The sequence below is a fragment of the Streptomyces sp. NPDC031479 genome (genome assembly GCF_055581065.1).
This window is the reverse complement of the sequence record NZ_JBVIKC010000037.1, coordinates 1-57,671: the sequence shown is the minus strand read 5'-3', so window position 1 is coordinate 57,671 and position 57,671 is coordinate 1. Positions and strand designations below refer to the sequence as shown.

Genomic DNA, 57,671 nt, shown 5'->3' with positions numbered 1-57,671 from the left:
GTCGTTTGCCATCTCAGGGGTCTTGCGGGCCCGGTAGAAACGCTTCTGCACGCAGGGCGGCGCAGCCCGTGGAGCATCCGCCCACACATGTGGTTTGCGGCTTTCAGCCAAGTTCATCACGCTGAGTCGTTACACATGAGCTTTCAGTGTCCGGCTGGCTAGGATCCTCGCAGCGGACCTCAGGCTTGTCGCCGGACCGGCGCGGACTTCCGCTTTCCCCTTTTGCCGCGAGTAGAGGGTTGGATCGCTGTGACAGCACACGTGGAAGACGTTCGGAAGCTTCTCGACCAGGCGGCGGGCGGGGCGGTCGAGATCCCGGTGTCCGTGTTCGCCGACCCCGACGCTGCGGCGCTTGTCTTTCCGGGCGGCACGGTGCGGATCGACGGTGCGGTGTGCGATCCGAGGGCCCTGTCGGTCGGCGGGCGGGCCGCGGTCACCGCGTCCTCGGCACCGGTGGACATCGCGTTCACCGTCGACGGCGAGTGGGTGACCGGGACCCTGGCAACCGCAGATCTCGGTGAGGGCCGCGCTCTGGTCCTGGTCGACGGCGCCCCGGCCGACACGGACCTGCCCTCCGGTGCCTGGGTCCTGGCGGACGGCCGGGTGCTGCGGCTGACCAGGCGCACGCCCGCGCCGCCGAGCGACCTCGATCGCCTGGACGGCCTGGGCCGCGCCCTGCCGCCGGTGAAGCACCGCGGCGGAGCCGCCCGCGACCGCGCCCCGCAGGCGCTGGTGACCGAGAACGGCATCCTCGCCCCCCGCTCCGGACCGCGGCGCCGCAAGGGCATGCGGGTCCTTGAGGCGCCGTCTGTGCGCGGCTGGTCGCCGATCGGCACGCCCGGCGGCGACAACGGCCTGAGCGTCGACTACTACAACCCGCCGCTGCGGATCGCCGGCGCGCTGACCGCGCTGCCGGCCTCCCCGCCGTACAAGACGGTGGTCGGCGGGGTACTGCTGGTGGACACCGGTGCGTTCAACGGCTCGGCCATGGGCGCTTACGTCGTCCCCGACGGCACCGGCGCGGATCCGTCGCTCTTCGCCTACGGCTCCCTCGGCAGCCAGACCGGCTTCGGGCCGCCGCTGTTCCAGGTGCGCGGCATCTCGGCCGGGTTCGGCTGGAACAGCCGCGTGCGGGTCCCGGCGGCCGACGCGCTGGGCGGTTTCCCGTTCCTGATCGCACTCGACAACCCGGGCGAGATCGGGGCCGATGACGAGGAGGTCGACCCGCTCAAGGTCCTCGGAGAGTTGATCGGCGGCTCCAACCCGTGGGTACGGCCGCAGGAGGGCGACCTCTGGTTCGCCGCCGGCCTGGCCTTCGACTGCTTCGAGACCTTCAGCGGCCGCGCCATGGCGCTGGTGCAGACCGGCTCCGACCTGACGATCAGCCTGCTGGGCGTCGCCGGGATGCAACTGCCCACCAAGAGCGACAAGAAGATCGCCCGGGTGGAGATCGGCATCGAGGCCACCCTGCGCCCGACGGCCGGGGAGCTGAGCATCGGCGCGGCGTTCACCGAGAAGACGTTCCTCATCGACCCGAACTGCAAGCTGCGCGGCGGCGTCGGCATGAAGTTCTGGTTCGGCAACCACCCGCAGGCCGGCGACTTCGCGTTCCTGCTCGGCGCAATCCCCGCAGGCCGGGAACTGCCCGCCCGCTACCCCCGCCAGCAGCCGGCCGGTCTGACCTGGGGCGTCGGCTCGACGGTCAACATCACCGGCAACGCCTACGCCGCGTTCACCCCCAAGTCCCTGATGGCCGGCGGCTCCCTGGACGTCGTCTTCCAGTCCGGCATGCTGCGCGCCTGGCTCTCCGCCCGGGTGGACGCCCTGCTGGAGTGGAACCCCTTCTACTTCGACGTGGGCATGGGGATCCGGGTCGGCGTCTCCGCGACCATCAAGATCTGGTTCGTCAAGATCAGGATCTCGATCGAGGTCGGCGTCAGCGTTCGGATCTGGGGGCCCGCGGTGGGTGGCGAGGCCACCGTCCACCTGTGGTTCATCTCCTTCACCATCGGCTTCGGCGCCGGCCGCCGCAACCAGACCCCGGCGCTGGACTGGGGCGGCTTCCAGGGCATGCTGCCGCCACCCGAGAACATGGTCCGCACCACGGCTATCGCCGGATACACGGGCGAGGGGACCCCGGCCACCCGCGGCGCCATCAAGCCGTGGCTGGTCAGCAACGGCGGCTTCACCTTCACCGCCGACACCCCGGCCCCCGTCAGCAAGGTCTACCTGAACCAGGGCGGCGACACCGTCGAGGTCGCCACCGGCACGACAGTAGACATCCTGCCCATGCACGTGCGGGGCAAGGGCAGCGAACTGCGCGTGTGGCTCACCTACAACGGCCAGCCGTCCCTCCTGACGCCCTGGGGCCGTTCCGTCCTGCGCGGCAACGTGCCCAACGGCCTGTGGGGCCAGCGGCCGGACGCGCCCAACGACGGGATCATCCCCGACCGGATCCTCGGGATCCGGCTGACCTCGCCGCCGGTCGACCACGGCACCGACACCGGGTTCCTCGACGAGCAGGCCATCTCCTTCGACCCGATCAACCCCGACGGCAACCAGCCGCTGTCCGCCGGCGAACCGGCCACGGGCCCTGAGCCGAAGCGGCCCGGCGGGGTCATCGCCGCGATCCAGGACGGCATCGACACCACCGCCACCCGCACCAACCGCACCGCCCTGGCCCAGGCCCTGACCGGTCTCGGTGCCGACCTTGGCGTGCTCGACACCGACCTGAGCGGCTACGCCCTCGCCGCGGGCACCGCCTTCACCGCCGAGCCGATGCTCATCGCCGGCTGACCGGACGAGCCGCACCGGGCCACCCGCCATGACAGCGGCGGCCCTCGCCGAGGCGCGCCCAAGGCCGCGCCGTCTCGTCACCACCACCGGATCCCACCGCTGCGTCCTGTCGAAAGGCACGCCTCGTGACCACCACGTCCGAACCCGCCCCCCAGCCGCGCACCAGCGCACCGGCGGCCCAGCACCGCACCCGGTTCTTCGACCACCGCATCCCCTCCCTCTACGCCGGACGCTACCGGATCGACAACCGCCAGACCCTCAAGGACCTCGACGGAGCGGACCGCGTCATCGACGCCACCCCGCAGCCCTTCGACGTCGTCCAGCCGCGCTTCAGCTTCGACCCGACCGGCATCAACGCGCAGTTCCCCGTGCCGGACGCCGCCGGCACCTACAGCCAGACCCTCGCCCACATCAACCTCGACGCCCCCGGCCTGCCCTGGAACCGCCCCCTGGGCCCGGGCCAGCCGGCCGCCGTCCCGTGGATGGCCCTGCTGCTGTTCCGCGAGGACGAACTGCCCGAGGACCCGGACGCGGTGGGCCTGGTCAAGGCCGGCACCGTGCGCCGTCTCCTGGACGGCGCCCTCGGCGCCGGCAAGCCCCCCGCACTCCCGCCGGAGAGCCTGCGCCCCGACGAGTACGACGAGCAGTGCGCCACCGTCCTCGTCCCCAAGACCCTGTTCGACGCGGTGAAGCCGCTGCCGGCCGAGATGGGCTACCTCGCGCACCTGCGCGAGGGCGGGCGCCCCGACGCCACCCGCACCGGCGCGGACCCCGAACCCGACGAGGGCGAACTCAACGCCGTCCTCGTCGCCAACCGCTTCCCCGCCGCCACCGGCGGGCGGCACGTCGTCCACCTGGTCTCCCTCGAGGGATTCGACCAGCACCTGACCACCCCCGCGCCCACCGAAGGCGTACGCCTGGTCTCCCTCGCCTCCTGGTCGTTCACCACCGAACCCGACTCCGGCGTCGGCTTCGGCGACCTCGCCCAGCACCTGGCCACCGCCGACGGCACCATCCCGCGTCCCGCCGATCAGCTGCGCCTGCGCGTGCCGACCGCCGGCCCGGCCAATCCGGCCGGCCCGCAGAAGGTGGCCCTGGACCGCATGGCGGGCGGGGCCGTGGCCCTGCCGCAGCGCCTGGAGAGCGGTGAGCGCACCCTGGCTTTCTACCGCGGCCCGCTCATCGCGCAGCCGGCGCAGGGGCTTCCCGCACCAACTGCCACCCGCCTGGACTCCCCGGGTGAGGCGCTGGTCTACCTGCAGCAGTACGGCGTCTTCGACACCGCCTACGCCGCCGCGTTCACCACCGGGCGCACGCTCGCCCTCGCCGACGCCGAGTTCCGTACCGCCCTGCTGGAGTTCCGCTGCGCCGCCCGCACCGCAGCCCGCCGTCTCGCCTCCCACCCAGAGCTCACCGCCCGCGCCGCGACCGCACTGACCAGCCGTCACCTCACCGCACCCCTCGCCTTCGAGGCCTTCGACCGCCTCCTCGTGGACGGCGACACCCGATCCGGCGAGGCCCGCCTCGCGCAGGCTCTCGACCAGGCCGGCCCGCAGCTGCGCGCCGGCCGCCGCCGCACCGCAGCCCGCACCCGTCGCACCATCGGCGACACGCGTGCCGTACTCGCCCAGCCCGGCGTCGCGAGCCTGCTCACCCAAGCCGCCCCCGACGAGTTCAAGAAGGTCACCGCCTGGCTGGACGCGCTGCGCCGCCTGGAGCTGCTGGGCCTGACCCACCTGGTCCCCGATCCTCGCGCGCTGCCGGCCGAGAGCATCCGCTTCGCCTACATCGACACCGACTGGGTGCGGGCGGCCGTGGACGGTGCGCTGAGCGTCGGCGTCGGCCACACCCTGGACGCCGACCTCAACGCCCTCGCCACCGGTGGCGGACCGGTCCCGAAGTGCGCGGTGCTGATCAACTCCAGCCTGGTGCCGAACTGGCCCCACACCATCGTCACCGCCTACCGGGGTTCTGATGTGGTGGAACCGGTGCGCGACGCGGTGTTCGGCACCGAGATCCGCCTGGTGCTCTACCCCGAGGTGATCGACCGCTTCGAGATGGCCGAACCCCCACGCGGCCTGTGCTTCGGCCTCAGTGACATCGGCACCATCGAGCTGCGCCAGATCACCGGGGACCGGATCGGCCACCCCATGGGAGAGTTCCCGCCCCCGCCCCCCGCGGACGACAGCCGATTCCGCCGCTTCCTGCGGCCCGGCGAGCGCGACGTCCTCAACGTCGATGGCGCCGGCGATGCCCTGGTGCCCGCCCTGTCCACCGCCCACGGGCTCACCGGAGGCCGGCGGATCACCTCCGCCCAGTTCGCCCTCCAGATGATCGACGCCCCGCAGGCGCAGACCTTCTCCCGGCCCTGAGCCCTGCCCCGTTCCCGCGCCGTACTGCCAAGCGCTGACCGAAAGGACCTCGGGCCATGTCCGTGGACACCACCCTCATCGTGCCGGTCGAGGTCGCGGCCCTCGCCGTCAACCGGGCCACTCGCGACACCGCAACCCCGCACGTGTTCCACCGCTGGATCACCAACTTCAGCAGCATCGGCGAAGGCGTCCCCGCGGAGCCCGCCCCGTTCTCCAGCCCCGAGGAGTGGACCGGCCGGGAGGACCGCCTCGGCGTCTACCTCCAGTGGGAACTGCCCGCCGCTCTCACCCGCGGCCGCCACGACGAGGAGGAAGGCGTCGGTGACTTCCCCCTGGTGCCCAACCGGTGGCTCGTCGTACGCCACACCGACAGCGCCCGGAAGCTCAAGGCCTGGATCGTCGAGAGCGACTACCTCGACCCCATGAACGGCACCGTCTCCTTCCAGGACCCCGACAGCGAGGAAGCCGCCCCGACCCTGATCGGCAAGTGCCACGAACTCACCGGCCCCTGGCGGGAACCGGTCGACGCGCACGCTCCGTTCCTCACCGCGATCGGCCCCGGGCTGCTGACCTTCTCGGTCTTCCAGCCCTACAACAGCAACGTCTTCTCCCTCCACGACACCCTCCTCGACGAAACGAGCGGCGAACCGCCCGCGCGGGAGCGGCTCAGCTACCTCGTCGCCGGCTGGTACGCCCAGCCGGGCAGCGACATCCTCGCCGGCACCGACGACCTCGCCGCGCTGCTGGAGCGCCTGCAGTGGAAGCCGCCCGTCGGCTCCGGCGGCGGCATCCGCTCCTCCGTCTACTCCGGAACGGTCCTGGGCCTGGACTGGAACCTCACCGGCCCCGTCCCCGAATCGCCCTGCCCGGCCCCCGCCGACGTCACCCCGATCGTGTCCAACAGCATCGCCGAAGCCGTCGCCGAACTCGGTGCGCAGGCCGGCGGCGAAGGCGCGCTGTCCGGGGACGAGGCCGACCTGTTCCGGGCGTTCCTGCTCGGCGGCATCGACGCCCTGGAAGAGCGCGACCGGCCCGAGGCCGACATCCTCACCGACCGCCGCGCCCACGACAGCGCCTTCGGCCCCGTGCCCGGCGGATACCGCTGGTTCATCGGCGAACGCGGAGAGGAAACCGGCCGCACCACCTCCCGCGCGGCCCGCGCCGCGGAGGCCGACACCGTCGCCGACCTCAACCGTCGCCAAGCCGCGCACGACGCCACCGAAGCCGAGCTCGACACCGCCCGTGAGCATCTCTACCACCTGTGGTGGCTCAGCCACCTGCGCAAGAAGTCCCAGGAATTCACCGGCCGGATCGACGACGAACTCGACCCCGGCAACGCGGACGGCGCAGCCGGACGTGTCGTCGCCCTCGCCCACGAGCTGGCCGGGCAGCGCGCCGCATTGCCCTGGGGCAAGAGCGAGACGGATCTGGCCGCGCGCATCGACACCCTGTACCCGGCCTACGGGGCCAGGGAAGCCCGCCGCCTGATCCGGGTGCCCGTTGAGGACTTCGAGTACAGCGCCGACCCGGTCCTCACCCTCCAGGGCGCCAACCTGCACGCCCCGCTCACCCGCGACACCGCCCTGCCCTGCCGCACCCCCGAACGCGTGGTCACCCGCGCCTCCGGCATCACCACCACCGACGTCGCCGCCACCGCGGCCCAGATCAACCTCACCGGTCAGCAGCCCCCCTGCTTCCCCGCTCTGCTCAGCGAGTTCCTCATCCTCGACCGCGCCCTGAAAACCGGGGCCATCCGGGACGTCACCGGCACCCTGCCCGAGTACGGCACCGCGCCCTGGGCGATGCCCTGGCAGCCGCTGTTCCTGCTGTGGAAGGCCGAATACTTCCCCCTGCCGCTGCGCGACGGTGACACGGCACACTGGGAGTTCATCGACGGTTCCCGCTACCAGTGGAAGGGCACCGGAGAGCCCGGCACCCCGCTGGTCGTCTCCGGCCGCCAGATCCTGGCCCCCAGCGCCGGCCACATCGTCGAAGGCACCCTGCAGAGCTACGCCCGCGTGCGCGACCAGCTGCCCGCCGACGCCCTGCGGAGCGTCCGTACTCAGGCCCGGGAGGCGGACTACCTCTCCCAGGTCCTCGACGGTTTCGGCGCCGCCATCGCCCAACGCCAACCGCTGGCCGGCCTCCAGCCCGCCGGCGACCTCGCCACCCTCATCGGCAACGGTGACTACCCCCCGCCGGACCCCGGCCCCCTGAAGGCCAGCGACTGGGACCCCGACCCCGTCTCCACCTTCCAGGACCTGCGCGCCGGCCAGCTCGCCTTCCTCGACCTGGCAGTCGTCGACCGGTTCGGACGCTCCGTCAACCTCATCACCAACGCGGCGCACTTCCGCCCCGAGATGCCCGACACCATGCGCCCGGCCCACCCCGTCAGCGACTACGACTCCGACCGGCTGGTCGAGCTCGGCCCGCGCCTGCTCCAGCCGGCCCGGCTGCGCTTCGACTTCCTCGCCGCCACCACCGACGAGGACACCGACCTGACCCCAGGCGCCAACCCCGTCTGTGCGTGGCTGCTGCACAACCGCCTCGACCGGTCCCTGGTCGTGTACGCCCCGGACGGGGCCGCGCTCGGTGAACTGCGCGTCACCCTGAACGCCGGAGGCGGGCGGGAGGTCTCCTGGTCCGCCCTGCCCGGCTCCGAGGTGGCCCGGTTCGAACAGCTGCAAACGGTGGCTCCTCACCCCTACCGGCTGCTCAACGCCGTGAAGACCCGCGGCCCGCAGACCTTCGACGCGTTCCGCGCCACCGTCGACCGGGCCCTGGAGACCATCGACCCGGACGGCCCCGCCGACCCCGGCCTCGGCTTCCTCCTCGGCCGCCCGCTCGCCCTGGTCCGTACCCGCCTCACCATGAACCTGCGCGGCCCCCTGCGCACGGACGTCAGCTGGCAGAACCTCTTCGAGCCCTCGCCCTCCGAGCTGCCCGGCTACCCGTGGGCGATCCGCCTCGGCGAGGCGCAGCAGAGCGACGACGGCCTGGTCGGCTACGTCCTCGACGACGACTACGAGCACTTCGAGACGGTCATCGCCCCCTCCGCCGGCGGCGGGCAGTACCTGCGGCCGATCGGCGACAAGCCCAGCCTGGAACTGGACTTCGGTGACCACAACACCGCGGTCGCCACGGTGCTGCTGGACCCGCGGGCGGCCGTGCACGCCACCACCGACATCCTCGCCACCAAGAAGGTCTTCGTCCCGCAGGAGTTCACCGCTCAGGCGATCGCCCGCATGAGCGTGAACTTCCGCACCGGACCGCTCCTGGCCGCCACCACCACCCTGCGCGGCAGCCAGGGCGAGAGCGAGGAAACCGTCCTCATGCCGGTCCCGGCCGGCGTCGTCGGCACCTGGAGCTGGTCCGAGAACCGCGGCGGTGAGTGGGAGAAGCTGCCGATCCTCAGCCAGGACCAGTACGACCTCCCCCTCGCCGAACCCGAGATCCGCTCCGGCTTCCTCACTCTGGACGACGCCGTCGCCCACAGCCGCACCGACCACTGAGAACCCGCCACGCGCCGCCCCGGGGGGCGGCGCGCCCGCCACGCTGAAGGAGCCCCCTTGTGACCGTCGTGACCCAGACCCAGGACGCCGACACCTCCGCGGCCAATGACCCGTTGCTGTCCTACACCGTCAGCACCACCCCGAGCCCGCTCAAGGCATCGCCGGAGAATCCGCAGGTCCCCGAGGAGATCGGGGAGGTGATCATTTCCGTCGCCCGGCAGAGCGGCACGCCGGCCGATGTCGAGTGGATCAGGGTGAAGGTCCCGGCCGGGACGATGGCACCCGACCTCGCCACCGACCTGAACAAGATCAGCCCCCGCATCAGCCTCACGGGCTGGACCGTGCGCCTGGACGCGGCCGCCAAGGAGTTCGTCTGCGCACCCGCCGGAAGCCACGCACCCATCGGCCCCGACACCGGGTTCACCATCCAGCTGTCCGACATCCCCGTCAGCCGGAAGGTCGGCACCGCCCCGGTCACCATCACCGAACGCTCCCGCACCGGGAGCTCCGCCTTCCAGGACCGCACCACCATCTTCAACCTCGGCAAGTTCCCCGCCGACTTCTACCTGCGCAACTTCCTGTGCGAGCCGTCCATCATCGCCAACGGCGGCGACGTCAAGCTCACCTGGGAACGCTCCGCCAACGCCACCTACGAACTCCTCTACGGCGACGTCAACCGCGACGTCACCAACCGGACCAGCCTCGACATCGAAGGCATCAAGTCCGACACCACCTTCTACCTCCGCGCCACCACCGGCGACCCCACCAACCCCGTCATCCGCATCATCTCCGCCCAGGTCACCGTCACCCGGCCCGACCTCGAAGTCGGCAACCTCACCGTAGGCGGTGAACTGGCGATCACGGGGAAGGTCCTCACGCGGCAGGCACTCTCCATTGGACTCAAAGAGCGGTGGCTGAAAACCGTGGCGAAGACCGATGGCATCCTCACCGCACGGCTCCAGGGAGCCATTGGCGCAAATCTCTATGTCGACGCAGGCCGGGGCCTCCACTACCTGACGCCCCTCGGGGACGGGCACAGCCCCTACCTGTCGATCCCGGTGCTCAAGGGTGAGGAAATCAAGCTCAAAGCCTCCACGAACGCCAACCCGAGCGTCGAGTGGTTCGGGTTCGGAAGGGATGAACTGGCTACTCCCTACCCGTAGACCGCGATCGCCGGCATGAGACAAGCCCCCGCGGCGAACAGCGCGAGAACCGCGGGGGCACCTGGCACAAGCTGCCCATGCTCAGCCAGAACAGTACGACCTCCCCCTCGCCGAATCCGAGATCCGCTCCGGCTTCCTCACCCTCGACGACGTCGTCGCACACAGCCGCGTCAACCGCTAAAGAACACTCCGTTGTTGTGCGCCATCCCGCGCCCGGGGCGGCGCGGCCACCGAACCCCGAGGAGTTTTCGTGACCCTGATCGTCCAGATGCAGGACGCAGGCACCGCCGCCAACGACCCCCTGCTGTCGTACGCCGTCACCACCACCCCCAGCCCGCTGAAGGCCTCACCGGAGAACCCGCAGGCCCCGGAGGAGATCGGGGAGATCGTCATCTCCGTCTCCCGGCAGAGCGCCACCCCGGCGGATGTGAGGTCGATCCGGGTGAAGGTGCCGGCCGGCGCCATGTCGCCGGACCTCGCCACCGACCTGGCGAAGGTCACCCCGAGGATCAGTCTCACCGGCTGGAGCAGCCACCTGGATGCCGCAGCGAAGGAGTTCGTGTTCTCGCCCGCGGCCAGTCACACGCCGATCGGCCCGGACCTCGGCTGCACCATCCAGCTGTCCGACATCCCGGTCAGCCGCAAGGTCGGCACCGCTCCCATCACCCTGACGGAATCATCCCGCACCGGATCCTCCGCGTTCCAGGACCGGACCACCGTCTTCAACATCGGGAAGTTCCCTGCCGACTTCTACCTGCGCAACTTCCTGTGCGAACCCTCGATCATCCCCAACGGCGGTGACGTCAAGCTGACCTGGGAACGCTCCGCCAACGCCAAATACGACCTGCTGTACCCCGGTGTCGAACGGGACGTTACCGACCGCTCCAGACTGGAACTCGAGGACATCAAGTCCGACACCACCTTCTACCTCCGCGCCACCACCGGCGACCCCACCAACCCCGTCGTCCGCATCCTCTCCACCCAGGTCAGCGTCCTCAGGCCCGACCTCGAAATCGGCAACCTCGACGTAGGAGGCACCCTCAACGTCGCCGGCGGCTGGTTCGAGGATTCCGTCGACCTGCCCACAGATCCCACGGGCAACGGTGTCCGGCACTACGTCGTCCCGGACGACGGATTCTTTGAAGGGTGGGTAAGACTGGAGCCCAGCCAAAACACACACCACGTGTTCCTGCGCGTGTGGAATTCCCATGACTACACCAAGGTGTCGCAGGCAACCGCGTACAGCGACCCGCGCGACGCACAATACGCCTCTCTCTTCAGGACGGCCCGGAAGGGAGAGAGCATTTACATTGCCAGGAGTGGCCCCGTCGAAAATACCGGCTTTGAGGCCCACCTGAGGTTCACGCGGATGGGCCGCAAGAGCTGAACGGCCCTGGCCCGCCTCGCACAGCGAGCTCGCCTGTCGCACGTGCGTGACCGGACAACCGGCAGACAAGACACCGGTGAGCTTTCCCAGGTTCAACACGCTGACCCTCCCGGGGAATGCACCAGCCGCACCGCAGTACGCAATGCGCGATGGCTGATGGCTGATGGCCGGCACCGGCCCGACGGTGCGCGCGCACCGCACCGCGATGCGCACCGTGGTGCGCTCGGCGGCCGGCCGACTGGCCGATGGTGCGGCCCCGGTTCTGAGATAGCGTTCCATCCCTTTGTTTCATCCTAAGATTGCCGGTTTGAGGATGGTTCATGTGCCTCGCCATGTGAGGGTGGATTCCTGGGTGAGGGCCTCACCGACGCCCCGAGGCCCTGCTCGGCGACAAGGGCTACGACTCCAACCCGAACCGGGAAGAGCTGCGCAAACGCCGGATCCTGCCCGTCATCTCCCGCAGGGGATGCCCGAACACCAAAGACATGGGCAAGCTCCGCTACGTCGTGGAGCAGACCTTCGCCCTGCTCCACCAGTTCAAACGACTCGCCGCCCGCTGGGAACGCCGCACCGAACTCCACGACGCCTTCGTCTCTCTTGCCTGCAGCCTCATCTGCTGGCGCCGGCTTAAGAAGGCCCGCTCATGATCCTGTTACGAGCTCTCAGCGCGGCATCAAGGTTGAAGCCGAGCGGCTCCGCGAGGCCTTCCGCCAGGACTGGGCCCCCAGCCGCCCTTGGTCGAGGACGAACTGGGCAGGCAAATGCTTGCGCTCCTGGGCCAGCTCACGGCCGCCTGCGCCGCCGCAGACGAACTCGCCCAGGCGGTGGAGGAAGTCTTCCCGCAGCATCCTGACGCGGAGAGCACTCCGACTGGCACGCCGCTGCCCAGCGCAACCTATTCGACCGGCTGCTCGGCCGGCTCCACCACTGCCCCAAGAACCGCCGGCTGTTCGACGAATGCGCCACCTTCCCCCCTCGGACGAAGCCCTCAGTACGGCGGTCGCATAGGCCGAGGACCGATCAAGTTGGAGGTTTCACCCAGGGAGCCAGACGTTCCCAGACTGCCAGATTCTCGCGCCAGTAACGGAAGACGGTTCCCTGGACGATGTCGAGCTGTCCGGCTGCGACCAGGCCGGAGGCCAGACTCGGCCCGCCCGCATCGGCCTCGAAGGCAATCACCGTCAATCGGGAATCACCAAGCCAAGCTCACGCAACTGCGGAAGGCAGGCCTCCAGACACGCCTCCAGAGAGACGGCGTCCGTGCGAACCAGGAGATCATCCCGCAACGGAGCCCCGCTCGCGACGAACGTCCAGGGCTTCGTCGCATGGCGCATGCGCTCGGCGTCGACCTTGAACAACACCGTCACACCCTGCTCTGCCAACGACTCCATGACCCGCGCTACGTTCATCGCGTCTCCACCCCCTGCCTGAAATCGAACAGCCAGAAGGCTACACCGGCATCTCAGGACCCCGACTTGACCGCTTGGCACCGTGAGGTGTCTACCGCCTCGCCAGCACCCGAGCCCGCGCCGAGGAGTCGGTCAAGGCCGGCTGATCCTGTCGTAACTGCCTGCTGGTCCCGAGTTCCGGACGAGAATTGGAGTCCAGGCGGACTGATGATGGGGGATGGCCGTGAGGCACACGCTGAACTTGTGGCGTCAAAAGCTCGGAGAGGTGCCCGAGTCGGTCTGGCGACAGACCGAGCTCCGCGTGCTGATCCTCGCGGACAACGGACTTACGGCCATCCCTCCAGCCATCGGGCAGCTTCACCGGCTGAACACCCTGGACCTGGGCCACAACGAGCTGTCGTCGGTGCCCGAAGAACTCGGCAAGCTGACCGAGCTCAGCGGCTGCCTCTACCTCCACGACAACCAGCTGACACGGCTTCCGGACTCTCTGGGAGACCTGACCCGGTTGCGTTACCTCAGCGTTGCTGAGAACTCCCTCACCACCCTGCCGGAGATGATCGGTGGGATGAGCGGCCTCATCGAGCTCAGGGCGCAGCACAATCGGCTCGTCACCTTGCCCGATGCCATCGGCCAGCTCCGCAACCTGCGTGAGTTATGGCTCAGGGGGAACGCGATCGAGCACCTGCCGATGTCGGCAGCCGGCCTGCGCGAACTACGCCACCTGGACCTACGCGAGAACTCTCTGATTGGGGTGCCGGAGTCTCTGGCCGGCCTCCCGCGCCTGCGTCAGATCGACCTGCGGAGCAACCGCCTTGGCCAGCTGCCCGACTGGCTCGCCCTGATGCCATCGCTGGAGAAGTTGGATCTGCGGTGGAACGAGGTCGATCCCTCGCTACCGCTCCTCAGCAAGCTGGAGCGGCGGGGGTGCGTCGTCCTGACGTGACAGAGACGACACCACCTCTCGCCGCAGTGCCGCTATTTCTCGGGTTCTGGCTCAACTTCTGGATGTTGTTGGTGATCTTGTCGGGGCCTGTTGGCATGGAGCTGATGCGCCCCGTGCTGCTGCCTGACTTGCAGCCGAGCGAGGCGGGTCGGACATTCGGGTGTTCTGGTGTAACGGCAGGCAGGGTTCTACGCTCGTGGGCGAACGAGGCGGGCGGTCGAGCCGTGAGGTATCCCCGGGTGGGGAGACGAGGGGGGAGTGCTTCGTGCCGAGGGCAGCGTTTCAGTTTCCTGCATTGCAGTCGAACGATCCGGACAGTCTCGGGGGCTTTCAGCTGGTGGCGCGGCTGGGCGAGGGCGGTATGGGGCAAGTGTTTCTCGCGCTTTCCCCCGGCGGACAGCCAACGGCCGTGAAGGTGATCCGTCACGAGTTCGCCGGGGACGCGGAGTTCGGACAGCGATTCGCGCGCGAGGTGGGCGCCGCGCAGAAGGTGCGCGGTGCCCACCTCGCGCCGTTGCTGGACGCCGACCCCCAGGCCGAGCGGCCATGGCTGGCCACGACGTACGTGGCCGGGCCCTCCCTGCGGGACCTGGTGGCTGACCATGGGCCGCTGCCGACCGAGCAGGTGGTGCTACTGGCCTGGGGCATCGCCCACGCCCTCGCCGACATCCACGCCGCGAACGTGGTGCACCGGGACCTCAAGCCCGGGAACATCATGCTGGACGAGAGCGGTCCGAAGGTCATCGACTTCGGCATCGTCAAATCTCTGACGCAGTCGGTGACCTATAGGAGCCATTCCACCCGGATCGGCACCCCGCTGTACATGTCGCCCGAGCAGGCCTCGGGCCGCGCCGTCGGCGCGGCCTCCGACATCTTCGCTCTCGGTTCCACGCTGTACTTCCTCGCCGCCGGCCGTGAGGCGTTCGCCGCGGAGAACGAGTGGGCCGTTGCCCACCGCGTCGTCGCGGACGACCCGGACGTGTCCGTCTTCACCAGCGCTCGGTCCGGGCGCCTGGATGGGGATCACTGGTGCCCGCGCGGCTATCCAGGCGCGCACCAGCGCTTTGCGCGCCCTCACTGTCACCGGTTCGGAAGCGGAAGACACCGCCTTCCGTCATCAGCCCGATTCCCCGCATGTGATGGGTGGCGACGAAGGCGGCGGGACCCGGGAGACCGGGCCTGTCGCCTCATCGGCTCCCGCCGCGTTGCCGGGTACTCAGAAACTGCCGCAGCAGGTGCCGAACCCGTTCGGGCCCCCATCGGTGGGCGAAGTGATCGGCACCCATGTGGCAGAGATCCTCCTGGCCGCGGGAGCGCTCGTCTGGGCGAGTTTCAAGCCGCTCTTTTCGGAGACCTGGAAGAAGGAGCCCTCCGGCACTCAAGTGGCACACGTGATCGAGCGCTTCAACTGGCAGCACCCTTGGGAGGCAATTCCCAGCGGCATCCCCGGAGTGACGACGAGCTGGCAGGCGATACCCATCGGGATCATCGGTACAGCGGCTGGCCTCGCCTTGGCAGTCCTGTTCCTGCTGAGGCTGGCCGACGACCAAGACCTGAAAAAGTGCGGCCTGGCGGCCGGCGTGATCTGTGCCGGCTGGATCACCATCGTCACGCTCCTTGGTCTGTGGGTGCTCGCGATGACACTCGGCTGGGAGCCCTCGGATGACGCCAATCCCGGATACACGATTCGCACCGTGCTCTTGCCTGGAGGATGGCTGCTACTGCTCGCAAACGGCCTGATAGCTGACGCGCTCCGGCGCACGCAGGGAAGCGGGGCCCTGGCGTTCGCTGGATGAATGCGACGGGCACCGGCCGCCCTACTGCAACGGTGTCTGTTATGACGGTTTGTCGGCTTCTGGACTCGGCTCCCGGACCCCAGGTGAGCTGACCTGGCGGGCTCTTCGGCGGCCCGCGGCCGGGCCGTCGGCTCGGCCGCCACGTCGAGCACGAAGGGAGCATCGGGGTGCCGCGCGGTTCGTCGACGACGAGGTTCTCGGACGGAGCGGCGAAGTCGACGGCGAAGCCGCGCACGCTCCCGCCGTGCCGGGCCCGGCTTGTGGGCCGGCAGCGCGGTCATCGCGGAGGGGGCGGGGGCGACGGAGAGCAGGGTGCGGCGGCGCACGTCGGCGATGAGGTGACGGACCACGATGCTGCCGCGCCCCGCCGGGTTGTGGGGATCGGCCGCGCCGCCGATGCTGGCTTGAGTCATCTCGGGGGTCGCTTCGAATACGGGGGAACTCATGGCCGCTGTGCGGGGGCGGGACGTTCTCGAAGCCTCGCAGGTTCGGGTCCTGTCGGCCGAGGGCGAGGTGGTCGGTGCCGGGTTCCTCGTCGCCGCCGACGTGGTGTGCAGTTGTGCCCACGTCGTGGCCCGGGCGCTCGGAGTGCCCGACAATGCGCGGTCGGCACCGGGTGGGTTGGTGCACGTCGATTTTCCGCTCCTGGCCGGCTGCCCCGCGGGGCGGGCGGCCGTGGTGTCCTGGAGGTCCGGCGGGCAGGACGTCGCGTTGCTGAAGCTGGAGGCGGTCGTCGAGGGCGCCCAGCCGGTACAGCTGGTCGACGGGACCGGTGTCTGGGGTCACACGTTCCGGGCGCTCGGCTACCCGGGTGGTGCCGACCTCGGGGTGTGGGCCTCCGGGACCCTGAGGGCCGGGCAGGGGTCGGGCTGGGTGCAGATGGAGGCGCACGAACCGGGTCCGCGGATCTCGGCGGGATTCAGTGGGTCCCCTGTCTGGGACGACGCGCAGGAAGGCGTCGTGGGCATGACGGTCGCCGCGCATGTAGGCGAGCGCACCGCCTATCTGCTGCCGTCCGCCGAGCTGGTCGACGAGGAGACGCTGCGGTCGCGGTGCCCGTTCCAGGGACTCGCGCCGTTCTCGGAGGTCCACGCGGAGTTCTTCCACGGGCGCGACGGCGATGTCGCACGCGTGTACGCGGCCGTGCGCAGGCGGCCCCTGACGCTGGTCGCCGGGCCCTCAGGGTGCGGGAAGTCCTCACTCGTGGGGGCGGGGGTGCTGCCACGGCTGCGGGCCGATGGGATGGGTGTCTCCCGGCTACGGCCCGTGCCGGGGGTACGGGCGGCCGTGGCGCTGGCGAGGGTGCTGACAGGTGTTCTGGAACCGGGGCTCGACGAGATCGAGCGGCTCGCGAAGGCGGAGGAGCTGGCAAGACTGCTGAGTGGCGACGGCGGCCTCCCGTCCGAGTTGCGGAGCAGGATCCTCGCCCGCGGTGGAGGAGCCGGGCACGTCCTCTTCGTCGACCAGTTCGAGGAGTACGCGGCAGCCGAAGCCACCGCTGCCCGTGACCTGTTGGCGCTCCTTGCCGCGCTCGCGGGCGAAGACGGACCATCGGCATTACGGGTCCTCGCGACCGCGCGGCCGGACTCGCTCGACGCGCTGGTGACGGCCGACACATCCGATCTGCTCAGCGACGCCGTGGAGTTCCTGGCGCCGCTTGCCGGTGAGGGACTGGAGCGGGCCGTGACCGGGCCCGTCCATGACATGCCGGGGCTGTGGTTCGAGCCGGGGCTGCCGGAACGGATCATTTCGGATGCGGGCGACGAGCCCGGACGGATGACCCTGGTCCAGTTCGCCCTGACCGAGCTGTGGGAACGTCGCACGCGGTCGATGCTGACCCACGCCGCGTACGACGAACTGGGGGGTGTGGCGGGTGCGCTGGTCGGATACGCGGACGACACGCTCGACAAGCTGGCACCGGCCCGGAGGGACCTCGCCCGGCGGCTGTTCGCTCAATTGGCCCGGCCGGAGGCTGACGCCTTCCTCCGTCGTCCGACCCGCGCCGGCGACCTGGCTCCCGAACTCGTCGGCCTGGCCAAAGAGCTCGCGCCGAGCAAGCTGGTCGTCCTCTCCAGGGGCCCGGGCGACGTCGAGGAGGTCGTCGATCTGGCACACGAGGCACTGACCCGGCTCTGGCCGCGCCTGCGGCAGTGGCTGGCCGACTCCCGGGACTTCCGCGCCTGGCAGGAGCAGTTGCGCGCCGATCACCGCCGCTGGTTGGCACAGCAGAGGGAGTCACCGCGGCTGTTGAGCGGCACTGACCTCGCCGAGGCGGAGCGTCGCCTGGCCGGGCACCCTGACGACATATCCACGGACGAGCGTGAGTACGTACTCCTGAGCCGACGTCACTCCCGGCGCGGAGGCAGGATCAAGAAGGCAGCCGTGGGAGCGCTGGCCGTTCTCACCACACTGTCGCTCGTTCTGACGGTGGTCACCGTACGGAGCCTTCGGGTGACCGAGGACCAGCTGCGGTTCCAGGCGGCGGCACTGCTGGCACAAGCCGCCGACGACACCCCCGGCACCGACCCGGCTGCCGCGCTCCAGCTGGCCCTGGCCGCATGGAGCACCCGGCAGACCCCGAAGACCCGCGACGCGCTGATGCATCAGTACGCCCGGGAGCAGTACCTGGTGGGTGCCCACCCGTCCGTCTGGAAGGGCCGGGCCGAGAACATGGACGCCACGCCGGACGGCCGTACGCTCGTCGTCAAGTCGGAGCCGTCGGGAGGAAGGGTATCGACGTTCACCGTCGTCACGGGCGCCCTCGAAGGCACGGTCAAGGCGTGGGAAATCGGCGGAGTTCCAGCCGACGTGGACGCCACCGACCTCAGCCCGGACGGCAGCCTGTTCGTAGCGGCCTCCGAGAACGAGGTCCGGCTGTGGCGGACGAACGACGGGTCGGGGCACGAGCCCGTCGTCCTGAACCGCGGGGAGCACAAAATCGCCGAGAAGAACGCAACGAGCCTGGACTTCAGCAGTGACGGGAAGCGTCTGCTGCTGACGATGAAGGACAACTCCATGGAGTGCTACTACCACCCTGAGGTGTGTGTCCCGCCTTTCGCCGAAGTGTGGGAGGTGCCCTCCGGAAAAAGGATTCCCGTCGCGGCCGATCTCCTGACCGACAACAGGCTGTCCGAGGTCGCGTTCACCGCGGACTCGGACGCGGTGGTGCTGTCGACCTATTCGGGGAAGGCCGAGCGCGAGGTCATCGTCAAGGACCTCGCCACCGGGCGTCGGCTCTACGGCCTCGGACCAGAACCCGACGGCAGCATCTACGCCCAGTCGGTCCGAGCGGGCGGCGAAGTCGCGCTGACATGGGCCGACGGCAAACCGTACGTGCAGACGCTCGGCCGCACGCCCGGGCCGCGCGTCGCGATACCCGACAACGGTTCGTTCGCCACTGTCGATGCCACGGGGAACTACGGCATCGAGGGCCGTCCCGGCATCGGCGATGTCAGTGAGGGCGGGTATGTCGAGTCGACTCTGACCGACGTGCGGACGGGGCGGCTCTATCACACGCGCATGCCGACACCAGGTGAGATGGGCACCCAATACGCCCGGATCGCGGTGGTACCGCGGGCGGACGGCACGCTCGTGGCCCTCATACCCGTCGGCACCACCCTGATGGAGGTGCGGGCGGAGCGGACGGGCAACGAGCAGTTCCGGGCCGGGGACAGTACCAGCGGCAGGTTCGCGCTGTCGCCCGACGGACGCTTCGTGGCCAAGGTCGGCGACAAGACCCTGGAGGTCCTTGACGCCTCCCGCACGGTCCGGCGGTCCGTGGAGATTCCGGCCGAGGCGGCCCACGGCGACTGGGAGGTCACGTGGACCGCCGATTCACAGTCGGTCGTGGTGTGGGGGCGCAAGGCCGGTCTCCAACGCGCCTACCCGGTATCCGACCTCGGACAGAGCGTGCCGCTCCCCCAGGAGGCCCAGAAGGGGGAGGAAGTCGACAGCGTCGTCGGAGTGCAGGGGCGCGAGATCGTCCTGTTGACCGCGAACGGCACGCTGGCGCGGCTCGACGCCGATCGCGGGACCGTCCTCACCCAGCCCTTCCTCGCCCACCCCGGCCCCAACAACAACAGGGGCCTGCTCGGCGACTTCTTCGTCTACGGCCAGCTCATGGCCCGTCCGGGGCATCCGGGTCAGGTCGCTTTCGTTACCAGGGCGGGCGGCGCTCGTGGCGAGGTCCGGTTGTGGGACGTCAGGGTCCCGGAGCAGGCTGCGCCCCTGGTGGGCCCCGCCGTCGGCTCCTCGCTCACGGAACGGTCCTTCGGCAGCTCCCTGGTGTTTTCCTCCGACGGCTCGCGGCTCGCGGTGGCGAACTCCGACGGGCGAATCCGCATATGGGACGTCGACCGCCGGACACGGCTGCAGCAGGAGGTGCCGCACCCCAGCCTGAACCGCCTGATCGGGTTCACGCCGGACGGCAGGCTCCTCACCTACCTGAACGGAATGATCAAAATCTACGATCTGGCGAACGGTTCCTTCCTGTCCCTGCCGGCCGCGGAGCACAGTGAAGAGGTCTCCGACACCACGGCGCAGGTGGCGTCGGACCACCAGCTGCTGATCGACAACGCCGGGGGGCGCCGGACCTTCGACCTCCGCCCTGAAGTCCAGTTCCGCACGCTGTGCGCCGGCGCCGGACGCGACTACACGGAGAACGAACGCAAGCTCCTTCCGAAGGGCACACCGTCCGGGCGCCCTTGTTCCTGAAGGATCCAGGCGTGGAGCCGGTACGCCGAAGCCCCACTGCCACGATCGTGTAACCAAGTCGCTCACGGGCAACGCCGTGCGGTTCCCTTCCGCACAATCCCTTCTATGACCGCTTCAGAGAATGTGACTCTCGACGACGGCACCACGGTCCGTTTCCTGCTCGCCGACGTCAGCCCACCCGCGTCGAAGCGGGACGACCCGGTCGACGGCCTCGGCCCGCTCGTCCCCGTGGGCCGGCGGGGGGACGCCGTCGCCGCCATCGCCGCCGACGCCCTGCGAAGCACGCTCAGGCCGCTGGGGGCCCTTGTCCAAGAGGTCCACTCCGCGATGGTCACGGTGCCCGCGCCGCCGACGGAGATCACCGTCACGTTCGGCATACAACTGAACCAGGACCTGAAGTTGGGGATCGTCAGCGGAAACGGCCAGGCGCACCTGACCGTCACCGCAAGCTGGAGCCCCACTCCCGAAGCCCCCGTCTCCCCCGCCTGAGCTTGTGCTTTATGGTCTGGTCCGGTCGCGTTCGATGATGCTCTCGGGGCGTCGGACGGTTTTGCCCACGTCGTAGCGGGTGGCGGGTCGCTGGTTCTTTGAGCCGAGGGGTCTGCCGGGGCCGGGCCGGGTGGGTTTGGGTGCACGGGCCGGACAGGGCAGGTGTGGGCGGAGGTTCCTGAACCCGCGGCGGACCCGGGCCGGAGTGAGCCGGTTCGGTTTCGCCGGACGCTCCCGGGGCCGGCGGACGTCCTCGGCGAGCGGCCGGGCGAGACGGAGCTGGGTGTGCGCGACGATGATCAGCCACGTCCACCGGTCCGCGGCCTCGGGGGCGCGGAGCTTCGGTCGGGTCCAACCGAGGGTCTGCTTGATCATCCGGAACGTGTGCTCCAGGTCGAAGCGTCGCAGGAACGCCTGCCATCGCAGATCGACGTCGGGGCCGGCCATGCCGGTGGCGGAGGACCAAAGCCACAGCGGCAGCGGTTCTCCGCCGCAGGGCAGTCGGTCGACCTCCAGGTGGATCAGCGTCCCTTCGATGATGGGGAGTTCGCTGTCGTGGTCGATCCACGCGGAGCGGGTGGTGAGCCTCGGGTGGATGCGGTCCCACGCCATCGCGCGTGCGGTGCCGTAGCGGTCGGTGAGCTGGGTGGTCGCCGCGTCTGGTTCGCCCCAGGTGGCGGGCTTGGCGAAGCGGAACTCCTTGCCGTGCTTGGGCGGCCGGCCGCCTTGGGGATAGGCCAGGGCGTACTCCAGCTGTGTCGGCGTCGGCCGTCGCATGACACGGTCCGATCGCATCCGTCCCAGGACCTCGACGGGCAGTCCGGCGAGAAGGTAGGCCATACGCGGGGCGTCGTAGCCGGCGTCGAAGACGATGAGGATGTCCGGATCACCCTCGCACCAGCGTCCACCGACGACCAGGTCCTCGACCACCCGGCGGACCTGGCGGGCGGTGACCTCGGCGACGTCGTCCTCGGGGCCGAGTCGGACGGCGTCCAACAGCTGGCACCAGGAGGTGCGGCCTGCTTCGAGAGCGGCGACGAACGAGTACGGCCAGCCCGGGATCATCAGGTGCTGGTCCCGGCCGCGACCGAAGGTGTGGCAGAACAGCCGGTCCGCGCTGCACTCGGCATCCGGCCGCAGCCAGTTGGTCACGTCCACGGCCAGGACGAGCCGGTCATCGGCCGCCCGAGGCTGGGGCAGCGCGGCCAGCGTCCGTCGCAGCCCGTCGATGTCGATGCGGCCGTGATTGAGAGCGTCGTACAGAGCGCCGTGCCCACGACGGTGCTCGGCCAGCAGCGTCAGGTCCACCGGCGCCCTCACCGGCCCATCTGCGCACAGCAGCGCGTCCGCAAGATCGAACAGTTCGTCACCCCGCGCGGTCAGACACGCGAAGAAGTCCTCCCGGAAGTGTGACGCTTCGGCGAACGGCTTCCGCTGGACATCGTGGTAAAGCAGACTCATTCCCCGCGGCCTTCGTTGAGTTCAGGTGCGTCCTTGGTCGGAGCACATGATCAGACGAAGGCCGTTTCCACATCCGGCGAACTCCCGGACGAGCCACTTAGTTCGAAGATCGTTCGAGCCGACAAGCGGCCGTCACACGGTCTCGGCGCTGATGACGACGTCAACGGCACGAGCCCATCCCTGCGGATCGTCAACCGAGACCCGAACCCGACGCCTACCTGGGTTCCCGAGCAGGGAAGTGGTGAATCGACTCTCGCCAACGACGTCCCCCACTACCAGCCGGCCGTCACTCAGCAGAAGATGCCCGTCGAACACGGTCGTCAGCGGCTCTCTGTCAGGTCCGTGGTCATCCGCGTCACCGTGATCATTGAAGACGCGGACCTTGACCAGCACGACCTGGGCCTGCACTCGAACGATGACGTGAGTGTCGCAGGCAGCGGCAGGAGCGCCGTCGAGGGCCAGTGTCGTGGGGATCCACTCGGTCGAACCGAGCGCCATCACCGGGTGGTTCACATACAGGTCTACCCCTGCGATCTGCACAGCCTGACTCCCAGTCCATCCGTGACGTTCAGCGGAGGATAGAGCCAGGCACTGACAAGAACGTCTCGAGGTTAAAGCACAAGCTGAGTACCTGTGTCTGAGTCGCCCATGACAAGTTGGGTGTCCAGCTGCCACGGCAGATCGGTTTGGGGCGTCCTCTTCCAGGCCCGAGGCTTACCCTGCGTTCCATGGAACTGGATGCTGAACTCCGTGCTCTAGCAGCCCAAGAGGACCTGCCCGCTGACCTGGTGCGGCGCTTGCTCCAGCACTCGGGGGCCCGGCGCTCGGTGGCGTTGCTGCGTCGGGACCTGACGGACGAACTGATAGCGGAGATCATCGACCTCGGCTCCGTACGGACTCTCGCCGCGAACTCCTCTGTGCCCTCTCGGATCAGGGCCCGCTTCGCGGAGCATCCGGAGCCGGCTGTCCGGTGTGCGGTCGCGGCGAGCGTCAGGGACGAACCTCTGGGGCTGCTCGCCCGTCTGGCGGCCGACCCGGACCCTTCCGTAAGGTCGTTCCTTGCGATGAACGAGCATCTGCCGGCGGAGTTGCTGGAGCTCCTGGCCGCGGACTCGGAGGCCAGTGTGCGGTCGTCGGTCATCCAGCGCTGGCGTGATGCTCCGGACAATGTCCGCAGGATGTTGCTGACCGACGCCGATCCAGGCATCCGCAGCGACAGTGTTCGGGCATTCGCCCCTCCGGCAGACCTCCTGCCCGGACTGCTGGCAGATCCGGCGACCCGTGCTGCCGCGGTCGCGTATGCCATACCGACTCGTGAGCTGGCGGCCGACTCGGATTCCGATGTGCGGGAGGCTGTCGCCTCACATCCGGATCTGCCTCCCGGTCTGCGTGACCTCCTGGCAGAGGACCAGGACATCTTCGTCAGGAACGCGATCGCGGCCCGGTCGGATATCCCGCCGGCGCTGCGTGAGCAGGTTGTTGTCACGTTGGAGCCCGACGGCCCCGTTGCCGAGTGGATGCTGGCGTTCAGCCGGGGCACCCACACGTGTCCGCCAGCCGCACCAGCCGCGCCGAATCTCACGCGGCAACAGGCAGAATCCTTGCTCGCTCAGGCCGGGCTGTAAGGATGAGCTCCCGTCGTCAAGCTGCCTGAGGCAGGACGGCCACGGACGCTGAGCGTGCCCGGCAGCCGGGTGTCCGGCCGACGGCCCCGACGGCGCCAGAACCGAGATCGGTCCTCTCGAACACCAACGAGTCCCAGAACGGTGCATCGGTCTGCATGACCAGCACCATCACCGTCCACAACCTGCCGCAGCGCGGCTGAGCAGCGTGGATGGCGGTCGACTCGGCTCAGGCCAGCGCGGCTGCGGAGCGCACGGAGGGAGACGGGCTCTCGGTCGCGGGCCGCTCCCATGGCAACAGGCCCGCTTGTCGATGTCGAGCCAGGTGACATGCTCGCTGTACCCGTCGTGCTTGTCGTCGATCACGCACTCGACTCTGGGTCTGTGTGAAGCGGCTCTCTGGGGCGTTGTGCGTGGACGCGGCGCACGCGCTTCACCGTCACCGCCGCCGGGAGACCGGCAAGGAGGAGGGACAGCCCCACCGGGAGCACCCCGGCCCACACCGTTGGTGAGACATACGCGGTGCCGGATGTGCCGTCCACCAGCCACGCGCGGACCGGTTGCGAATCGATGTCGCCCTCGACGGGGACTTCGAACGACGAGCCGCCGTCGTCCGGGGTGAAGGTACCCGAGCAAAACGTCGACGTTCCCGCATTGGCCACGGTGTTGTCGTACGTCCGGCAGTCGGCTTCGGTCACGGTGCCGGGCTCGCCCCACAGCGCCGCCCGAAGCTCTGCGGTGAAGTTCGTCAGTACGACGTAGGCCAGAAACAGCCCGACCAGACAGGCCAGCGCCAGCCACGGGGCGGGTCCGACCTGCTCCCGCCTGCTCTGTTGCCCGTCCAGAACGTTCCCACCCTCGCTCATCCCCACCCTCGGATCGCCGACGGACCTCCATGGTGACCCATTCGAGATGCCCTCGGAAGCCCGCCATGACGTGCCGGTGGGCTCGCACGATCGTTGAGTCGACCGACACCAGCCGACCGATGTCGTCGGCCGCGGCCTTCTCCGCCCGGACCGCCCGCGGCAGCCGCGAGAACGTCGCTGTCGGGTCGTTTCGGCAACGCGTTGAGGTGCCGCGCCAGACGCCGCGGCCCCGGCCTTGATCCGCCGGATAAGTCCTGGGTGCGAACTCGCATCACCGCTGGTCACAGATCCCGCCTCTGGGCGAGCGCCGTACATGGCGAATCCCGCCACCTGAAGCGCCCAGTCACAGGATGGAGTATCCCGTGCGATCAACCTTGAGCGCGTGCCATCGAACCTTGGTAGTTGAGAGGGCGCGTGATCGAAGGCTGGTCGTCCCTGGTCCGATACCAGCCAGATCGTGTGGGGTCCACGCCGGCTGCGGCGGTGCGGCCAGTCTTGCGGCTTAGATGGCCCTTGATCATGATCACTGAGACCGGGGAGAACCAGTGACCACCACCGCTGACACCATCCAGACCTTGAAGTCGAATTTCGAGGCCAGCGGCTACCAGGGGGAGTGCATCGTCAACTTGGTCGTCGAGGACGGCGAGAAGTACACGCTGAACATCAAGGACCAGGGCCGTACCTGCGACGTGAAGCAAGGCGAGAGCCCTGACGGCGAGGTCACGCTCATCATGGGTTCGGAGACCCTGAACGCGATCACCACAGGGAAAGTGCGACCCGAGGAGGCGTGTTCTTTGGCGGCAAGCTGCGCTTGACGGGCGACCCGCAGCTGGGGCTGAAGGTCTGTCGGTCGTTCGGTCCGGCTTGATCGGCCACCAACATGATGGCCCTCAGCTGCTGGGCGGCTGAGGGCACCACTCCATGCCCGACCCTGGAAGAGGGGTGTGAGGGAGGCGTCGCGGATGGCGCTCAGGTGGCGTTCGACGTGTTGCAGCTCGACGGCCAGGAGGTCCTGACCCGCCCGTACGCCGAGCGCCGGACCCTGCTGGAGGCCCTGTCAGCTTCTCTACACCCTCCGAAGTCACGCCCGGAGCCTACGCAGCCGGTACCGCCGGGTTGGATTCCCTCAATCGCCGCGCCGCTGCTAGTCGGTGGTGTCGGGGGCCCTATGGGTTTCGTCAAGCGGTGGGTAACGTCCGTGACGGCTGGTCTTGAGCCGGGGAGAGCCTGATTGACCAGGGGCAACGGCTTTGATCGTTGAGTCGGCGTTGTGGAACCGAAGGGGTTGTGCGGATGAGGGTTCTGTTCTTTCCCGATGAGGATGGGGTGGACGTCTCGGGCGGTGCGGCGGAACTCGTCGTCCTGGCCCTCGCCCTCGCCGCGGGAAAGGGCGGCACGGAAACCACCACCTCGGCTGAACCGGGCTTCGGGGGCACTGAACTGGCTTCCGTCGAGGTGGTGAGCACCAGCGGCCCAGGTGTCCGTATCCGAGTTGATTCGGAGCGCAGCGCTCTACTCATCGAGGGTGACCGGCGGGGCTTGACGGCTCTCGCTGACGAAGTTCAGTCGATTGCGGAGATGGACGACGGCGGGCACCAGCACATCGAGTACTTCCCGGATCACTACTACCTTGTCGCTGGGTCACTGGCCATGGTCGTAAACAGTCCTCATGGCGGCATGCCGACTCGATGAACGACTGATAGCAGTGGCTGGCTGTGGTTGGCAGAAGGTTCCGTCGCGGAGCATCGCGAAGAGGACGTCGGCCCTGCGTCGGGCGAGGCAGAGCAGGGCCTGGGCGTGGTGCTTGCCCTGACTGATCTTCTTGTCGTGGTAGGCCCGGGAAGCGGGGTCGGACAGGGCAGCGAACGCGGAGAGGAAGAAGGCCCGTTTGAGCTGCTTGTTTCCTCTCCTGGAGGGCTGTTCGCCACGAATCGAGGAGCCCGAGTTGCGGGTCGTCGGAGCGAGACCCGCATAGGCGGCGAGGTGGGCCGCGGAGGGGAAGTTGCTGCCGTCGCCGACGTCGATGAGGATCCGGGCTCTGGTCCTGATGCCGACTCCCGGCATCGAGATCAGGACCTTCGAAAGAGGGTGGGCCTCCAGTAGTTCTTCGATCCGCCCGGCCGCAGTTTGCGCTGGTCGAGGACGGCGGTGAGGGAGCCGGCCAGGCTTGGGACGATCAGCGCGGCCGCCTCGGTGCCTGGCACCACCACGGTCTGTTCGTCCAGCGCGGTGAAGATGTCCTCGACCAGTCGCTCGGCCATCCGCTCCAGCCCGGCGATCCCGCGCTCGGCCGGGCCGCGGTCGAAGCGGGGCACCGCCCCCGGCGGATCTTCTGTTCGCCCGAGTGCCGGACCGCGGCCCGCGGCAGCGAGAAGGCGATGGAGAGCCGGACCTGCCCGGTCTGCGACGGCACCTTCGACTCACCCAAAACCATCCGGCAGGTCTACTGTTCCCCGACCTGCCGCAGGGATGCCGAACGCTACCGAGACCAGGCCCGCGAGCAGGACCGGGCCCGCGAGCAGGACCGGGCCCGCCGGCTCGGCGAAACGCCCCACCCGCCCGCCGCCTCGCCTCCCGTGATGCCCGGCCTGCCGCCGACGGCCAAACCCGCGACACGATCCGCCTACCGCCAGGCCCCGGAACGGGACCCGCTGGAGCCCACCGCAACCCGCGACTGCCCCCACTGCCAGAAGCCCGTCACCATCGTCGCTCTCCTCGCAACGCCGGAAGCCGCCCGCCCCTCCATGCCGACCGGCATTCCCGATGTCGTCCCACTCCGCAGGGCTCCATGACAGCACCATCAACTGGCCGGCAGCCCGGAAATCCGGCTGCCGACTGCAGGCCCTGATGGCAGAGTCTGCCCATGGCATTCCTACGTTGTGAAGCGGTCCGATGGGTCGATGACGAACCCCAGCCCGGCCTGGTCGAGGTCCGCTTCACAGACGCCCACCACCAGCAGTGGACGTTCGTCGACAAGTGGCCCGTCTTCGCCGGAGGGGACGACTTGGTCCCCGGCACCCGCTACCCCGTCGAGGTCGGCATCCTCTGCGACATCCTGACGACCGGCAACACCGCGGACACTTCGGACACAATCAAGATCTCCGTCACTCCTTGGGGACTCGAATCGCTCGAAGGACACGTCGAGTTCGAAGTGCGGGCTGATCAATTGACCACCAGCTGAGGTTCACGACTACCGGGCCCCGCCGACCTGACGGCCGGCGGGGCCCACGCATGCTCTCCGGCTCCCCACATTCCCCACACCGTTCAAGCCGCGACGAAGTGAGGCGAAGAGCGACAGCGGCCGTTTTCAAGGCTGTGACCGCGCTTCCGTGATGACTACCGCTGGATGAGGATTCGGGCTCTCAGCACGCGGAACGAGGCTCGGCCGTACATCTGCCGCTTGATCGTCTTGATGCGGTTGACGTGGCCTTCTACGACGCCGGAGCTGTACTGCAAGGTCAGGCCGGCCGTCACGGCGTCGATGTCGAACGTCATGAACCGGGCGAACCGGCGGATCGGCTGAGGTGCGTCACGCTCCACTTCGCTGATCCAGTCGGGCAGCAGATGGCCGGTGCGGTCGCGGACCAGGTCGGTGAACCGCTGCGCGATCTCCCGGGCGCGGGCGATGTCCGGGCAGGCCAGGCAGACCTCACCGAGCTGGACCTCGTCGTCTTCACTCAACGACTCACGGCGACGCATGATCCAGGACGTGATCGCGCGTGGGCTCGGAATCGGCGCCGGCGCGGGTATCGCAGTGCCGTCTCCAAGAGTCGCGACGTATCGGCGGACCGTCTGAACCGTGCCTCCGAATCCCCGCTCACGGACTTCGCGGAAGAGCCGGCTGGCGTCCGTGCATCCGTTGAGGAAGCGAGCTTGCAAGTAGGAGTGGAAGGGCGTGAGGAGTCCCGTTCGACGATGCCGGGCGGATTCGATGAGTACGGCGAGATCGGTGTCCCGGAAGTGCCGCACTGTCTTGCGGTCCATGTCCAAGCGGCGCGCGATCGCGCTGATCGTCCATCCTTTGTCGACCAGATCGAGGATGTCGGCGTGCCGGTGAAGGGTCCGCTCGACGATGGCAGTCTTCGGCAGCGCCGCCGGCTGATCCGGCACCCAGGTGTCAGGGACCGGGGCGTCAGGTTGAGCTCGCTCCTGGGCATGTTTCCGCAGGCAGGCGCGGTGCTGGTGACATGTCTTCTCCACCACGACGGACAGGTTCTGCAGCAGATGCCACCGGTCGGCCACCTCGATCGCCCCGGTGGCTGCCTGCTTGATCGCGCGGGTGTAGCCGGTGGCCCGGTCCCGGCAAATGACCTCTGCTCCGGGATGGGCCTCCAGCCAGGCAAGGAATGTCTCCGAGCTGCGGTCGGGCAGAACATCGAACGGCTTGCCCCGTTCCACGTCTACGAGCACGGTTCCGTATGTGTGGCCACGCCGGAAGGCGAAGTCATCCACTCCCAGGACCCGCGGAGCCCGGGCCGGCACCTCCGGCGCCGACAGCAGACGGATGAGCGACGTCCGGCGCCCAGACAATGCCAGCCGTCGGCAGAGGCGTTCTCCCGGGCGGCCCCCAAGCTCCATGGCCACGAAACGGACGAGGTCACGCATGGCCACCGACGATTGACCGTGTGACCTGGTGAAACCCTCAACCTGCTCAACGAAAGTCCGCCGGCGACACATGGGCATTTCGCAGAGGAACCGCCGCACCCGTAGTCGGACGAGCACCTCTCGGCCGCCGACAGGCTGATCGGCCAGCCGCCGCCAGTACCGGCTGTGAACCCGCCGTGCACCGTTGCCACAGTCCGGACAACGGCCAGGCGGTCCACTACCAACCGCGTCCACAAATAGGGTGCGGCCGGCGACATGCACCCGCTCGATCCTCAGCTCGATTCCCGGAAACAGGACGTCCGACAGTTCACGCAACCCCATACAGAAGTTGTGCCGCGACGAAACGATCCGGCATGCCAGCTTCTGCGGTGGCGATCAGTAGGGGCGCTTGATGTCGTGAGCCTCCAACGCGCTTTCGTAGCAGGCCAGCAACTCGTCGAGGTTGGCCAGCAGGATGGTGGCAGCCTCGTGCGCGTCATCGACGTCGCCCTGGGCGCAGGCTTCCACGATTTCAGCAACGTCGCCGCGCATGATCGACAGTGAGTCCCCCTGGATCAGCACGCCCGGGAAGTGACGTGGCGGCAGGCGGACAACCGCGTCGTTGCCTGGATCCGTGAACAGCTCAGCCTCAATGAGTTCCATCGGGTCATCCAACAGCAGACGCTGGACCGCATCCAGCCGTAGCCATCACGGAAGCGCGGTCACAGCCGTTTTCAAGAATCCCCATCATCCCAGGGCAAGTGAACCTCCTGGTAGGTCGCTATGTGCTCTGTCTTCACGTTGGGCACGCTCGTTCGGCACCCGGGTCTCGACGACGGCCGGTCGCGGCGGGTGTGCTGCAGGCGCTGGTTGAGGTGGTGCGCCAACTGCGCGAGCTCGGCCCGCACAGTCCGATTAGCTTGTACTGCATACGGGCATCGTGAAAACATGCAACCGTTCAACAGGTGGACGAGAGTGGCGATCGACGTCACTCGCTATGTGTGCGAGCAACACCTCGCAGACCGGAACTTCGAGTTTTACGGTCTCCAGGCTGCTGAAGCGCTCAACTACGGGCCCGGCAGCATCTACCCCGTCCTGCGCCGACTTGTAACCGCTAAATGGCTACTGGTCCGTGTGGAGGGAGCCGACGAGCCGCTTACCAAGGGCCGGCCACGGCGGACCTACTACCGAATCAACCCGGACCAGCTCGGCGCGGTCCGCCAGCGCGTCGCCGAGCTTGACGCGCGGGAGCGCTCATCGCGGCGGTCGCCACGCCCCGCTTCCCATCCGATGCCCGCGCCCAGTTCCGGGCCCGAGTTCGGGAGGGTGGAAGGGTGAGTTTGATCTCGAGCGTGGTGCGGTTTACGCGCGACTCTGAGAGCAGGATGGTGCGCCTCGCGCTCGCGGGCACCGTAGCAGTCGGGCCCGTCTCGTGCATCTGGGGATCACCTCAGTCCCCGGTGGCCAATTTCAGCATCGGTGTGAAGTGGACGTGGACCCTTGGAATAGGTCTCGGTCCGCTGCTGTTACTGCTGCTCGGCGACACGGTTGCGCTGATTTCTTGGGCGACACGAGATCTCCGGCGGTGGGCTGCGCCCTTGCTGCCGCTGGTGGGAACAGTGGTGCTGGCAGTTCCGGCGGCCGCCTTCCCGCCGCGTGCTCGTCGTCAGTGGCTCTCTGGAGTGCTGGAGGCATTCTGGCTGCGCCGGGAACACGGGTTCACCTGGATTCGGGTGCTTTTCAGCTTCGTGGGTACCTGGCCATTGGCCCTGTTCTACGAATGGAGGGACTACCTCACCAGTCGACCCAACGACCTGGACCTGGCGTCCATCAGCGAGAACGCCGGGCCCCAACCGCCTGAGAGCTACTGGAAGCGGCACCGTACGGAGATTTTCTGGGCGGCCGTCTTCGCGGTTGCGGCGGCCGTGGGCTACGAGGCGCTCACCGAACTCATGCACTACAACGGCTACTCCTGGCCATGGGAGACGCAGTGGTCCCCTGAGACTCTGTCGGTGTGAAATCGGCTGGTCTCCGTGCGAGGCCGTGCGCGATGCTGCACTCGTGATCGATCGAGAAGCCGCAGTCCAGATCGTTGAAGAGCAGCTGGCACGCGACTATGAGACGGACCGCGCGTTGCGCGCGGACCCGATGCTCATGACCATCGCGGGAGTGGAAGAGCACGAGCTGGTGTGGATCGTCTCCTGGACGTCCGAGGAGTACCTACGCACCCGGAATCCGGACTTCATGCTTGCCGGGAACGGGCCCTACTTGGTAGATCGACTCGACGGAAGCCTGCACCAGATCGGCGTCGTCTCCGCGGTGATCGATGGGTGGCAGGAGGACTACAGAACCCGTATCCGGGGCCAGGTTGTGCGGACCGCGGTGGATGATCTACACGATGAGGTCCGTGGTGTTGCGGCTGCTCGTGGGCGGATCCATGCAATGCACATCCTGCATCAGAGGTTGCCGGTGCTGTCTCTTGCCGAGGTCATCGAATACGTGGGCGCCTTGAAGGACGGCATTGTTCCGGATCATCTTGCAAGGATCGCCAAGAAGGAACTGGTGCCCTCTGTCGACCCGGTACTGGCTGCGACGACCATCCGTGGGGCCGCATCGAATACTGACTGACCTGGTGTCAGCTCTGCCGGCAGGTGGCGATGTAGTCGAACCAGTCGAACCAGTCGAACCAGTCGCGCCTGCCGGGCATCCGAACAACCGCTCAAGGGCGACCCTGGTACGCCACGAGTACGGAGAGGGCATCTCCGTCTCGCAAGCCGCGCAGACCACCACTGCCGCACGCCCGCACGCCGCAACCCCCTGTTCTCCTCTCTTGCGCATGCCCGGACCCCGATCGGGCACGCCTCACGCGGCAGGGTTGATTCATAGTTGTCGTGGCCACAGGTTGTTGCTGGTCAGGGCGGCCTGAGTAGGTCGAAGGGGCGGGTGTGGGGCGCGTAGGAGACCTCGCGCAGGCCAGCCGCGATGCTGCGGTTCCCGGCCTGACGGAGGGTGTCGGTGCGCGAGCCGCGCGCGGTCTGCGGTGTCCCGGTGCGACCCGCGTCCGGTCGGCGTGCCTGCGGGCCTTCGGGCAAGCCGAGTGCCTGGTACAGGGCCGTGAGGTGGTCGCGGGCGGCGAGGGCGTGCCGGACGGTGCGGCAGAGCTGTTCGCTCCGTTACTCCGACCGCTCCGGCCAGCGCCTACCCCACCCCTTGACCACCCGGTCGCCGACGGCGAGCGACCGATACGTCCGGCTGTTCACCTCGATGCTGAGCTCCCGCCCCTCGTCGGTGCGGATGTGCATCATGTAGTGGCCCGTCGGGCCGTAGGTACCGGTCGAACTGCTCACCCCCCGGCCGGTGACCACCCCGGTGTAGGCGTCCTTGCTCTCGCCCAACCCGTGCGCGGCGATCATCGCCAGGACCATGGCGAGCGGGCCGATGGAGAGGAGCATGACAACGGTGTTCGACATGTGCGATCCCCCTGCATCGACGACGGCACAGGCCATCCACGGCAGCGTACCGGTCTTGTGGACGCCAGCCCAGAAGGCGTACCCAGAGGGCTGTTCGGCCCCGGTCCGGGGCCAGGGCTGCCTCCTGGGCCGGGTGGTGGGCGTGGTGCAGGTCACCGGAGGGTAACGGGACTGGCGAGGCCGTCACGAACGCAAGGAGGCTCCGGTTGACGGGGTGGCCGACCAAAGTCGCCCTGCATCACCGGAGCCTCGATGTGCCGCCAGTCTGTCACCGTCTGCCTGATCAAGTCGCCCAGCCCCGCCACACGCGAACTGTCCGTGTTGACGGATCGGTTGACGGCTCTGCCCGACCCGCTCGACAGTCAAAGAACTACGTACTCCACCAACCACCAGGTCGTCATTGACGCGGATGCCCGCCTGGTCGTTGTGGTCGGTGAGGCTTTGCCCGGCAACCGCAACGACTGCCGGGCACGGGAGGAGTCTGGCGCGAAGGCCGCCGTTGGCAGGACCCTCACGATGGCCGACGGCGGCTATACGGGCACCGGCCTTCTCATGCCTCACCGCCGCACCCCGGGCGAAGAGTTGCCGGGCTGGAAGCGCGAGCATAATCGCTCGCACAAACAGGTCCGGCCCGCGTCGAGGACGTCTTCGCCCGCATCAAGACGGAAGATCCTCCGTGACTGCCGTCTCAAGGGCGACGGCGTCCGACACGCCATGCTCGGCATCGCCCGACTGCACAACCTCGCTCTCACGGGATAGGTCCGGCCATATGTGGGACCTGAGAGGTCCCCGGGAGACGGCTCCCCCTCCCAGTCTCGGAGGAGAATCAGGCGAGGCAGAACTCGTTGCCCTCGATGTCCTGCATCGTGATGCACGACTCGTTGACGCCATCGGCGCGCTGCGTCAGCACGTGTTTCGCGCCGAGCGCCATCAGCCGTGCGCATTCGGCCTCAAGTGTGGCCAGGCGCTCGTCACCCACGAGGCCGGTGCCGACCCGCACATCGAGATGCACGCGGTTCTTGACGACCTTGCCTTCGGGAACTCGCTGGAAGAGCACGCGCGGGCCCACACCCGAGGGATCAGTGCACGCGAAGTAGATCTCATCCTCAGGCGGCAGCGAGTGGTGGTACTCCTCCCACGTGGTGAAGCCCTCCGGGACTGTCGGTACGACGTACCCCAGCACCTCGCACCAGAAGGCGGCGAGGCGCGCAGGTTCCGCGCAGTCGAAGGTCACTTGGAACTGCTTGATCATTGACATCGGCGCACGATAACAGGGGCCCTGCTCATCTCCGCGGGCGGGTGGATCCACACGTTGCCGGGAGGACGGCCCTGCCATCCGCTGCTGTGTCGTGCGGTCACAGGGGTGAACCGAGGTCGGCGCCTCTCCCAAAGGGTGGGACCCAGGATCCGATCTCAGCCGACCAGTCTCGTGCCAAAGATCAGTTACGGCGGACAGCCCTTGCGAGCTCGTGCATGGTTGGCGGTGCGACGCTGGATCGTGATCCCTGATCATGTTCGTGTGGTGGGGAACGGGTGTCGTGCGGCGATCATCAGCGACCGGAGGATCACGGGGTTGTCGGCCGATGTGATCGCCGAACTCGTCGCCGAGATCGGCCCGCTATGACACGAACGGCACCAGGCGAGACTGGACTCCAAGCCACGGAATCGGGCCGTCGGCGCCGGCGCAAAGGACCGGCTGGTCTTCATCGACGGCCTCCTGGCCACACTCGTCCACCTTCGCCACGGTGCCACCCACGACGTGCTGGCCTGCTGGTTCGGCGTCGACCGCTCCACCATCACCCGGGCGATCGGCGAAGTGCGGCCCCTGCTCGCAGCACGCGGCTGCACCATCGCGGCCGGCCTCCTGCTCCGCACCCTCGCCGAGGTCATCGGCCACCTCGGAGCCGGCGGACAGACCGGGATCATCGACGGCATCGGGTGCCCGGAGAGGGCGATCAGCCGGCGCCGCGGGGAGGTAGTGAGCACGGACGACGGGTAAACCCGCCTGCTGGACACCGCCACCGGCCGCCCCCGCGACGCCCACGCCTATCCCACGGCCAAGCAGGCTGGCGGTTACTGGTCGAACACGGCGACCAGTCCACGGGGCAACTACCTCATGGTCGAATCCCTGGACGAGAACCTGAAGTCCAGCCTGACGGCCTGGGAAACCCGCACCAGGGGCAAAAGCTCTCGACGAGTGCCGGCGGACCCGCCTTCCTGGCGCCAAGCACTGGATGCACATCCTCACCGAAATCAAGAACCGCGGCGTGAACGACGTCCTCATGCTCGTCGGCGACGGCCTGAAGGGCCTGCCGGACGTGGTCGAGTACCTCTTCTTCACCGACGTCGACGTCTTGTCGGGGGCGTACCTCGGCATCCGAACACCTTCCGTCGGGGGCGTTCGCAACCACTGGCCGCGCTTCGCAAGTCCCTCACCTGGGACCAAGGCTCGTTGTGGTTCATCGATGCCGGAAACATGATCGTTCCCGATTCCGGCGATCGTGCGGTTGCGGGAGAACGGCTGGGAGGAGTTCAAGCCGTTCCTCCGGTTCGACACCGAGATCCGTCGCATCGTCTGCACCACCAACGCGATCGAGTCCGTGAACGCCAGGATCCGGCGGGCGGTCAAGGCCCGCGGGCACTTCCCGAACGAGACCGCAGTGTTTGAGTGCGTCTACATGGCGATCATGTCGCTCGACCCCACCGGGAATGGGGCAGGCCCACTGGAGCTGCGTTGGAAGACCGCGCTGAACGCCTTCGACATCACCTTCGGCGGCCGACTCTCCGCAGCCCGCCAGTAACTCCAACCACCCTCGTTACACCGTTCGATTGACAAACCCTCCGGGGCGGGTGGGCGGGCGCGGTGTCGCTGAGGGGAGGGTTCGATGCCCCACGCTGTAGCAACTGCAGCGCCGGGGCGGGTTGCCGGTAGTTGGGTGCCGTCCTTCCCCGGCCCGGTACGCGCGGGAGGGGAGGACGGCACCCGGGAGCATGGAGCTCAGGCGGTGGTGCGGCGACGGCGTCCGGTTCCGGCGACGAACGCGGCTCCCATGGAAAGTGCGATGCCTGCACCGCCGAGCGCCCAGGCGGTGGCGGCGTCGGTGCCGGTTTCGGCAAGCTGGCCGCTGCCAGTGGTGCTGCCGGGTCCACCGTGGTTCGTGTTGTCCGCCGGCTTGGCACCGCCATCAGGCTTGGTCTGGTTGCCGGTGCCGGTGCCGGTGCCGCCGTCGGGCTTGTTGCCGGTGTCCGGCTTTGGGGTGCCTCCGTCTGGCGCGGGCGTCTGGGCGGAACCCGCGGCGGTCACCTTGGACGCGTGGCTCACGTCCTCGGAGTGCACCGAGCCTTCACCCCACCCGTTCTGGCCGCTCGTGTGCAGGGAGATGTCGTGCGGGGAGGTCTTGGCGTCGAACTTCAGCCTGAGCTTGAGGTCGAAGGTTTCGTTCTTCTCGATGTCCACGGTGGCCAGCTCGTGGACCCAGACCTCCTCCGATCCGTCGGACAGGACCGGGTGCCAGGCCCAGACGCCCTTGGTGTCGGGAGCGTAGACCTCGAGCTTGATGTCGCCTTCCTTGAAGAAGCCGTCCTTCACCCAGAGGGCCAGGTCGAGCTGGTAGTCGTCGATCGCGGCATGCCCGGAGTTGTCGACGTGCAGCGAGAAATCGCTCCAGTCCGCGCCCGCCTTGAAGCCGGCCTGGGGCAGCCCCGTCAGGCCGAGCTTAGGACCGGTGAAGACGGGTACTTCCTGGCCGCCGCCCTCATTGGGCTTGGCTTCGCCGACTCGGCTGTCGAAGAAGGAGTAGCGGGAGACGACCTGACCGCCATCGTCCGTACCTTCGCCGCCGACGGAGATTTCGATCGGTGCGGCAGGGGTGTCGGCGGTGAAGCGGATCCGGAAGTCCACGGAGTAGGCCTGGCCCGGGGCGACGGACTTCTTGTCGGAGTCGATCTCGTAGTAGTTGCTGCCGCGGTCGAGCCGCAGGGTCGTGCGCTTCCACGTGCCGTCAGCCTGGCGGATCTCGGCCTGGAGGTGCTTGGCCTGGACGATGCCGTCGTACTGGGAGACGGTGACAGCGGCCACGAAGTCGTCGACCGGGAGTCCGCCCCGGTTGTCGACGTTCACCGTCAGATTCGTCCAGTCTCCACCGGGGGTGAAGCTCTTCGGAACCCCGGTCAGGGACACCGCAGGCCCGTTGTTGCGGTACCGCGGGCTCGCCACGGTCTGCTTCGCTTCCCCTGAACCCGCAGAAGGCGCCACCCTCTGTCCTGCCGGCGCCGCCTGCGGAGCGTCGTTTCGCGAACCGGACTGCGCGGTGTCCTGCGGATCGGTCTGCGGTGCCGTGTCCGGAACCGAAACGGCCGGCTTGTCCTGGGCCATGGCGGGTACTGCCAACGCCGTCGGCCCCACCACAGCAGCGGCCGCCACGACGGCCATGCGCTTGAGCTTCATGTCTTGGACCCCCTTGATGATTCCCGAATGCGATGACACATCCGGCCCACCCCAACATCTTTTTGAACTTGATCAGGTTAAGTGCTCAGTCCCCTTCGCAGTCGGGGAGAAAGTCACGAACCGGCATCGATCGCATCCGGGGGATGGCGCCCTCAAAGGTCACCGAGCCCAGGCGCGACCGAGACTTCATTCTCGGTGAAAACGAGTCCACCCAGGGCATCCCTGGCATACATCTCTCCAGCTGGATGCCCTCCTGGCGCGCGTGGTGATCGGGGAGCGGGTCCATGGGCGGGGGACACTGGCCGGTGGTCGCCTGGGTTCGCCGCGCAGGAATGGGCGGCGGGTCTGGATAGTGATCCGCAACTAGTCGATCATGCAGAAGAGTTGCGGATGCAACGCGCATGGCGACCACGGTCGTGGCACCTGGTGACCTGCTGCCGGACGAGCTCGGTCCGTTCCAGACCGCCCACAAGCGATTGATGCGGTGGGCCGTGGACGGCACGTGGGAACGGATTCTCGCCGCTGTTCTGCCAGCCGCCCATGCCGGCGATGACATCGGCTGGATGGTGTCGGTGGACTCCACCATCTACCGGGCCCACCAGCACGCAGCCGGAGCCAGGAGGCAGGTGACGCCCCAGCGTTCGAGGCCGTCATGGCTGGCATCCGCGTTCCGCGACCAAGTCGGTCACCGTCGACGGCGAGGCAGCGCCGGCGGTCGCCCGCCGACCTTCGACGCCGAGGCGTACAAGCCGCGCAACGGGGTCGAACGATGAGTCAACCGGCTCAAGCAATGGCGCGGTCTGGCCATGCGGACGGACAAGCTCGCCATCGCCTACCAGGCCGCACTCCGCCTCGCCGGCATCCTCATGTGGATCCGAGGATCCTGAACGCCGGCCTGAGGCGGCTGCGCCTTCCCCGTCTACATGCCTCGCGGTGGGCCGTAGTCGGCCCACGCACCTTCCCTGCTCAGTACGGCGATCCCGTCGGGCACGCCATGGACCTGTGGCGCCAAAAAGATCATGTGCTCCTGATCGTGCCCGCGAGGGGGATGAGGCCCTCGGCCGTGCCGAAGGTGATCTCCGGAAGGCCGAGGATGACACGGGGATCGACAGGGGACTCCACACCCACCCTCACCCGCTCCTCCTGCGACCACAGCTGGGACGTACGCCGCATCCATTGCGCCGAGGTCATGCCAACCATCGCTCGGACGGTCCAGGTAGAGGTGATGGTTGATCTGGCGGGCCCCGTACGCATCAGCGATCGCCTTGTAGTCCGCAGGCAGCGACCGTCCGAGCTCGCCTTCCAGGCGCAGCCAGGCCGCGGGGGTGGCGCCGTCGGCCTGCGGGTGGCCGAGCATGTCGATAGCGGCCTGCACGTAGTCGGTCACGGCGCCTCAAGAAAGGGGAGAAGGTGCAGGGCGCCCCATCATTCGACGCCTCTTGCGTCGTCCGGCTGCCAGGGTCTGGAAGGCAGGCATCTCATCGTGCACTCGTCGGGTGCGGTGCTGACCAGGAGGCAGAACCTAGTGCTGCTCCGCAGAAGTTCATGGAGAGGTTTTGATCAGGCGGCCTTGAGGGGGGGGTGCCTTCGTAGGTCCATCGGTAGGGCTTGGCGGTCTCGTTGTGCCCGATGACGTATGCCTCCAGCTTCTAGATCAGGTCGCCCCGGCTGGGGAAGTTGCCGTGCCGCAGGGCCCGGCGGGTCAGGGCGGAGAAGAACAGTTGGTGTGCTTGGCGGTGTGGGAGGAGCCGTTGTCGAGCATGACGTGGATCTCCTTGACAGGAGCGATCGCCCGGTCGAGTCGCTCCAGGAAGGCGGTGAAGGCCGCCGCGTTGTTGCGGGCGATCACCTCTGTGAGGACCTCACCGGTGCGCACGTCGAGAGCGGCGATGAGGGAGACGGTGCCGTGACGCCGGTACGCGAACTCCTGCCGGGCGGTTTACCGGGGCGTGCTGGACGACCGGGATGGCAGCGTGAACGGGCGGCGATGATCGGGGTCTTCTCGTCGATGGAGAGCACCACCGTTCCCTGCGGTGGATCGAGGTAGAGGGCGCACACCGCGGACGCTCGCAGCCAGAAGTCGGGGGTGTCCGGCGGGTGAGCCGGCCACGGACCTTGTGCGGGTTCAGGTCCAGACCGGCCAGGAGCCTGCCGACCTGGGAGGTGGAGAGCGACACGAAGCAGGCGCTGGCCACGTGCTGGGCGACGGCCCGGTGCGACCAGGTCGCCTCCGGGTGCGGCGGCTGTGGTCATGATCGCTATGCGGACCTCGGGCCCGTAGATCTTCGGCCGCCCCGACCGTTCGGCGTCCCGCAAGCCGTCCGGGCCCAGTGCGGCGATCCGCGCAGGATTCGCCTACGTGGCACCCGAGTTGCCCGGCGAGCAGAGCCTGCCGCTGTGCCGACTGCGTTTCACCGGCGTACTACATACCTGGGGCTTCGCCCTCTATCTGGCCAGCAACGACAGCTACCGGGACAACATCCTGTCCAGCGGACTGCCGGCCGGCTCCCCGGAGGAAGCCCTCGACTGCGCAGGCGACCTCTACCTCAACGCTCTCGCGCCGGCCATCCGGGTGCCGGCAGGACTCAGAAGGGCCAGTTGTATCTGCGGGGTCTGCTGCTGGACGGCCGGCGCAAGTCGATGCAGCCGATGGCCGAACGTCTATGGGGCTGACCATCAGCGGTTGCGGCAGTTCATGGCCGGTGCCCCGGTACCCGGTAGCCACCGTCCGCGATCACCGTCGTCCGGCCGACGGCTACGACGGGGCGGGTGCCGGCGTCGAGGACGACGTGGCGGTTGGTGGAGTAACGGTGATCCCTCGACCGCTCGGCGATGGCATCGCCGCGGTTGGGGACCAGGGCACGGGCGCTGGTGTGCGAGTGCCTGCGGCGTCCGGGCGGCTGGAGACAGGGTGCCCGAGGGGACGATCGACCTGCGGTTCACGGGAGAGGGCGTGGCTCCGGGCCGAGTGAACGTCGCCTACGGCCTCTGTCCGTCCTGGAGAGGCGGTGACCCGGCCACCCGCGCGGTCCTCCCGGCATCCCGGTACGCAGCCGCTGGGGCGCGCAGGAGGCGGTGATCCAGGTCGATCCGCAGAATCCCGCAGCCGCCCGCGGGCGCGCGGCCCGCAGGATGCACTCCGAGCGGGCAACCGCACAGCAACGACGCCGCGGGCTTCGACGGGTACATCCGGGACCTGCGTGAGCACCGTCTCGGCCACCCCCGTTGAGCAGGTGCGGCCACGGCGGGCTCCGGCCGGTGCTGCCACCGGAAACGGGTTCACCGGTACGTGGACCGGCCCCGCTTCAGCGCCACACAGCCGGTGCCGGTCACGCTGCGGGCGGCGGGTGTGCCGCCCGCCGCCCGTCTGCGTGAGGATGCCCGATGACCGAGCCCGTCGCGTTCCCCGAGGACCGCACCTGCCCCTACCACCCGCCGGCCGCCTACGACCCGCTCCGGGGCGGCGCCCCCCTCAAGCGGGTGACGTTCTTCGACGGCCGTTCGGTGTGGGCGGTGACCGGACACGCCGCCGCGAGGGCGCTGCTGGGGGACGCGCGGCTGTCCAGTGACAGCGAGAACGAGGCGTTCCCCGTGCCCTCCGAGCGCTACGTCGGGCTGCTGCGCCGACGCACGCCGCTGCTGGGCGTCGACGACCCCGAGCACAACCGCCAGCGCCGGCTCCTGATCCCGGGCTTCACGCTCAAGCGCACCCACGCGATGCGTCCGCGGATCCAGGAGATCGTCGACCAGCTGATCGACGACATGATCGCCAGGGGCCCGAAGGTGGAACTGGTGGGCGAATTCGCCCTGCCGATGCCGTCGAAGGTCATCTGCTCGATGCTCGGCGTGCCGTACGCGGACCACTCCTTCTTCGAGGAGCAGTCGCGCCGGCTGCTGCGCGGCCCCGAGCTGTCCGATGTGGAGGACGCGAGGGACCGGCTGGAGGACTACCTGCGGGCACTGATCGAGGCCAAGCAGGCGGAGCCGGGCGAGGGCATGCTCGACGACATCATCCGTGAGCAGACCGCCGTGGGCGAGTTCGACGCCGGGGAACTGGCGGGGCTGGCGTTCATCCTGCTCATCGCCGGCCACGAGACCACGGCCAACATGGTCTCGCTGGGCGCCTACACCCTGCTGGAGCACCCCGAGCGGCTGGCCGAGCTGCGGGCGGACCCCTCGCTCGTACCGACGGCCGTCGAGGAGCTGATGAGGTACCTGTCGATCGTCGAAGGCATGCTGCGCGTCGCCCGCGAGGACATCGAGATCGCGGGGGAGACGATCCGCAAGGACGACGGCGTGGTCTTCTCCCTCTCCCTCGTCAACCGCGACGAGAGCGTCTACCCCCACCCCGACGTGCTCGACTGGCAGCGCTCGGCGCGCCACCACATCGGATTCGGCTTCGGCATCCACCAGTGCCTCGGGCAGAACCTGGCCCGCGCGGAGATGGAGATCGCCCTGGGCACCCTGATCACCCGGCTTCCCGGGCTCCGGCTGGACGCTCCCGCGCAGGAGATCCCGTTCAAGCCGGGCGACACCATCCAGGGCATCGTCCAGCTCCCCGTGGCCTGGTGAGAGCCGTGCGTCCCGTCCACATCGCGATCGACACCGGCCGCTGCATCGGAGCGGGCCAGTGCGCCCTGACGGCCCCGGACGTGTTCACCCAGGGCGACAGCGGATTCAGCGAGGTGCTGTCCGGCCGGGAGGACGGCAACGGCAACCCCCTGGTGCGCGAAGCCGCACGGGCCTGCCCGGTCGCGGCCATCGCGGTCCGCCCCCGCTGAGAACGGCCTCCTCCCACGCACGGCGTACGCGGACGAGCGGCCCCCGGACCGGTACGTGGGCACGGCAACTGTCCGTGACGGCGGCCATCTTCGGAACGCACGCCGTGGGAGGCCGCACCCACCCGTCGCCTCGTGCACAAGTCGCTGGCCCGCCCCGCCCCGCCCCGCCCCGGCCGCCGGCTCCGCGGGGATCGCGGCCATGGCCGCCGACATGACGGGAGCACCCGCACAGGTGCCCTCCGCCGCGGAGCCCTCACTGGCGCTCCGCCTGGACGGCGCGACCCGCACCGACGCGCGCACCGCCTCGTGGGACGACACGCCTGAGCTACCACCCCGACACCGGCCCGTCCTTGCGAACCGGTCCCACGCCACCCGTAGGCTCGTAACCCCGGTTCTCCGGGAATCAACCCGGGCGGATACTGCCGTGATCCGGGTGATGGAGGAGTCCAGCCTGGTCGAGCGGCGGGGCGACGCGTCCGACAAGCGGGTCACGCTGGTGTGCCTGACCGAAGCCGGCGCCTCCTACGTCCGGACGCGGCGCCAGGCGGGCGTCCACGCGTTCGAGCAGTTGATCGGCGAGCGCACCGGCGACGAGCTCGAGGCGCTGGTGGCGGCCGGTCGGGTCGTGGCGCACGACGCCGGAATCGCGAAGCGCACCGTCCTGATCGAGAAGCCCGGCGCGTCGTCGCCGACCGCAAGTACGGGCGCGCGCATGCCCCGTCTCGCGCATGCCCCGTCTCGCGCAGTCCCGCCGCAGCCCGGCCACGACTCCGAGCGCGCTGACGGTGGCCACGGGCGGCCACTCATCGACCAGGTGCCGCCGGCCGAGGCGGGTTCCCGGGCGGGGCGAGGGAGGCGAGAGCGGACGTGGGCTTCTCCTGACGGGTGCGTAGACGAGCCGACGAGCCTTACGGGCCAGAAGCTACCCATGCTTGTCACGGCATGCAATACAGCTGCGAAAATTTTCTGCAACCACGTCATTCACCTGGTGCAAGCCGACGGTTGGTCCAAGGCTGCTCGCGCTGCGGCAGGTGCGGTCACTCCGCCCCGGCTGCCTCGGAGGCGCAGATGTCCTCCGGGCGATTCGAGCCGCTGACCTGCAGATACGGCAGTCGCCGAGGCCGACGCCATCGGGTCCGGGGGCGTCGAGGCGACGCGCCCGGACCGGGATGCCCGGCCGGCGCGCGAGCGAAGCCGACGCGATCGACCTCAACGCAACCATTGACATCGCTCATCAAGAGGCAACACAGTTCAACTTCTTCCAACATGCCGTTCGATGAAAGGAGTTACGAGTCTCCCGCCGCGGAGTCCGTCGCGGTGGCCGCTGTTCCCTCTCCCGCGCCCCTTGGCACAGGCACCCCGAGGGTCGTGAGGAACCCCCTCGATGCCCGTGCTGCTCGTCGTCCCGATCCTTCCGGCCCCGCGATGGCGGACGCGAAGCAGCGGCGGCAGAACGCGAGCGCCCGCGTCCACGGCTCAGGTGACCTCGTCCGGCCAGAGGCACCCCGGCCGTGCTTCGGCATGGAAGCGATCGGAGGCGGTCGCACCGCACTCACGCTGACAGGGCTCCGGAGGCGCCCCGCCGCCCGGTCGGGTGACTTCCGGGACAACGTGATCGGCGGCATGCGCGAAAGCGCGTGGCCCGGACCGCCGACAGCCGCCGGGACTGCTCTGGCCCGGCATGTTCCACGCCGCCACGGACGGGCGGTCGACACTGGCCGCCCCCGAATGAAACACCCCCCCACTGGAGAGGACCAATCACACATGCGTCGACTCGCCTGTGTACTGTCCGCCGTGCTCGCAACAGCCGGCACCGCGATCGCCATCCCCAGCACTCCTGCGATGGCGGGGTCGCTGGCAGGGCCCTACGTATTCGAGATCGAGAACATGTCGCTGACCAATTTCGCGACAGAAACCGTGAACCACACCTGGAACGGCACATCGGTCGACAACGTCACCTATGCCCGGGGCACCTCAGGGCAGACGAGCACCGCCAGAACAACCTTCAGTGGCGCTGACGGAGACTACGACCTCATCACGCGCTACAACGGCAATGTGGCGAACGGAGTGACCTACAAGCTCTCCGTGAACTCCAACCCCGTGGATTCCTGGGCCACGTCCCAGCGGTACGGCCGTGACTACACCGACCCGATGAGCATCGACACGCGTACGTCGAGCAAAGTGGCGCTCAAGGCCGGTGACACCATCGAGCTGACGGCCACGTCCACCGGCGAGGTGCCGCGCGTCGACAGGATCACGGTCCAGAGATACGTGGGGGCGCCCACCAGCACCCTGACCCTGAATTCTCCGAACGCGACACTGAACGACGGCTTCAAATGGGGCAAGGACCGGGCCCTGGGCATGACGTTCTACCCGGGGAACCCGATGATGGGGCACGAACCCGAGTGGTGGCGCCTCAAGAATTCCACGCACACGACGGTGCAGCCCGGCTACTGGGGCGCTTACACCAACCGGGAGTCCTACTACAACCGCGACATCTCCCACCAGTCGGACGGCGCGCACGCGCTCGGCCTGGACGCCGAGACGTTCAACATGGTGAAGACGTTCGCCGCCGATGCCGACGATCCGGGTCAGAACGGCTGGCCGCTGTGGGCGCACAGCCCCTACGGAGCCATGTACTACATCGATGGCACCGGATTCCGGGAACTGCCGTCGCCGTTCAACCTGATGGCCAAGGCTTACAAGCAGTACCAGTGGACCGGGAACTCGGACTGGATCAACGATCCGACGCTTTCCGCGTACTACGATTCGACGATGGGGTCCTTCCTGGACGGCCACGAGGTGAAGTGGAACGACGCCGACCCGGCCCGCGAGCAGCCGGTTTCGAAGAAGCAGCCGGGGGAGTACACGGCGACCTACTTCGAGTTCCCGAACGAGAACCTCGTCTCCGCGGGCGATTCGCTCGGGTACCAGTACCAGTCGATGCTGGCCTATTCGGAGATCCTGAAGGCGAAGGGTGACAACGCCAACAGCACGAAGTGGGCCGATCGCGCGCAGCGGGTGCGTGACCAGTTCGAGAAGAACTGGTGGGACGCCTCGAACAACCGCTACATGCGTGGCAAGAACGCCGCCGGCACGGGATACAGCAGTTGGGGGCACGAAGCCAGCTTCCTGATGATGCTGACCGGGCTGGGCGACCACGGCCCCAGGACCGAGAGCTACCTCGACTTCATCGCCGCCAACGATGACGATCTCAACGTCGAGGCGACCTCCTACCTGCCGGAGATGTACTACCAGTACAACCGGTCCGCGGAGGGCTGGGCGTGGCTCAAGAAGCTCATGACCGGCAAGAACACCTACCCGGAGATCTCGTTCCTGGCGGTCAGCAGCGTCATCGACGGCATGATGGGAGTGCAGCCGGACGCCCCGAAGGACAAGGTGGCCACCATCTCGCGGCTGACGTCCGAGACGCCGTGGGCGGAGGTCGACCACATCAAGGTCGGTGACAACGACCTGAAGCTCAAGCACACCGGTACGACCGGTTCCACACTGACCAACAACTCCGGTGGCACCGTCAACTGGGAAGCCCAGTTCTACGGCACCCCCGCCAGCATCACCGTGAACGGCACCGCGTACACGCCGCAGACCAAGTCGCTGTACGGCAAGACCGTGTCCTACGTGACCGTGCCGGTGGCCGGGGGCGCGACGGTGACCGCGACCGCCGGGACCTCGGAGGTCGACACCGAGGCCCCCACGGCGCCGGCCGACCTCGCATCGAGCAACGTGACGTCGAACAGCGTGGACCTGAAGTGGACGGCCTCGACCGACAACGTCGGCGTGACCGGCTACAACATCTACCGCGGCACCACGCTCGTCGGCTCGTCGACGGGTACGAGCTTCACCGCGACGGGGCTGTCGGCCTCGACGCCCTACACGTTCACGGTGAAGGCGGTTGACGCCGCCGGGAATTCCTCCGGGGCCGGAAGTGCCGTCGACGTCACCACCGCCACCAGCGGAAACGGACAGACGGCCGATCTGAGCGATCTCACCTGGAGCGACGCGAGAAGCGACTTCGGTACCGTTCAGAAGGACAAGAGCGTCGACTCGAACCCCATCAAGCTGAACGGCACCGCGTACGCGAAGGGCATCGGCACGCACGCGAACAGCACGATCACCTACTCCCTGAACGGCGGCTACTCGCGGTTCCGGTCGGACATCGGTGTCGATGACGAGGTCGCGGCGAACGCGACGGTCAAGTTCGAGGTGTGGGGTGACGGCGTCAAGCTGTACGAGAGCCCGTCGGTGATGACGCCGTCGAGCGCCACGCAGTCCGTCGACGTCAGCGTTGCCGGTGTGAAGTCGCTGGTGCTGAAGGTGACGGACGCGGGTGACGGCATCAACAGCGACCACGCCGACTGGGCCGGCGCCAAGCTCATCGGGAACCCGCAGGCGCCGACGGCCCTGAGCGACCTGAACTGGACGGGTACGCCCACGGCCGGATCGGGCACCGTTCAGAAGGACAAGAGCGTCGACTCGAACCCCATCAAGCTGAACGGCACCGCGTACGCGAAGGGCATCGGCACGCACGCGAACAGCACGATCACCTACTCCCTGAACGGCGGCTACTCGCGGTTCCGGTCGGACATCGGTGTCGATGACGAGGTCGCGGCGAACGCGACGGTCAAGTTCGAGGTGTGGGGTGACGGCGTCAAGCTGTACGAGAGCCCGTCGGTGATGACGCCGTCGAGCGCCACGCAGTCCGTCGACGTCAGCGTTGCCGGTGTGAAGTCGCTGGTGCTGAAGGTGACGGACGCGGGTGACGGCATCAACAGCGACCACGCCGACTGGGCCGACGCCAAGCTGGTGCGGTAGCACCGACCCCCGGCCGACGGGAACCCTCCAGGTGACCCGTCGGCTCGGGGCCAGGGCACGCGCAACTCCGCAGTCGGGCGCGGGTGCCGCCCTGGGCCGTGGTTCGAACATGGCTGGATGCCCTTGACCCGCGTCGTGGTGATCTCGGCGTGGGGTGAGGGCGTCTTCTTTTGGACACAAGCGGATGGAATCGGATGGCTGGATCCCGTTCGGCGCGGGACGGTTCCCGTGGCGGTACCACGAGCGGCCCATCGCCCCTGACGGCTGAGGGACGGCGGCACTCCGCGTCGGCCGGTGTCCGCTGTCCACGGCCCGGAACGCTTTGCGATCACGGTCGATGTCCGGTGCTACGGGCTGGTGACGTACGACGCGGACACGGACGAGGACGCCCTGGGGCGCCGCGCCGCGAAGGAACAGCCGGCGAAGGACCGGCCGGCGAAGGACCGGGCTGCCGAGGACGTGGCCGCCGAGGGGTGTGCCGCGCAGGAGTCGGAGCCGCTCTCCACGCCCACCCCGTGACGAAACGGTCACATTCCCGTCATTCTCCGCGCACGTAGGCCGCGGAGGGTGGGGGGAGACCGGTACGCACGCGGCAGGTGAGGAGAACGAGATGAACAAGGGTGCGCGGCACGCGGCCGTCACCGCGGTCGTCGGCCTGGCGGCCGGGGCCCTGTCCGCCTGGATCGCGGTCGCGGGCGACGGGGACGGGCTGAACGTGACCGCGGCGAGTCGCTTCGCCTCCGGGTACGTGCCGTACGCGGCCGTCGTACTGCTGGTCTCGGCCACGGCACCGACGGCGGTGCACGCCGTCCTGCGCGCCGTGCTCTCCCAGCTGATCATGGTCTGGGGCTACTACACGTGGGGTCCGATGATCACCTTCGAGCGCACCCCCACGCAAGCCGCGCACTACGCGCGCGAGTGGGCCGCCGTCGCCGTCACGGCCGTCCCGGCGGCGGCCCTGGGCACGTACGCCCTGGCCCGCGGAGCCCGGCGGCTCGTCACGCCGCGCGCGGGCCGGGCCGGCGCGGTCAGCTAGGGAGTGTTCGGCGCCGGGTCCCTGGGCCGCCGCGTATGCGGGCGGTCGCCGGCTTCCGGCGGCGCACCCCGCGGGCGTCCCTGCTGCACGCGGAGTGTTCGTGCGGCTGGACGGGCCCGGAGCGCAGTCTCGGCTGGGAGCTGATCGAGGGAGAACGCCTGGAGGTGGCGGGGGATGGACAGGCGTCCGACTGCGAGCGGGACTGGGACGGCCACACCGTCCGGGTCGAGGCGAGCACCGTCCCGCTCCCGGAATCGGTGACGATCGCAGACGCGTGCCGTACCGGCCGTGGCCGGCCCCGGTTACAGCCTGTACGCCCGGCGCGCAGGCCCGCACCGAGGGGGACCGGTCGGTGCGCGCGGAGGCGTTCGACGCGATGGCGTCCCGGCCGGTGGGACCTCGCGGCCGCCGTACCTCCACCTGCGTCCGCGGTGACGACGACGGCCATCATCAGGACCAGCGCATCCCGACCTCGGACAGGGTCCCGCTTCGCCGCTGAACGTCCCGGTGCTCTCAGGGTTCGCCGTCTTCGCCCCCGGTTTCCGGGCTGCTTTGATCGTCCTGGTGATTCCGGCGATTCCGGCGGTTCTCGCGATCGGCCTCGTCGAGCTCTCGCATGCGGCGCTCGACGCCTTCCTTCAGGCTCTCCTGCTCCGGAGGCTCGGGCTTGGCCCCGGGCCGCTGGATCATCTCGCGCAGGCGATCCGCGCGCTCCTTGCGTTGCTGGGCGTCCTCACTCACGACGGCCTCCCTGGCAGGCGGGCCGAGGGCCGTCGGGGAACGATCGTCCTTCTCACTTCGCCTTCTTCCCCTTGGCCTTGTCCTTGGCCTTGAAGGCCTTCGCCGCCGGGTTCGCCCCCTTCAGCCGCTCGATCTGGGCGCGCCAATCGTCGGCCCGGGCGCCGGTGGATTCCTTGACGTGGGCCGTGAGGGTACGCGCGGCCAGGAAGGGCTTGGAGGAAGGGCCGCTGGCGGCCAGGCGGCTGACGGTCTTGGTCTGGGCGTCGATGGCCTCGCGGATGCTGCCGCTGCCCGACAGTTTGCCGAGTCTGCGGAACGTCGGCTCCTTGCCCTCGAACCAGGTCTGCTGCCACCACTCGCCCGTGGCCGCGTCCTCCCAGCTGATGTATCCGCCGCGCAGGATCGTCCGGGGCGCCGCGATGTGTCCGCCGAAGCTGTAGCGCGTGCCCGGGACGGTGACCGGATCGTAGAAGTGCGGGGTGAAGAAGTCGGAGACGAGCAGCCCGTTGACGGTGTAGCCGAACTCATCGGCCTCCGAGGGGTCGGCGACCTCGACGAGGAACCGGGCCTGTCCCTGCTCGGGGTGGGGAGACTTGCCGGACACCAGGCGGTTCCCGAACGGGTCGGCCAGCATTTCCAGCATCTCGTGGCTGGCGGTCAGCGACCAGCTGTCGCTGAACTCGATCAGGGAGAAGGGCTGGCCGTTCTCGTCCGTGTGGTACCCCGCCGCGTCAGGTACGTCGTCGACCACGATCAGCGGCCAGTACCCGACGGGAACGTCCTCCAGCCTGTCGAAGGCGTCCACCGTCGCGTTCACTTGCCACAGTGGTCCGAAGTCGCGAGTCGCCTGTTTCTGGAGCGCGGCGGCGACCCGGGTGATCTGTGAGGGGTTGATCTTGTTGATCTTGGTCTCGGACACGAGCGCGAGCTGGTTGATGAGCATGGTCGCGGCTGACCTTCCGTTTCGGGACAGCGGCGGCTCGGAACCACTCCGGCTCCCCACGGCCGCCAGTCTCGTCGAGCTTCACAGAGCGGCGGCCCGATGATGCGCGCACACGTCCGAACGCGGGGAGATTCTAGTCGAATGGCGGTTTACGAAAAGCGGTCCGCTCACGCGGGCGACCCCGTACCGGGTTGCCGCCCCCGCCCGCCACACCGCCGCGGGCTGTCGCGGCCCGGACGGCCGAATAGTCCCGGCAGGGTGATGCCGACTCCGGCTGTCATCGCGGCCCCCGCGGCGCGGTGTGGCGCCATTGCGGCCGTCAAAGTGCCGTCTGGCTCGGCCCACCTGCCCGGCACCCGTTCGAAAGGGGGCCGGGCAGGCGGACCCCAGGGCGAGACGTCATGGCAGAGCCTGCGCTCCGAACCCGTTCGCCCGCAGCGGTCCTGGCTCCTCGTACGGCCCATGCCGCGCTGCGGACCGTGCCCGGACACCGGATGCTGGGCGCGACCCCTGATCTGCCCGCGAGTGACCTAGGAGGCACGGTGACACCTCTGGCACGGATTCCACTGGATGGCGGGGGCTCTGTACTGGTGGAGACGACAGCCGGCATCGAGGAGCCGGTGAAAGCAGGCCGCATCGGGGACGCCGTGCGTGAGGTACCGCAGACCTTGCAGGAAGCTCTGGAGCCGGTCACCCGGGTCGCGCAGGTGGCCCTCGACCAGCTGCGCAAGGCCCGGCCCGACCAGATCACCATCGAGTTCGGCGTGGACCTCGCCGTCGAAGCCGGCGCGGTGATCACCAAGAGCAGGGCGAACTGTCATCTGCAGGTGTCGGCGTCCTGGCAGAACGACGATGGCTAGCACCGGGAAAGGGGGCGGAGGGCGGCACGCCGTCCGACCTGCAGGCAGCGGTGGCGCAGATCCTCGGCGCGGGACGGGCAGGTGGCGGGTGCGGGCTTCCTGGTGGCCGAGGACGTACTGGTCACGTGTGCGCACGTGGTTCGGGCGGCCGGATCCGGTGCGGGCGACCCGGTGTGGGCGACCTTCCCTCATGTGGCCGGTGCGGACGGGCTGGAGGGACGCGTAGAGGAGTGGCGTGCACCCGAGGCCGAGGACGTGGCCTTCGTCCGGCTGCGGGAAACGCCACGGAGTACACGGGTGCTGTCACTGGGTTCCGCAGAAGGACGCGGCGGTCACCCTGTTCGGTCGTTCGGCTTTCCGGCCCAGGCAAGCAATCGCTGCTGCGGCCGCCCGCAAGCTGGCGAGCGAGCCCCACTACCAGCGGGTCCTCCTGGTCATCGACCAGTTCGAAGAGCTCCTGGTGCAGGGCGCCGACGGCCGGCCGCAGGAGTTCCCGGCCCTGCTCGACGACATCACCACGGCAGCCGGCGAGCACGGCCCGCTCAGCGTGATCCTGGTCATGCGCGACGACTTCTACCACCGACTGGCAGCTCTTGTTCCGAAGCTGCCGGCAGCGGCGACGCCCGGTCTGCTCAACGTGACCGGCGAGCTGACCACGGAGGACCTCCACGACATCATCGTGGAGCCCGCCCGGGTCGTAGGACTCCACTTCCAGCCGGGTCTGCCCGAGCAGATCGTCAGCGATGTCCTGGCGAGCAGCCCCGATCGGAAGGAGACACTCCGGGCTCCGGTCACCGTGCTGCCGCTGCTGGAGTTGACGCTCGACCAGCTGTGGCGCAGGCGGAAGGACGGTTTCCTCACCCACGAGGCATACCGACGTATCGGAGGGGTTCTGCCGATGGGCCGAGGCGCTTGCCGAGCCGGGATATGCCGATGTGGTCGGCTGCGGCGAAACGGCGGGCGTCGATCCGCCCGTCGAAGAGGGGATGACCGCTGCGGGCGATGCCGACCAGCGGCCTCCGACCGTGTTGCAGAACCACAGGTCGTCCAGTCGTGACCCGCTCTGGCGGATCCGAGGGCGGTCCGTTCGACGGTACGGCGGGCGCGTTCGCCGTTTTCAGCTGTTCCTGTGCGGGGTCACGTGTAGTAGGTGTCGAACGAGGCGATCCAGAGCGCCGACAACGGCAGGACGGTCAGTTGGACGGCCGTGGTGGTCCAGCACCTTCCGAGGATCGCGGCGGAGGCGCTCCACCAGGCCGTCGTACGCAGCAGATCCACAACCCCGGCCTGATAGCCCCGCCCGCCGAGATCCATCATTCCGGGGTATCCCATCCACTCCTCGGTGAAGATTCCATCCGCGCCGAACACCAGGACCCCCGACACCAGCCACACGTCGGCCAGCAGCGCTGCCACGGCGAGTGTCCTGTCGAAGCGGAGGTACGCGGGGGCTGGGAGCAACAGCCGGACGAGCGGACGCCCGTGGATCCGCGCCCACTCCTGCCCGCGGCTTCGCCACAGCACCGAGCAGGCGTACCCGAGACCGGCAAGAGCCACGGCCCAGCCGACCATGAAGAACAGACCGAAGAACAAGATCACAACGCCCATGCCCCACCAGATGCCCGCACATCCGGAGCGGTTCCCTCCGCCCATGACCAGTGCTCGGGCCACGTCCGAGAGGATCAACCCGAAGGCACGGAAGTGCCTGGAGCTCCGGACGGATGTGTTTCGGGGTCGACGGCCTGCGCCGGTCCTCATGACCGAGGTTGGGACACGCGCGGCCAATCGGCTCCGGCCGCTTGACGCCGTTCTGCGGCATGAGCCGGCCCGTCGACGCACTTGGAGGCTGGACCCGGGGCGGGTCCCGCCGGGCCCCGGCGGGTCCGCGGTTCACTCCGGACCTGGCCGCGCCGGTTCAGGGCGTGTCGCCCTCCCAGCGGAAGGGGCCGTCCGGGTCGGCTTCGGAAGGGCTGTACAGGGATCGGCCGCCGGGCCCGTACAGCCCGCGGTCGGTGATCAGGAGTACACCCTCCGCCCACTCCCGCAGGGACAGGCTGGTCACGTCAAGGAGCTGACCGTCCAGGGGGCCACCCGCCAGCCTCACGTACACCCGGCCCGGGGTGCGCCGGACCACGTGGCCCTCGTCGCCGCAGTACACCCGGTCATCAGTCGTGCTCATCCCGCTGCCTGCCCTTTCCCGTCCCGGGTCCACTGCCCGAGCATGAATCCCCGTACTCCGCTTCCGGTGGACGGCCGACAGGGGAACGCCAGACCACTTCGGGCCATCATCGCGTACCCGGGCGGGCTGGTGTGTTCGGGCCGCGTACTGGGAGGTGCAGGGCCGGTCTGGCGCGTGGGGGAGCCCGGACGTGGAGACAGGTCATGGGCGGGCCGAGTGGCCGGCCGCACCGCGTCGACAGCGGCCTGGGGCACCGCCGTCGGGCCCGGAGCCGGGCGGATGGCCGCCGCCCGGACATGTTCCTCGTGAGCGCCGAGGAGGCGTTCGGCTGCTTCGTTGCTGATCAGCAGGCCCGTGCTGAGGGAGGGTCTGCAGGAGGAAGCACCGAAGGAGTTCGGGGTCGGTGGACAGGTCCAGGGGATCGGTTGTCGGCTCACCGACGTACGTGGGTGCCGGCGCGGCGTGGGCCTCCACCTGTCCGGCGAGCTCGCGCAGCCCGTCGGACAGGGCTCGGGCCCGGCGGCGGTGCTCGGCGCACGGTTCGCTCTGGGGGGCGGACAGGAGCGCGGGGTCCCGCCCCGCTGAGGGTCGTAGCCGCGGGGACCGGCCCGGCGCGGGGTTGGGAGGACGGCGTCGGCCAGCGGTTCGAGGAGGGGTTCGCGGCGCCGGGCGTGCTCGGCGAGGTAGCGCACGGTTTCGTGGAAGACACCGGCGCGGTGCGCCCACTGCACCCTCGCGGCCTGGATGCCTAAGCGGCGGGAACGTGACTGCGTGCCCGCACCGGCCGTTCCCTGCGGGCGTCAGGGTGTGCAGAGCGGCATGCGCGTACTTCGATCCCGGTCACTTCGGTCCCTTGCACTCGTGGTCATTCCCTGCCGGCCGGCAGTTCGACGCACGCCCAGTGGCTTGCCGCAGATCGCCTCGGCGCGCGCGCCGTACTCGCCGAACGGACCCTGCTCCCCCTGGATCACCACCGCTCCGATCGTGCTGGTCAGGCTGCTGCCGTGCCCGCCCGGGCTCATCCGCTCCAGGGCGGTACGGCGCAGCGCGGTGAGGTCTTGCGCGGGCAGGTCGCCGCTCCCCGGGCCCAGTATTCGGTGCGCGCCGCGGTCACACATACTCGGCATGCCTGGTGTTCAGAACCGGTCGATGCGCAGAGCGGTGCAGTCAGGGCACCAGCCGATGTCGTCCGGGTATGCGGGGACGTACGCGTTCAGGCAGTCGCTGCATTCGGCGATCACGTCGAAGTCGGTGCCGCAGCAGAAGCACAGGTTGCGGCGTTCCGCGGGGGCCGCCGCGGTGCCTGCCCCCTCGACCGGCAGCGCGTGTTCGTGGCAGTCGTGGCACTCCTGTACGGTGCCGTCCAGTCCGAGGATCTCCTCGTGGTGGTGCTCGAGCGCGGATGTGAATCCCTGCTCCCAGAGCGCGCGGCAGAAGCGGCTGTCCAGCGGGTCGGCACCCTCACCGATCACCAGGGCCCACTGTTCGCAGACCGGGCACGTCGCGGTGCGCTCCTGGACGTCCTTCAGCTCGTCGGCCAGGCGCTCGACCCGTGTGGCCATGTAGCTCTTGATTCCGCGGACCTTCGTCCCGACCGCTTCCAGGTCACCGAAGACCGCGGCGGTCCCGGGGCCCGGCAGAGCGGGCAGCAACTCGTCGTAGACGAACGTGACGAGGAAGTCGAGGACCTGTGCGGCCGTAACCTCGACGGCGGGGGCGGGGGCTGTGAGTCCGTAGTGCTGCAGGCGGTTGCGCCACCTGGCGAGGACGGCCAGGCTCTTGGCGGGCTTGTCCCCGACGGCGACGCCGGCGATGTCCCGCAGCCGGCCGATGGCCCCGGCGGTGGTGCAACTGCCGAAGTCGCCGGCTTCGAACCGTTCGCGCTCGGCGGTCGACGAGGGGGCCGGTGTAGCCGCCGTCGGCCACACGAGGGTGATGTCACGGTGCAGGCGGCGCAGCCGGATCAGCAGGCCCGCCGCGCCGTCCCAGGTAGCGGATCGCGTCCAACAGCTGCCGGTGGCAGTAGCCTCCGGGCCGTCCACCCCGCCCCTGGAACCAGGCCGGCACCGGCAGCAACGGCCGGACGGCCACCCACACCGCGTCCGTCATGTCCGACGGATACCGGCGCACCCGGTCCGGATGGTCGGCCGCGTCGCCGTACGCATGCGCGAGGCAATCACACGACACGGCGGGCGAGTTGAAGTCAACGTGCCCGGGTACGTACAACAAAGACAACAGGGCCTCCGGGCCGGCAACAACCACTTACATGTCGGGATGCTTCGGCAGGGCGAGCCAGTCCGACCAGGAGATCTCGCGGCCGAGGAAGCGCGGCTGCTCGAACGGCCAGTCGGCGGCGATCCACTGCGGCACCAGCGCGTCGAGGGCCTGCTCGACCTTGCTGCCCACCAGCTCGTCCACCACCCACCAGGAGATCTCGCCGTCCGCGCCGGCCCTCTCCGGTGGGTCGATGTAGACACAGCCGAGCAGAGCTGTCTCCGCCGCGTCGAACAGCGCGTAGTTGAAGGACTGGTGCGCGGCGATCTCCTTCTCGTGCCGCAACAGGTCGGCCTGGTCGCCCTCGTAGGTCATGGTGGCCGCGGGCCAGCCCCAGGCCGGGCCGAAGATGGTCCACAGGCGCTCGCGCGAACCCATCACAGCCGGATAGTCGAGCGCGGTGTCCGCCTCCCGGATCGGCCGCAGGTGATGACCACCGCCCGGCAGCGATACCAGGACAGGGTGGACGAAGTCATCGGGAAGCCAGTTCATGGTGCCCGACCGTAGCAGCGCGCGGCCGTCGGCTTCCCCTTGATTTTCCCTGCATACCGCCAGGCCCTGCTCTCGTGCCGGGCAGGGCCCGCGATCACCCGATCGAGACTCCCGTTCGATCGACAGACTCCATGATCGGTATGGCAACGGCTTCTAAAGCGTCCTGGCTGAGGCTGGTCGTGGTCACGGACGACGTTCCCGGGCCGCGGAGCTGACCGGCCGCCACGCGCGCTCGGTCACGCCCGCTGTGTGATTGTGCGCGTCAGTTGCGGCTTGACCACGCTGGCTGGCCCTTGAGCCCGGTGGCTGGTCGGTAGGGCGGCGGGTGGATGATCCCGGCCAGGGATTTTCTCGGTTCTGTGATCTCCGCCAGGTTCCGCGCGATGTCCGTGCGGGCCGGGCACGCCGGACGGGACCCCGGGGACACCATAAATTTTGAGCATGTTCAAATATGGGTGTCCGGCGGCGGACCTGCCGTCCGGTCTCGGGGAAGCGGGTGCGTGGACATGGGGGTCAAGAGCATGAGGGCGAGGAAGAGGGGCAGAGGCGGTTTCGTCGCCGCGCTGATCGTGTCCGCGGCGGTGTTCGCGACGGCCTGTGCGAGTCCAGGGGCGGTCAACGTCGATGCGGACGACCTGCCCGGGACGTATCGCGACGGCAAGACGGGCGGGGAGATTCTGCTGGACGTCAACGGGCGGTTTTCCGCCAAGGGCATCTCGAAGAGCGACGCCATGGGGCGCGGAGGTACCGTCCCCGTCGACTTCGGCGGTACCTGGAGTGCCACCCCCTCGAACTTCGTGTACCTGGAGCCCGACGACGGCGGGGGCCGGGACATGGAGGACATCCAGCTCTGGACGGCGAGCGCGGGGAAGGTGTTCCTGCACCCGGACGTGGACGGACCGATAACGCTGAAGCTCATCAGGGTCACCAATCCCTGACCCGGGCGAACGGGCGATCTCCCTCGCCGCGCCCTGAACGGGTTCCATCTGGCTTTTGCCGTGCTGCGGTGTTCCGTGCGCTGCACCTGGTGGCAGTGCCGGCTGTCCCGAATCGAGCCTGGGGAAAGTCCGTGATCGACATGGCGTCCCTCCTCGGCCGCCTGGGCAGCGTCGCCGAACCGGCTGCGGATGTCCTGGTCCCGCTCGCCGCTCGCCGCACGGAACCCGGACCAGGACGACGACCATGCGGACCGGGCCCTGGCCGCGGTCGTACGCGTCCCGCCCGCACGGGCGCTTCCCCCTCTGGCAGCAGCCCTCGGACGGCGCCCGCGGGCCCTGGACTCTGCGGCCGGGCTCGGACACCCGGCCGACTGCGCCTTCCCCTTCGACACCGCCATGCCCGCGCTGGACTCCGTCTTCGCCCGTGCGGAACAGCACGCATGGTTCCGGTGGTCGGTGGCACGGGCCGCCCGCCACCTTGCACGCCGACCTGACGTCCGAAAAGCGCCGGGTACAGCCCGGAGAGCTCCCCCTCCTTTCCTTCTGGCGAGCGCATTCGGCGTCCACCTCGACGGCGCGGACAGGGCAGCCCTCGTCGCCCGCTACACATGACCCCCGGCCGGAGGGTGCAACCGGTGTGCCCGCTCCGGGTGCGCGGCACCGCCGACTCGGCGTCCCGGGCCGTCCGGCACGGCGTAGTCCTGGTCCACTCCGGCCTCGGCGAAGCGGGGCTCATGCACCGGGGTTGCCTGCGGCGGCGGTCGGGAGACGGAGGCCGAGTCCGCGGCCGAGCAATCGCTCGTGGCGCTGATCCCGATGCGATGGCCGCATCGAGTACACGTTGGGGCTTGACCAGCAGGCATGGGCGGCCCAGTTACGGAACGCAGCCCTCGCCTTGACGTCGTCCCCACCGGTGACCCCGGATGCTGACTGGCCGGGGCTGGGGGAATCGGAGTGGGGCTGCCCCGCCTGCGAAACCGCGGAAGATCGCCTCGACCTGCTTTCGCGGCGGCCACGTCCCTCCTCGTTCCGGGAGGTGGATCGGCGCGGTGCAGCTGATCGGCCGCCCCGTCTTCCCGAAGATGCCGGGCCCGGCCGTGGTCAACGGCATGCACATGCGTGCGGATTTGATACGGGTGCGCGAAGAAATCCGGCGAACAGCCGTTACGGAATATGTTACTCCGCTTGGGTGGTGGGCTTTCCGGGTGCGCCGGGTGGTGCGCCGGTGCGCGCGGATCGCCGGACCGTTGAGGTGGGCGGGTGGGTGCAGGGAGCACCGGTTGTCAGGGCCGCGGCGGCGGGATATGCGTGCAGCATGCAGGCGAGCGTGACGGTAATGTCCGCTTCCGGTAACCGGCCTGGGCGCGGGCTGCAGTGGGACGGGCGGCGGGTCGAGAGTGTGGCCCTCGGCTCACTCCGGGCCGGGAAACCGCAACGCCGCCACCACCTGTTTCGGCGGGTGGGGCGTGGTTCTTGAGGGAGCGTCACCCATGTCGTCTGTTTCTTCCTCCGTCCGCCGTATCGCCGCGACCGTTCTGGCCGCCGGAGCCGTCGTCGGCGCTGCCGC

Annotated in this window: 44 protein-coding genes and 12 pseudogenes; 36 read left to right on the top strand and 20 right to left on the bottom strand. The window is 68.9% G+C overall.

Translation table 11 applies throughout. The annotated features are described in order from the left end of the window. Window positions 1-261: 261 nt before the first annotated feature. The 7 genes and pseudogenes from ACZ5D2_RS30615 to ACZ5D2_RS30585 all read left to right on the top strand — a co-directional run. Window positions 262-2,796 (top strand): DUF6603 domain-containing protein, encoded by a 2,535-nt coding sequence (locus tag ACZ5D2_RS30615; protein ID WP_371681502.1) that lies wholly within the window; start codon window positions 262-264, stop codon window positions 2,794-2,796. Between the two features lie 125 nt (window positions 2,797-2,921). Next, on the top strand, window positions 2,922-5,168 hold the full coding sequence (locus ACZ5D2_RS30610; protein ID WP_468933799.1) for a hypothetical protein: 2,247 nt from the start codon (window positions 2,922-2,924) through the stop codon (window positions 5,166-5,168). A gap of 56 nt (window positions 5,169-5,224) precedes the next feature. After that, window positions 5,225-8,680 (top strand): hypothetical protein, encoded by a 3,456-nt coding sequence (locus tag ACZ5D2_RS30605; RefSeq protein ID WP_468933796.1) that lies wholly within the window; start codon window positions 5,225-5,227, stop codon window positions 8,678-8,680. Window positions 8,681-8,739: 59 nt separating this feature from the next. Then, window positions 8,740-9,843 carry a hypothetical protein gene (locus ACZ5D2_RS30600; RefSeq protein ID WP_468933794.1) on the top strand — a complete coding sequence of 368 codons (1,104 nt, stop codon included), beginning with the start codon at window positions 8,740-8,742 and terminating at the stop codon, window positions 9,841-9,843. 250 nt (window positions 9,844-10,093) lie between these two features. After that, the gene (locus ACZ5D2_RS30595; protein ID WP_331738607.1) at window positions 10,094-11,230 is read left to right on the top strand and encodes a hypothetical protein; all 1,137 of its coding nucleotides are present in this window, start codon (window positions 10,094-10,096) and stop codon (window positions 11,228-11,230) included. A 380-nt stretch (window positions 11,231-11,610) separates the two neighbouring features. Beyond that, window positions 11,611-11,877, top strand: coding sequence for a transposase (locus ACZ5D2_RS30590; RefSeq protein ID WP_468933850.1), 267 nt, complete (start codon window positions 11,611-11,613; stop codon window positions 11,875-11,877). 16 nt (window positions 11,878-11,893) lie between these two features. After that, window positions 11,894-12,314, top strand: a pseudogene (locus tag ACZ5D2_RS30585) (hypothetical protein); the annotation flags it as partial. Window positions 12,315-12,411: 97 nt separating this feature from the next. Here the strand turns inward: ACZ5D2_RS30585 and ACZ5D2_RS30580 are convergent. Further along, a complete protein-coding gene (locus ACZ5D2_RS30580) occupies window positions 12,412-12,639 on the bottom strand; it encodes a hypothetical protein (protein ID WP_331738611.1) in 228 nt (75 codons plus the stop codon). Window positions 12,640-12,856: 217 nt separating this feature from the next. Here ACZ5D2_RS30580 and ACZ5D2_RS30575 point away from each other — a divergent pair, with 217 nt between their 5' ends. The 5 genes and pseudogenes from ACZ5D2_RS30575 to ACZ5D2_RS30555 all read left to right on the top strand — a co-directional run bounded on the left by ACZ5D2_RS30575 (window position 12,857) and on the right by ACZ5D2_RS30555 (window position 20,580). Then, window positions 12,857-13,582 carry a leucine-rich repeat domain-containing protein gene (locus ACZ5D2_RS30575; protein ID WP_331738619.1) on the top strand — a complete coding sequence of 242 codons (726 nt, stop codon included), beginning with the start codon at window positions 12,857-12,859 and terminating at the stop codon, window positions 13,580-13,582. Between the two features lie 361 nt (window positions 13,583-13,943). Next, a pseudogene (locus ACZ5D2_RS30570) lies at window positions 13,944-14,471 on the top strand (serine/threonine-protein kinase); the annotation flags it as partial. Between the two features lie 127 nt (window positions 14,472-14,598). Then, a complete protein-coding gene (locus tag ACZ5D2_RS30565; protein ID WP_468933854.1) occupies window positions 14,599-15,378 on the top strand; it encodes a hypothetical protein in 780 nt (259 codons plus the stop codon). 444 nt (window positions 15,379-15,822) lie between these two features. After that, window positions 15,823-20,091 (top strand): nSTAND1 domain-containing NTPase, encoded by a 4,269-nt coding sequence (locus ACZ5D2_RS30560; protein ID WP_468933789.1) that lies wholly within the window; start codon window positions 15,823-15,825, stop codon window positions 20,089-20,091. A 105-nt stretch (window positions 20,092-20,196) separates the two neighbouring features. After that, window positions 20,197-20,580 (top strand): CU044_2847 family protein, encoded by a 384-nt coding sequence (locus ACZ5D2_RS30555; RefSeq protein ID WP_331738623.1) that lies wholly within the window; start codon window positions 20,197-20,199, stop codon window positions 20,578-20,580. A gap of 9 nt (window positions 20,581-20,589) precedes the next feature. Here the strand turns inward: ACZ5D2_RS30555 and ACZ5D2_RS30550 are convergent, their stop codons facing one another. Both ACZ5D2_RS30550 and ACZ5D2_RS30545 read right to left on the bottom strand, forming a co-directional pair. Beyond that, window positions 20,590-22,041: an NF041680 family putative transposase gene (locus tag ACZ5D2_RS30550; RefSeq protein WP_468933786.1), complete on the bottom strand. Its 1,452-nt coding sequence runs from the start codon at window positions 22,039-22,041 to the stop codon at window positions 20,590-20,592. A 132-nt stretch (window positions 22,042-22,173) separates the two neighbouring features. Next, entirely contained in the window at window positions 22,174-22,581 is a 408-nt protein-coding gene (locus ACZ5D2_RS30545) for a hypothetical protein (protein WP_468933783.1), read from the bottom strand. Between the two features lie 188 nt (window positions 22,582-22,769). On the opposite strand from ACZ5D2_RS30545, the gene ACZ5D2_RS30540 reads away from it, so the two are divergent. Next, window positions 22,770-23,666 carry a hypothetical protein gene (locus ACZ5D2_RS30540; protein WP_331738625.1) on the top strand — a complete coding sequence of 299 codons (897 nt, stop codon included), beginning with the start codon at window positions 22,770-22,772 and terminating at the stop codon, window positions 23,664-23,666. A 359-nt stretch (window positions 23,667-24,025) separates the two neighbouring features. Here the strand turns inward: ACZ5D2_RS30540 and ACZ5D2_RS30535 are convergent, their stop codons facing one another. Continuing rightward, entirely contained in the window at window positions 24,026-24,535 is a 510-nt protein-coding gene (locus ACZ5D2_RS30535) for a hypothetical protein (protein ID WP_468933780.1), read from the bottom strand. Window positions 24,536-25,074: 539 nt separating this feature from the next. On the opposite strand from ACZ5D2_RS30535, the gene ACZ5D2_RS30530 reads away from it, so the two are divergent. Together ACZ5D2_RS30530 and ACZ5D2_RS30525 are read left to right on the top strand one after the other, a co-directional pair. Continuing rightward, window positions 25,075-25,344: a hypothetical protein gene (locus ACZ5D2_RS30530; RefSeq protein ID WP_468933777.1), complete on the top strand. Its 270-nt coding sequence runs from the start codon at window positions 25,075-25,077 to the stop codon at window positions 25,342-25,344. 478 nt (window positions 25,345-25,822) lie between these two features. Further along, the gene (locus ACZ5D2_RS30525) at window positions 25,823-26,221 is read left to right on the top strand and encodes an Imm32 family immunity protein (protein WP_468933775.1); all 399 of its coding nucleotides are present in this window, start codon (window positions 25,823-25,825) and stop codon (window positions 26,219-26,221) included. On the opposite strand, the pseudogene ACZ5D2_RS30520 reads toward ACZ5D2_RS30525, so the two are convergent. Beyond that, a pseudogene (locus ACZ5D2_RS30520) lies at window positions 26,171-26,793 on the bottom strand (transposase); the annotation flags it as partial. The gene ACZ5D2_RS30525 and the pseudogene ACZ5D2_RS30520 overlap by 51 nt on opposite strands. Before the next feature lie 114 nt (window positions 26,794-26,907). On the opposite strand from ACZ5D2_RS30520, the gene ACZ5D2_RS30515 reads away from it, so the two are divergent. Continuing rightward, window positions 26,908-27,321 carry a hypothetical protein gene (locus ACZ5D2_RS30515; RefSeq protein ID WP_468933772.1) on the top strand — a complete coding sequence of 138 codons (414 nt, stop codon included), beginning with the start codon at window positions 26,908-26,910 and terminating at the stop codon, window positions 27,319-27,321. Window positions 27,322-27,392: 71 nt separating this feature from the next. After that, window positions 27,393-27,710, top strand: coding sequence for a hypothetical protein (locus tag ACZ5D2_RS30510; RefSeq protein WP_331738639.1), 318 nt, complete (start codon window positions 27,393-27,395; stop codon window positions 27,708-27,710). A gap of 155 nt (window positions 27,711-27,865) precedes the next feature. On the opposite strand, the gene ACZ5D2_RS30505 is transcribed toward ACZ5D2_RS30510, so the two are convergent. Then, window positions 27,866-29,455, bottom strand: a complete 1,590-nt coding sequence (locus tag ACZ5D2_RS30505; protein ID WP_468933768.1) for an ISL3 family transposase — start codon at window positions 29,453-29,455, stop codon at window positions 27,866-27,868. Between the two features lie 54 nt (window positions 29,456-29,509). Further along, window positions 29,510-29,776, bottom strand: a complete 267-nt coding sequence (locus ACZ5D2_RS30500) for a DUF6959 family protein (RefSeq protein ID WP_331738643.1) — start codon at window positions 29,774-29,776, stop codon at window positions 29,510-29,512. A 312-nt stretch (window positions 29,777-30,088) separates the two neighbouring features. Between ACZ5D2_RS30500 and ACZ5D2_RS30495 the strand changes: the two genes are divergently transcribed. The 3 genes from ACZ5D2_RS30495 to ACZ5D2_RS30485 all read left to right on the top strand — a co-directional run bounded on the left by ACZ5D2_RS30495 (window position 30,089) and on the right by ACZ5D2_RS30485 (window position 31,741). Further along, window positions 30,089-30,451, top strand: a complete 363-nt coding sequence (locus tag ACZ5D2_RS30495; RefSeq protein ID WP_468933764.1) for a PadR family transcriptional regulator — start codon at window positions 30,089-30,091, stop codon at window positions 30,449-30,451. Window positions 30,452-30,573: 122 nt separating this feature from the next. Continuing rightward, the gene (locus ACZ5D2_RS30490; protein ID WP_371681505.1) at window positions 30,574-31,131 is read left to right on the top strand and encodes a hypothetical protein; all 558 of its coding nucleotides are present in this window, start codon (window positions 30,574-30,576) and stop codon (window positions 31,129-31,131) included. Window positions 31,132-31,174: 43 nt separating this feature from the next. Beyond that, a complete protein-coding gene (locus ACZ5D2_RS30485) occupies window positions 31,175-31,741 on the top strand; it encodes a YrhB domain-containing protein (RefSeq protein ID WP_331738650.1) in 567 nt (188 codons plus the stop codon). Between the two features lie 545 nt (window positions 31,742-32,286). On the opposite strand, the gene ACZ5D2_RS30480 is transcribed toward ACZ5D2_RS30485, so the two are convergent. After that, a complete protein-coding gene (locus ACZ5D2_RS30480; RefSeq protein WP_331738654.1) occupies window positions 32,287-32,583 on the bottom strand; it encodes a DUF7489 domain-containing protein in 297 nt (98 codons plus the stop codon). Between the two features lie 329 nt (window positions 32,584-32,912). On the opposite strand from ACZ5D2_RS30480, the pseudogene ACZ5D2_RS30475 reads away from it, so the two are divergent. Next, a pseudogene (locus tag ACZ5D2_RS30475) lies at window positions 32,913-33,342 on the top strand (transposase family protein); the annotation flags it as partial. 67 nt (window positions 33,343-33,409) lie between these two features. Here the strand turns inward: ACZ5D2_RS30475 and ACZ5D2_RS30470 are convergent. After that, entirely contained in the window at window positions 33,410-33,841 is a 432-nt protein-coding gene (locus ACZ5D2_RS30470; protein WP_235486387.1) for a VOC family protein, read from the bottom strand. A 387-nt stretch (window positions 33,842-34,228) separates the two neighbouring features. Between ACZ5D2_RS30470 and ACZ5D2_RS30465 the strand changes: the two genes are divergently transcribed. From ACZ5D2_RS30465 to ACZ5D2_RS30455, 3 genes and pseudogenes are all read left to right on the top strand, one after another. Further along, window positions 34,229-34,582 carry a helix-turn-helix domain-containing protein gene (locus tag ACZ5D2_RS30465; protein WP_468933847.1) on the top strand — a complete coding sequence of 118 codons (354 nt, stop codon included), beginning with the start codon at window positions 34,229-34,231 and terminating at the stop codon, window positions 34,580-34,582. Between the two features lie 220 nt (window positions 34,583-34,802). Continuing rightward, window positions 34,803-34,908: pseudogene (locus ACZ5D2_RS30460) on the top strand (transposase); the annotation flags it as partial. 167 nt (window positions 34,909-35,075) lie between these two features. Next, window positions 35,076-35,384: pseudogene (locus ACZ5D2_RS30455) on the top strand (transposase); the annotation flags it as partial. Between the two features lie 197 nt (window positions 35,385-35,581). Here the strand turns inward: ACZ5D2_RS30455 and ACZ5D2_RS30450 are convergent. Next, the gene (locus tag ACZ5D2_RS30450; RefSeq protein WP_331738663.1) at window positions 35,582-37,030 is read right to left on the bottom strand and encodes a hypothetical protein; all 1,449 of its coding nucleotides are present in this window, start codon (window positions 37,028-37,030) and stop codon (window positions 35,582-35,584) included. A 377-nt stretch (window positions 37,031-37,407) separates the two neighbouring features. Between ACZ5D2_RS30450 and ACZ5D2_RS30445 the strand changes: the two are divergent. Then, window positions 37,408-37,917, top strand: a pseudogene (locus ACZ5D2_RS30445) (transposase family protein); the annotation flags it as partial. A 130-nt stretch (window positions 37,918-38,047) separates the two neighbouring features. Here the strand turns inward: ACZ5D2_RS30445 and ACZ5D2_RS30440 are convergent. Further along, the gene (locus ACZ5D2_RS30440; RefSeq protein ID WP_371681506.1) at window positions 38,048-38,230 is read right to left on the bottom strand and encodes a hypothetical protein; all 183 of its coding nucleotides are present in this window, start codon (window positions 38,228-38,230) and stop codon (window positions 38,048-38,050) included. 502 nt (window positions 38,231-38,732) lie between these two features. Continuing rightward, window positions 38,733-38,951, bottom strand: a pseudogene (locus ACZ5D2_RS30435) (transposase); the annotation flags it as partial. Window positions 38,952-39,556: 605 nt separating this feature from the next. Here ACZ5D2_RS30435 and ACZ5D2_RS30430 point away from each other — a divergent pair. Further along, window positions 39,557-39,746, top strand: a pseudogene (locus ACZ5D2_RS30430) (transposase); the annotation flags it as partial. A gap of 1 nt (window position 39,747) precedes the next feature. Here the strand turns inward: ACZ5D2_RS30430 and ACZ5D2_RS30425 are convergent. Further along, window positions 39,748-39,888: pseudogene (locus ACZ5D2_RS30425) on the bottom strand (IS5/IS1182 family transposase); the annotation flags it as partial. Window positions 39,889-40,414: 526 nt separating this feature from the next. Between ACZ5D2_RS30425 and ACZ5D2_RS30420 the strand changes: the two are divergent. The 6 genes and pseudogenes from ACZ5D2_RS30420 to ACZ5D2_RS30395 all read left to right on the top strand — a co-directional run bounded on the left by ACZ5D2_RS30420 (window position 40,415) and on the right by ACZ5D2_RS30395 (window position 47,680). Then, the gene (locus ACZ5D2_RS30420) at window positions 40,415-41,602 is read left to right on the top strand and encodes a cytochrome P450 (protein WP_331738667.1); all 1,188 of its coding nucleotides are present in this window, start codon (window positions 40,415-40,417) and stop codon (window positions 41,600-41,602) included. Then, complete coding sequence (locus ACZ5D2_RS30415) at window positions 41,599-41,811, top strand: ferredoxin (RefSeq protein WP_331738669.1); 213 nt, start codon at window positions 41,599-41,601, stop codon at window positions 41,809-41,811. The genes ACZ5D2_RS30420 and ACZ5D2_RS30415 overlap by 4 nt, the downstream gene beginning before the upstream one ends. A gap of 412 nt (window positions 41,812-42,223) precedes the next feature. After that, window positions 42,224-42,445, top strand: a pseudogene (locus tag ACZ5D2_RS30410) (MarR family winged helix-turn-helix transcriptional regulator); the annotation flags it as partial. Window positions 42,446-43,605: 1,160 nt separating this feature from the next. Continuing rightward, window positions 43,606-46,644: an NPCBM/NEW2 domain-containing protein gene (locus ACZ5D2_RS30405; RefSeq protein ID WP_371681507.1), complete on the top strand. Its 3,039-nt coding sequence runs from the start codon at window positions 43,606-43,608 to the stop codon at window positions 46,642-46,644. Window positions 46,645-47,001: 357 nt separating this feature from the next. Next, complete coding sequence (locus ACZ5D2_RS30400; RefSeq protein ID WP_371681508.1) at window positions 47,002-47,163, top strand: hypothetical protein; 162 nt, start codon at window positions 47,002-47,004, stop codon at window positions 47,161-47,163. A 91-nt stretch (window positions 47,164-47,254) separates the two neighbouring features. Next, complete coding sequence (locus tag ACZ5D2_RS30395; RefSeq protein WP_331738675.1) at window positions 47,255-47,680, top strand: hypothetical protein; 426 nt, start codon at window positions 47,255-47,257, stop codon at window positions 47,678-47,680. 513 nt (window positions 47,681-48,193) lie between these two features. Here the strand turns inward: ACZ5D2_RS30395 and ACZ5D2_RS30390 are convergent. Further along, the gene (locus ACZ5D2_RS30390; protein ID WP_331738678.1) at window positions 48,194-48,421 is read right to left on the bottom strand and encodes a hypothetical protein; all 228 of its coding nucleotides are present in this window, start codon (window positions 48,419-48,421) and stop codon (window positions 48,194-48,196) included. A gap of 52 nt (window positions 48,422-48,473) precedes the next feature. Continuing rightward, window positions 48,474-49,364 carry a hypothetical protein gene (locus ACZ5D2_RS30385; protein ID WP_331738680.1) on the bottom strand — a complete coding sequence of 297 codons (891 nt, stop codon included), beginning with the start codon at window positions 49,362-49,364 and terminating at the stop codon, window positions 48,474-48,476. A gap of 590 nt (window positions 49,365-49,954) precedes the next feature. Between ACZ5D2_RS30385 and ACZ5D2_RS30380 the strand changes: the two genes are divergently transcribed. From ACZ5D2_RS30380 to ACZ5D2_RS30370, 3 genes and pseudogenes are all read left to right on the top strand, one after another. Further along, entirely contained in the window at window positions 49,955-50,224 is a 270-nt protein-coding gene (locus ACZ5D2_RS30380) for a CU044_2847 family protein (RefSeq protein WP_371681509.1), read from the top strand. A gap of 81 nt (window positions 50,225-50,305) precedes the next feature. Beyond that, window positions 50,306-50,536 (top strand): annotated as a pseudogene (locus tag ACZ5D2_RS30375) (trypsin-like peptidase domain-containing protein); the annotation flags it as partial. Then, window positions 50,460-51,281, top strand: coding sequence for an nSTAND1 domain-containing NTPase (locus ACZ5D2_RS30370; RefSeq protein ID WP_331738682.1), 822 nt, complete (start codon window positions 50,460-50,462; stop codon window positions 51,279-51,281). The pseudogene ACZ5D2_RS30375 and the gene ACZ5D2_RS30370, both read left to right, overlap by 77 nt. A gap of 80 nt (window positions 51,282-51,361) precedes the next feature. Here the strand turns inward: ACZ5D2_RS30370 and ACZ5D2_RS30365 are convergent, their stop codons facing one another. The 5 genes from ACZ5D2_RS30365 to ACZ5D2_RS30345 all read right to left on the bottom strand — a co-directional run bounded on the left by ACZ5D2_RS30365 (window position 51,362) and on the right by ACZ5D2_RS30345 (window position 55,166). Continuing rightward, window positions 51,362-51,892, bottom strand: coding sequence for a hypothetical protein (locus ACZ5D2_RS30365; protein WP_468933751.1), 531 nt, complete (start codon window positions 51,890-51,892; stop codon window positions 51,362-51,364). A 244-nt stretch (window positions 51,893-52,136) separates the two neighbouring features. Beyond that, on the bottom strand, window positions 52,137-52,400 hold the full coding sequence (locus tag ACZ5D2_RS30360; RefSeq protein ID WP_468933748.1) for a hypothetical protein: 264 nt from the start codon (window positions 52,398-52,400) through the stop codon (window positions 52,137-52,139). A gap of 800 nt (window positions 52,401-53,200) precedes the next feature. Then, on the bottom strand, window positions 53,201-53,527 hold the full coding sequence (locus tag ACZ5D2_RS30355) for a hypothetical protein (RefSeq protein ID WP_468933746.1): 327 nt from the start codon (window positions 53,525-53,527) through the stop codon (window positions 53,201-53,203). Window positions 53,528-53,536: 9 nt separating this feature from the next. Continuing rightward, window positions 53,537-54,442, bottom strand: coding sequence for a hypothetical protein (locus ACZ5D2_RS30350; protein WP_468933743.1), 906 nt, complete (start codon window positions 54,440-54,442; stop codon window positions 53,537-53,539). A gap of 220 nt (window positions 54,443-54,662) precedes the next feature. Next, window positions 54,663-55,166, bottom strand: coding sequence for a GNAT family N-acetyltransferase (locus tag ACZ5D2_RS30345; RefSeq protein ID WP_468933740.1), 504 nt, complete (start codon window positions 55,164-55,166; stop codon window positions 54,663-54,665). 500 nt (window positions 55,167-55,666) lie between these two features. Between ACZ5D2_RS30345 and ACZ5D2_RS30340 the strand changes: the two genes are divergently transcribed. Beyond that, window positions 55,667-56,104 (top strand): hypothetical protein, encoded by a 438-nt coding sequence (locus tag ACZ5D2_RS30340; protein WP_371681511.1) that lies wholly within the window; start codon window positions 55,667-55,669, stop codon window positions 56,102-56,104. The last annotated feature ends 1,567 nt before the right edge of the window (window positions 56,105-57,671 follow it).

What these genes read in the sequence shown, in the direction of transcription:
- ACZ5D2_RS30605 (WP_468933796.1), top strand. Translation starts at nt 5,225, where the DNA reads ATGTCCGTGGACACCACCCTCATCGTGCCGGTCGAGGTCGCGGCCCTC.
- ACZ5D2_RS30580 (WP_331738611.1), bottom strand. Translation starts at nt 12,639, where the DNA reads ATGAACGTAGCGCGGGTCATGGAGTCGTTGGCAGAGCAGGGTGTGACG.
- ACZ5D2_RS30575 (WP_331738619.1), top strand. Translation starts at nt 12,857, where the DNA reads ATGGCCGTGAGGCACACGCTGAACTTGTGGCGTCAAAAGCTCGGAGAG.
- ACZ5D2_RS30565 (WP_468933854.1), top strand. Translation starts at nt 14,599, where the DNA reads ATGGGGATCACTGGTGCCCGCGCGGCTATCCAGGCGCGCACCAGCGCT.
- ACZ5D2_RS30560 (WP_468933789.1), top strand. Translation starts at nt 15,823, where the DNA reads ATGGCCGCTGTGCGGGGGCGGGACGTTCTCGAAGCCTCGCAGGTTCGG.
- ACZ5D2_RS30555 (WP_331738623.1), top strand. Translation starts at nt 20,197, where the DNA reads ATGACCGCTTCAGAGAATGTGACTCTCGACGACGGCACCACGGTCCGT.
- ACZ5D2_RS30550 (WP_468933786.1), bottom strand. Translation starts at nt 22,041, where the DNA reads ATGAGTCTGCTTTACCACGATGTCCAGCGGAAGCCGTTCGCCGAAGCG.
- ACZ5D2_RS30540 (WP_331738625.1), top strand. Translation starts at nt 22,770, where the DNA reads ATGGAACTGGATGCTGAACTCCGTGCTCTAGCAGCCCAAGAGGACCTG.
- ACZ5D2_RS30525 (WP_468933775.1), top strand. Translation starts at nt 25,823, where the DNA reads ATGAGGGTTCTGTTCTTTCCCGATGAGGATGGGGTGGACGTCTCGGGC.
- ACZ5D2_RS30515 (WP_468933772.1), top strand. Translation starts at nt 26,908, where the DNA reads ATGGAGAGCCGGACCTGCCCGGTCTGCGACGGCACCTTCGACTCACCC.
- ACZ5D2_RS30510 (WP_331738639.1), top strand. Translation starts at nt 27,393, where the DNA reads ATGGCATTCCTACGTTGTGAAGCGGTCCGATGGGTCGATGACGAACCC.
- ACZ5D2_RS30505 (WP_468933768.1), bottom strand. Translation starts at nt 29,455, where the DNA reads ATGGGGTTGCGTGAACTGTCGGACGTCCTGTTTCCGGGAATCGAGCTG.
- ACZ5D2_RS30500 (WP_331738643.1), bottom strand. Translation starts at nt 29,776, where the DNA reads ATGGAACTCATTGAGGCTGAGCTGTTCACGGATCCAGGCAACGACGCG.
- ACZ5D2_RS30480 (WP_331738654.1), bottom strand. Translation starts at nt 32,583, where the DNA reads ATGTCGAACACCGTTGTCATGCTCCTCTCCATCGGCCCGCTCGCCATG.
- ACZ5D2_RS30470 (WP_235486387.1), bottom strand. Translation starts at nt 33,841, where the DNA reads ATGTCAATGATCAAGCAGTTCCAAGTGACCTTCGACTGCGCGGAACCT.
- ACZ5D2_RS30450 (WP_331738663.1), bottom strand. Translation starts at nt 37,030, where the DNA reads ATGAAGCTCAAGCGCATGGCCGTCGTGGCGGCCGCTGCTGTGGTGGGG.
- ACZ5D2_RS30440 (WP_371681506.1), bottom strand. Translation starts at nt 38,230, where the DNA reads ATGGTTGGCATGACCTCGGCGCAATGGATGCGGCGTACGTCCCAGCTG.
- ACZ5D2_RS30420 (WP_331738667.1), top strand. Translation starts at nt 40,415, where the DNA reads ATGACCGAGCCCGTCGCGTTCCCCGAGGACCGCACCTGCCCCTACCAC.
- ACZ5D2_RS30395 (WP_331738675.1), top strand. Translation starts at nt 47,255, where the DNA reads ATGAACAAGGGTGCGCGGCACGCGGCCGTCACCGCGGTCGTCGGCCTG.
- ACZ5D2_RS30385 (WP_331738680.1), bottom strand. Translation starts at nt 49,364, where the DNA reads ATGCTCATCAACCAGCTCGCGCTCGTGTCCGAGACCAAGATCAACAAG.
- ACZ5D2_RS30360 (WP_468933748.1), bottom strand. Translation starts at nt 52,400, where the DNA reads ATGAGCACGACTGATGACCGGGTGTACTGCGGCGACGAGGGCCACGTG.
- ACZ5D2_RS30355 (WP_468933746.1), bottom strand. Translation starts at nt 53,527, where the DNA reads ATGCCGAGTATGTGTGACCGCGGCGCGCACCGAATACTGGGCCCGGGG.
- ACZ5D2_RS30345 (WP_468933740.1), bottom strand. Translation starts at nt 55,166, where the DNA reads ATGAACTGGCTTCCCGATGACTTCGTCCACCCTGTCCTGGTATCGCTG.